Origin of the sequence: Micromonospora sp. NPDC051196 (assembly GCF_040682415.1) — a bacterium.
In the GTDB taxonomy this organism is placed as follows: domain Bacteria; phylum Actinomycetota; class Actinomycetes; order Mycobacteriales; family Micromonosporaceae; genus Micromonospora.
Genome location: NZ_JBFBAY010000001.1, coordinates 571,787 through 627,467 on the forward strand (window position 1 = coordinate 571,787; position 55,681 = coordinate 627,467).

The following is a 55,681-nucleotide window of genomic DNA, read 5'->3' on the forward strand; positions in this document are numbered from 1 at the left end:
CGACCGGCAGGTTCAGTTACTGATCGCCGAGCAGGAAGCACCGCGGCGGTGATCTACATGTCCGGGGAGCGGCTGCATCCGCACCACGTCCGGGCTGCGACCTTCGACCGTCGCTGGCGAGGGCTGGACCCGAGCCAGGTCGACACCCTCCTCGTTCAGGTGGCCGACGAGATGGACCGGCTGCATCGGGAGTTGGTCACCGCGAACACCGAGGCCGAACGCATCCGGCAGGCGTTGCGGCAGTGGCAGTCCCGACACGCCGGCTGCCGCCACCCGGCCCTCAATCCGGCGGGCGGGCGGTGACGGCGATGGGCGCACCACTTTGGATCATCCATCTGCCGACCACGCTGACCAGCCTGGAGGAGGCCACCGACCTGGCGGTCGCGTTACGCGACTCGCTCGGGCACGTCACCGTCATCGACTTCGGCGAGACCACCCTCAGCGAGGAGGACAAGCAGTTCCTGCGTACCCGAGTGTGGTGTGACGCCCGGGGCGACGGACCCGACCGCTGCCGACGTCGTGATCAGCACGACGGACCATGCGCCCAATAAGCATTTGCAGTAAGCAATTTTCGGAGAGTCGTAATGAGGCAATTCGAAGATGATGGGGAGCTGTTCCTGTGGTAGCTCCTGGTGATCTGTTGCGAAGCTTTCCTACGCTGAGTTTGGACTGTCGTCCGTCTCTTAGCATCGCATTACGGGGGCTCCTGATGTCGATCGCCAATCTTCTCCGCACGGCTTTCACCGCATTTGTCGCCGTGCTTGTCGTCTGGGTGACAGTGCCCGCACCGGCCTTGGCCGGCCCTGCGGTCCGGGCTGGCACCTACGCTGCGGCGGACTGTCCGCGTGGCTGGTTCTGCTTCTACGATCTGCCGAACTTCGGCTACCCGAGGGGCCAACTCTCGTCCTGCGGCTGGCAGAGCCTCTCGACCTGGAGTTGGCAGTTCCGAGTCGACTCGGCGCACTTCAACCTCGACAGTGGCTATGTCGCCTTCTACTACCAGAAGACTCAGGAATTGTTCCGTATCAGTGCCGTCAACCGGGTGCGCAGCGATGCGGCGCCCAAGCGTGACTGGGCCACTCACGTCTACCGTTACTGCCCCTGACGTGAATTCACGATTCGCAGGAGGTGTCGATCGAGTCGGTGCGCGTGTTGCGTAGGTAGAGGCGGTGGGTGAGCACCGTACCCTCGGCATCGACCAACTCGTAGCTGAGCAGCCGACCGTCCCGTTGGAACAGCAGCGTGTGCCATCGGCCGGCCTTGTCTTTGGCCTGGAAGGCGAGGCCCGGCCGCTGCGCCCGGTCGACGTACCCTTCCCGGTACTCGATATCGGAGAACCGGGCAAGTTCCTGGATCAGGGCGGATCGCTGTGCAGGAGTGAACGGGTGGTAGAGGTAGCTTTCCGCGACCAGCTGCAGCATCCCTGCACCGTCCTGCCCCTCTGGTGGGCGGGCCTGCCACAGGTCTCGCAGGTGTTCGCCTATCTCATCGGGATCGTCTGGAGGCAGTGGCGACACCCCGGTCAGGTCCCCCCGTTGATACAGAAAACGTTGCGGCCTCCTCGGCCCGCTCGGGTCCAGGTCGGTGACCCACCTCTCGCCAGAAAGGCGTGGGGTGAACCAGAGGCGGTACTCATGGTGGCTCACCTTTCTGCCGCTGGTGGTGGTGCTGTCCAGTGACCAACTTTCGTAGCAGCTGAAAAAGAATCGTCCCTGCGTCGGCTTCTCCTGCAGTGCGGCAACCTGCCGGGCGAGATTCTCAAGCCGTCGGTCCGCCGGAGGGCCGAGTGGTTCGCTGCGGGTGGACGGGGTCGGACTGCGGGATGGCAGCGCGCTGGCGGTGAGTTGGGGGAGTCGGCCGTTGCTGCCAGGACTCTGCGACCCAGCGGCGTACGTCAGTCCGCTGATTCCCACCACCCCCACGACGCCGGTGAAGAGCAACGTGTGATAGCGAAGTCGCTGCTTGCGGGTTGGGGTTCTGTCGTCGGTCGGCGGTTGATTCCTGGTGGGCGCCGGTGCGCTCGGCGGCATCGTGCTCTGTAGCTTCCAAGCTCGGTCTGAGCCGGTGGACAGCCAGCGTTGGTCGATCCGGCCGGGGGATCGTCCGCCGTGCTGAGAATCGTGCGGGATACCGATCGTTGGAAGGATTGGTAGTTGCGTGGCCACCGGGGACGTCAGCAACGCCGCGAGCTCCGGCGACTTCTTCAACAGCTCCTGGCGGTACGCCTCCAACGCCTCCACCGCCAGCCGCAGGCACCACTGCCGGCCGGTGTCGCCGATGTTGTCGTAGGTGAGGCAGATCAGCGCCTGACTGACCAGCGAGAGGAGATACTGGGCTCGCCACTCTCGGCCCCAACCACCTCGACGGGCGTAGGGGGCTCCAGCGCCGTAGCCAATCGAGATCACGTCTGCGAGGGCCGGTAGCACGTTGTCGGGGCGCTCGGCGTCCGGACGGATCAGGTAGTCGCGTAGGGCGTCGGCTTGATCTGGAGGGAGCCCTCGTTGCGCGCCGTCGGCGGCGGTCACCGGCGGAGCCACTGCGCGCAGGATGGTCGTCTGCACCAGGCACACCAGGTCGCGGGTGAGCGGAGCGTCCTCCTGGAAATCGCTGAAGTCGACCAGCTGAAACCAGTCCGGGCGAGGCACATCGGCCGATTCATGGGGGATGAGAACGTTCCCCCCGTGCAGATCGCTGTGCGTGAGACCGGCGACGAATGGCATGGGGACGGTTGCCAGCGCCGTGTCAGCGGCGAGCAGGTGCAGCGGGTTCAGTCGGACGGTCGTGTCGTCCAGACGGAGCCAGCGGGTCCCGGCGTCCGGCAGGCCGAGACGGCGTGCCGCGGAGCTGACCGACTCGATACCGACCATCTTCTCCAGCTCCTGCCGGACATACTCGCCGACCGTGGTGTGGTCGATTGAGACGCCGATGGCGTCGGCCCTGTTCCAGCCCTTCAGAAGCCCGTCAGCGATCGCCTCGACGGTCGTCACCAGCAGGCGGCCGCTGAGATCGTGCAGGGTGACGACGTCGTCGCCGCCATTCGCCATTTCCTGAAACATGAGATGGCGGCCGTCGCCGACCGGATAAGGCGGGTAGGGCTGGTCCACCATGTGGAGCTTGGCGAACTCCGGATTGGACAGCCGGGCGAGACGGTGGCGGGCCGGCTCTTTGACGCTCGCCGGCAGCACCTTGACGAAGAGCTTCTGAGTGCTGTACCTGCGGTTGGCGGTCGGCATGGTGAGCGCGACGCTGAACAGCTCTGCATCGGTGTAGTGCGGAGCGTGCCTGAGGTCTGGCAGCAGGTGTAGCCGACCGGCCTGGCCGTCGGCGAACCTCCTGAGAGCCTCCGCCAAGTCCGCATCACCGAGACGGTCCAGACCGTCGTCGCATCTATCGCCCATGCCACTCGTTGGACCTTCCCGGGTGCAGGTGGCCGCGTGTGACGCGGGGAGTCCCGTCCGGACGGCGTCACGTCTGCCCTGATCCGGGTCAATCTAACTGACTAACGGGCCAGTCAGTACCTTTTTCGTATCCACTCCAAAGCCTACTAAAAGGTAACCATGTCGATCACTGCCGGTGGCCGCGTTGGGGCTTAGGGTGACATCTAGCGATCTGGATTTAGAATCGGTTACCGGACCCGGGAGGCCGTCGTGACCGAACCCGCTAAGTCCCTGCTCAGCCGCCAGACCGAGCCCGAGATGATGGCTCTGCTGCGGGCCATGTCGGCCTGCCACCTGCGGGCGCAACGCCTGGACAACCTGCGGATGATCTTCTCCATTGTGCTGGGTGTGGCCGGTGCGGTGGTGGCCATCACCGGCGTGTCGTCCACGGCGGTCACCGCCGTCGGCGCGCTCTGGGCGTTGGTGAACGCGGTCGGGCTGGGTACCTGGTCGCGTGGTCAGCTCGGCCGCGCTGCGGTGCTTCAGGAGATGTTCGACACCAGGCTCTTCGCCCTGCCGTGGAACGTCGTGGCCGCCGGGGACGAGGTGAGCGCTGCCGAGATCAGTCGGCTGCACCGGGCCTATCGGGGCGACGAGAAGTACCTGCGCGACTACTACGAGATTCCGCCTCTACCCGCGCCGTACGACGTGCTCGCCTGCCAGCAGCAGAACCTCGGTTGGGGGGCACGGGTCCGCCGCCGCTACGCCCACGTGGTGCTCGGTGGCACGGCCGTCTGGACCGCACTTGGTGTGGTGTTCGGGGTGACCGCCGGGCTGACCGTCTCGCAGCTGCTGCTCCAGTGGTACGTCCCGTCGCTGGGCGCGCTGCTGCTCGGCTTGGAGATCTACCGCAGTCAGCGGGACGTGGCGGCTGAGCGGGAGCGGGCGCTCGGTGTGATGCAGTCTCGGATCGCAGGCACGCTCCAGCGGCCCGGCGAGGACGACTCGACCGAACTGCTTACCCTGGCCCGGCAGATCCAGGATTTGATCTTCCGCAGTCGGCAGCGGCAGTCCCGCGTACCCGACTGGTTCTTCCGGCGGTTCCATGCCGCGGACCGGCACGACTTCAACGTCGCCATGACCACCCTCACCCAGCTCCTCCAGGGTGCCCGGCCGGTCGCCCCCGCCGGGAGGTCACTGCCGTCCTGAGCAGCCGGACGGGGCCAGCGCTACAGGCGAGGGTGGTGTGGCTTACGCGTTGGTGTCGCCGTACTCGCGGACGCCGTTGACGTCGAGGGTGATGCGGCTGTTCTCGGCCCACCCGCCGGTGGCCTGCTGCCAGCTGGGGTCGTCGCGCTCGTCGATCGCCGTCCAGTTCAGGCGGTGGTGGCGTAGCTGGATGGGGCCGGTCGACGCGCCGGGCTCAAGCGTCCCGCCGGCGAAGGTCAGCTCGATCCAGCCGGGGATCGACGTACCGTGCGGCGGCAGGACCGTCCGAGTCGGAGTCGGGGTCGGAGTGCGGGTCGGCGGCGGTGGCGGTTGGGGCAGCGGGAAGAACTGGACGTGGCGTTGCACGTTGGCGCAGCCGATCGCGGCCCAGTCGCAGTTGGTGACCAGTGAGGTGTTCCCGCCCTCGAACGTCACGTGGTAACGCACCCGCACCTCGGTCAGGTCCAGCGGGGTGGTGCCCGTGTTGACGATCTGGAGGGCATGCTGGATCTGGTTGTCGGTGGGTGACCAGTCCATGTTGTGGTAGCTCACTCTGGCCTTTCCGTACGCGGTGCGCACCGGGTTCACGGGCGAGTCGAGGGAGTATCCGCCGTTGGTGGAGGCCCAGACGGTGATTCGGTACTCGGTGCCGGGTGCCAGGTCGGTGAGCGTGAGGTCGGTGCCGGTGGTGGTGCCGAGGCTGCGGTAGGTGTTGGGGCCGAGCCATGCCCGGACCTCGTGCCGGATGGGCGTCCCGCCGGGCTCGCCGATCCAGGTCGAGGGTGCCCAGGTCAGGGTGAGTAGGTGCGGCTCGTTGGCCACCACCACGGGTGCGCCGGGGGTGGTCAGGATGAACGGATCGTCGGCCGCCGCGTACGCGATGGCCGTTCCGGAGAGCCCCAGCGCGGCGGCGAGGAGTGCGACGAGGGTGAAGCGACGAGCACGCATGCTGAGAATGCTAGAGAGTTACATGCATGTTTATCAATGGTTAAGGATGCGGGGGAGGTGTTGCGCTCGGTGCCGACCGGCCGCGATGGCGGCAGCCGCCCAGGCGATCAGTGTGCCCATGGTCAGGCCGGGTGGCAGGTACCAGAAGGTGAGGAAGCCGGCCGGCGGCGTCAGCGGCAGTGCGGCGACGAGTGCCCACGCGCCCCGGCGCGGCAGCGCGCCCCGACGCAGCCCCTGCAGCCCGCACCAGACGGTGCCCACCAGTGCCGTCAACAGGGCCACAAGGTCGAACACCCACCCGTACCCAGGGCTGTTGTATTCAAGGCCGATCGCGATGGTCGCGGCGAGGAGCCCGTACCTCGTGAGGCGCCGAGGTGCCGCGGTGGCGCGGCGGGTCACCACCCAGACGAGCGGCAGCGTCAGCAGCACCGAGACGAAGAAGGGCCCGCGCCAGATCCACGCCGGCTCCGAACCCTCGAACAACGGGAGGTTCTCGGCCATCCATCGCGCCGGAGCGGGTAGGGACCAGACGGCTCGGCCGCCGCCGACCTCCCACTGCGTGGCCATCGCGGCGCCGAGCACCGCTGCAATCAGTGGCGCGAGAACCGCCAGGACGCGCCGCCAGCCGGCGACCGGCCACCTGTCGTCGACACCGGACGTACCGACGCGATCGGGTTCGTGCTGCGGGTGAGCTGGTCGCATCGGTTGATCGTCGCTGCGTCGCCGGGGAATCTCATCAGCGGAACAGCCGAGATCACCATCGAGGCAGCGACGATCATCGGGATTGGATGTGGCCCAGCGGGTCGGGATCGACCGTCGACCAGGCCGGGTCCTGCGGGTTCAGCGTGCTGCGCAGGTACGCCGTGGTGACCCGCTGGATCAGGGCGACCCGTTGCGGGCTCTCGTCGGTGGTCTCGGTGCTGCCGTAGCCGGCGACCCCACCCAGTGAGTGTTCCCCGCCGAACACGGTGAGCAGGATCTTCGGCGCCGGGCTGAGGTGGTACGGGTCGGTGAACCAGTCCGGTCCGCGTACCGACAACGGTGACTTGTCCTGGTCACCGGCGACGATCAGGGCGGGCGTGGTCATGTCCGTGAACCCCGGGCTCATGAAGGGGAAGTGTTCGGCCGTGAACGGGGTCAGGTCGGTGCCCCCGGTGCCGGTGGTGGCGAGCAGTACGCCCGCGGTGACTCGTGGGTCGGACATGTCCTCGCCCGGCACGCCGTCTGCGTCGAGGACCCGAGCGCCGAGCAGCATGCTGGCTGTCTGGCCGCCCCAGGAGTGGCCGGCGACCGCGATGCGGTGGTGGTCGAGTCGTCCGCCGAGTCCCGGGACGGCGGCCTCGATGATCTCCAGCGAGTCGATGGCCTGCTTGAGGTCGGTGACCCGGATGCGCCAGATCTGCGGGTACCTCGGGTCGTCCGGTGCGACGGCCAGGGTCCGCGAGTCGAGGTGGGTCGGTTGGATCACGACGAAGCCGTGGGCCGCCCAGTGATCCACCAGCGGCGCGTACATGTCCATGTCGGCGCCGAAGCCGTGGGCGAAGACGATGACCGGCAGTCCGGTCCCGGTGGTCGGGGCGGTGACGCGGATCTGGAGATCCGTGCCGCGGGTCGGGGCGGGCAGCACCACGGGCCGGACCGAGACCACCGGGCTGGGCAGGTGCTCTGGGATGCTCATTACTGTTACTCCTCAGCAGAGAGAGGTAAGCGGATCGGCGTTCCGGTTGGACGATACGGAACAGCGTTCCGCTTGTCAGTCATCGTGACGGAGGCCACAGGACCGTGCCGGCCCGCAACACCGACTCACCGGCTCCCCGGAAGAGGGCCGACGCCGAGCGCAACAAACAGGCGCTCCTGGAGGCCGCCGCCGCAGCCTTCGTCGACGCCGGGGTCAATGCCCCGGTCCGTGACATCGCCGCCCGGGCCGGCGTCGGCCTGGGTACGATCTACCGCCACTTCCCGGCCCGTGCGGATCTGATCGTGGCCGTCTACCGGCACCAGGTGCAGGCCTGTGCCGAGGCCGCCCCCGCCCTGCTGGCGACCAGCCCGACCCCGCACGATGCGCTCACCGCCTGGGTCGACCTGTTCGTCGATTTCCTGATCACCAAGCACGGTCTGGCCGAGGCGATGCACTCCGACGCCGCCGCCTTCGAGCCCCTGCACGCCTACTTCCTGGAGCACCTGATCCCTGCGGTGACGCTGCTGCTGGACGCCGCCGTCACCGCCGGTGAGATCACCCCGATCGACCCGTTGACCCTGCTGCGCGGCATCGGCAACCTCTGCATCGGCGCCGACCCCCGATACGACCCCCGCCCCCTGACCACCATCCTGATCAAGGGTCTCCGCACCTGACGCGCAGATCTTGGCGCGGAAGTGCCCTCCGAAGGGCGGTGTCGCTCCAAGATCTACAGCCAGTTGGGTGGCTAGTGTCCGGGTTGTTGGTAAGCGACTGGGAGTTGGACGGCGTCGTCGACCTGTTCCGGGGTGAGCAGTGGGATGAGATGTCCGTTCACCAGGCCGCCCGTCCGCACGGCGATGGTCAGGGCGGCGGCGGTGACGTGGTCGGGCAGGTCGCAGAGGACGTACGTGTCGTACTGGCCGAACGAGAAGTACAGTGCCTCCAGCCGGCCGCCGGCGTTCTCGACCAGCGACCGGACGACCTCGACGCGCACCCGCCCGCCGTCCGTGCTCAGCCCCTTGAGCCCTCCGCCCGTGTAGGTCGACATGAGCAGGAACTTCGCCATTCCGGCACCGCCTCTCGCTGGTCCGGCGACGCGCCTACCCGCTGGGCGACCGATCATGCGGGACGGCGACGGGTCAGGCGGATGGCGACCCAGACGGCGGCGACGGTGCCGGGCAGGGTGACGCCGTACGCGGCCCACTGGCGGCTGAGTAGGGTGCGGTGACCGCAGGCGAAAAGGTGGGCGAGGATGCAGGCCGAGTGGGACGTGCCGCCGGGCGTCGAGGCGGAGCGGGTGATCACCGCCGTGCTGGCCGACCTGCGCTCCGGTGACCATCGGGGCGTGGTGGTCGACTCGCCGCCCGGTGCGGGCAAGTCGACCCTGGTGGTGCGGGCCGCCGTGGAGCTGGCCGGCACCGGTGAGCCGCTGATGGTCATCGCACAGACCAACGAGCAGGTGGACGACCTGATCGACCGGCTCGCCCGCAGGGCACCGGAGCTGCGCGTGGGGCGGCTGTCCGCGAGCGACTACCGGCCGTCGGCCCGAGTGCGGGCGCACGAGCAGGTCCGGGTCGCCGCAAAGGTCACCGACCTCGCCGCCTCCGCCGTCATCATCGGTACGGCCGCCAAGTGGGCCACGGTCACCGAGGGCTGCTGGCCGTGGGCGATCGTGGACGAGGCGTACCAGATGCGCTCGGACGCCCTGTTGCGGGTGGCCGGCAGGTTCGAACGGGCCCTGTTCGTGGGGGATCCGGGGCAGCTCGACCCGTTCTCCACCGTGGAAGTCGGCCGATGGGCGGGGCTGACCTGGGATCCGATGCAGTCGGCGGTGGCGGGGCTGCTGCGGCACAACCCGCACCTGCCGGTGTACCGGCTGCCGGTCTCCTGGCGACTGCCCGCCTCGGCCGCTGCGGTGGTGTCCCGCGCCTTCTACCCGTTCGCCGGCTTCCGGTCCGGCACCGCACCCGCCGACCGGGCCCTGCGGCTCACCGGGGCCGGGCGCGGTGACGCCGTGGACCGGGCGGTGGAGTTGGCCACGGAAACCGGCTGGGCGCTCTACGAACTGCCGGCGCGGCACACCCTGCGTACCGACGCCGAGGCCGCCGCCGCGTGCGCCGCGCTCGCGTTACGGGTGCTGGCGCGCGGCGCGGTCGCGGTCTGCGAGCAGGCACCCGACGGCGCCCCGGTCACCGCGGACCGGATCGCCGTGGGCGCCGCGCACCGCGACCAGGTGGCAGCCATCCGGGCGCAGTTGGGCGAGGCGGGAGCGGGCGTCACCGTCGACACCGCCAACCGGCTCCAAGGCCGGGAGTACGACGTGACCATCGTGCTGCACCCGCTCTCCGGTCGACGCGACGCGACCGCGTTCCACCTGGAGTCGGGGCGGCTCTGCGTGCTCGCCTCCCGGCATCGGCAGGCCTGCGTGGTGGTGGCCCGGGCCGGCATCGGTGAACTGCTGGACGCCCATCCGTCGACCGATGTGCCGCAACTGGACGTGCCGGTGAAGTTCCCCGACGGCTGGGAGGCCAACCAGGCCATCCTCGCCCACCTGCGCGCGACGGCGGTCCCGTACTGGTAATCAGACTGATCGGCTCGTCGGAGTTCCGTCCCGGGCCCGCCCGTGGTGTCGGTGGTGTCGGCTACCGTCGGTTTTATGGGGACGCAGTCCGGCGGGATGCTGATCGGGCGGGAACATCCCGTCGGCCTGCTACGCGCCGAGCTGGACCGGGCCACCGCCAGTCATGGTGGCCTCGTGCTGGTCGGCGGCGAGCCGGGCATCGGCAAGACGACCCTGGTGACCGCCGCCGCCGACGAGGCACGCCGACAGGGCGCGTTCGTCCTCGGTGCCGCCTGCTGGGATTCGGCCAGTGCCCCCGGTTACTGGCCCTGGTTGCAGGTGCTGCGTGGGCTGCGGCGCTCGGCCGCCGACTGGGCGGTGGCGCGGGACTGCGCCGAGCCGGCCCTCGCCCTGCTGCACGGCGAGCCGGCCGGTCACTCCGTGGTGGCCGGGCCGCACGGCGAAGGCGACGCGGCCGAGCAGGAGGCGTTCGCCCTCTACGACGCGGTCACCACCGCCCTGGTCGCCGTCTCCCAACATCGGCCGGTCGTGGTGGTGCTGGACGATCTGCACTGGGCGGATGCGGCGTCCATGCGGCTGTTGCAGTTCGCCGCCCAGCACACCTGGTTCGAGCGGTTGCTGTTCATCGGCACGTACCGGGACGCCGAGGTCGAGGCGGGTGACCATCCGCTGCGTCCGCTGCTGATGTCGCTGACGGCCAAGGCCACCACGATCACCCTCACCGGTTTGTCCCGGGACGAGGTCGGGGTGTTGATCGGGCGCATCACCGGGCAGGAACCCACCCCCGACCGCGTCGACGACGTGTATCGGCGTACCGGCGGCAACCCCTTCTTCGTCGAGCAGACCGCCCGGCTCTGGCATGTCGACGGCGCGGCGGGCGGCATCGCGCCCGGCGTCCGGGAGGTGGTCCGCAAGCGACTGGATCATCTGCCCGACGCGGTGGTCCACGCACTCGTCGTCGCCGCGGTGCTGGGCCGGGAGTTCCACCGCGCGGTCCTCGCCGCCAGCGCTGAGCTGCCGCCGACCCGACTCGACCAACTCCTTGACGTCGCGGTGAGCGCGCGACTCGTGCTCGCCCACCCCGACGGCGGGTACGCCTTCGCCCATGACCTGGTCCGGGAGACGCTCTACGAGGGGCTCACCGGCGACGACCGTAAAGATCACCACGCCGCCGTGGTCCGCGCCGTCGACGAGCACGCCGCGCTCACCGAGCGGCTGGTCCCCGCCGACCTGGCCCGGCACGCCTGGCTCGCCGGTGACCGTCTCGATCCGTACCGCTGCGCCGACCTGCTGCTCGCCGCCGCCCGGGACGCCAGTTGCCGGCTCGCGTTGGAGGAGTCGGCCGTGCACCTGCGCCGGGCGCTGGTGGTCAGCCGGGACGAGGTCCAGCGGGTACGCATCATGGTCGACTTGGCGGATCGTCTCTTCCACACCGGCGACCGGGCCGAGGCGAGACGGCTGCTCGCCGAGACCACCGTGCAGGCGTTGGCCGTCGACGAGCCGGCCCTGCTCGCCCGCTTCGCGCTCAGCGTCTACCGGCACTGTCAGCTCAACGCCCGGTCGGACATCGACACGGAGGCACTGGTACGGGAGGCGTACCGGCGGCTCGTCGGGGAGCCGGGGCCCGACGTGGCTGTCGACGACCTCGAAGCCGGCCTGATCAACGCCACCGAAGAGCTTGCCCGCCGTAACCAGGACGACGACGCGCTCAGCGTCAGCCTCTGGGCCCGCCACGACGCCGCCTGGGGGCTCGGCACGGCGGCCCGTCGGGCCGAGCTCACCGCCGAGATCCGCGAGGTGGCCCGCCGCTCCGGTGACCAGGAGACCCCGCTCTGGGCCACCTCGCTGCGCTGGGTCGCGCTACTGGAACTCGGCGATCCCCGCTACCTGGACGAGCTGACCGCCTTCGTGACTGCCGGTCGGCAGGCCGGCAAGGCCCGGCACCGGATGGCCAGCAACATCGACAACGGGATCGTCAGTGCCTTCCGGGGCGACTTCGCCGGCGCCGAGTCCTGCTACGCGGAGCTGCGTAGCCTCGACGACTGGGATCATGAGGAGCACCTGTTCATCGGTCATCACCTGATCTGGTCGCTGTCGCTGCTGCGTGGTCGCCTCGACGAGGCACAGGCGTTGCTGGACAGGTTGGATCCGACCAAGCATCGGTTCCTCGACCTGCTCCAGGCGGTCACCGCCGCCGAATGTGGCGACCACCGCACCGCCGTCCGGATCACCGCACGGTTGGAAGCCGCCGGTGTCACGTACCCGTCGGCGGTCCTGCCGCTCTGGCTGCGCCTGCGAGCCCAGGTCACGGTGACTGACCCGAGTCGCTGCGAGGCTGCCCGCCAGGCCCTGCTGCCGTACCGGGGGCAGTGGCTGGTCGCGGTGTACGGCTGCGACATCAGCGGCCCGGTCGAGCACTGGCTGGCCGTGATCGACGCTGCCGACAAGCGCTGGGACGACGCCGTGGCCGGCTTCACCGCCGCCCACGACAACGCCGACCGGATGGGTTCGCGGCCCTGGTCGCTGATCGCCCGCACCGCACTGGCCGACGCCCTCACCGCCCGGAACGGTCCCGGCGACGCGGCGGTCGCGGCCGGTGTGCGCCGCGAAGCCGAGCACGAGGCCCGCAGCCTCGACATGCGACAGGTGCTCGCTCGGCTGACCGACCCCACGCCGATCGGCTCGCCTCCGGAGCCGCCGGCCGGTGGATCACTGCCGGAACGGGCCGAGTCCGAGCCGGGTGGGGCGACAACCGTCCCGGCGTACGAGTTCCGCCGGGACGGGGTGGTGTGGCGACTCACCTACGGCGACACCACCGCGTACCTGCCGGACGCCAAAGGGCTCAACGATCTGCATCTGCTGCTCGGCCGCCCCGGTGTCGACGTGCCCGCGGTCGGACTGCTCGACCCGGCTGCCGGGCCGGAACTCGTCGCCGCCCGTCGGCTCGGCGGTGACGAAATCCTCGACGAGGAGGCCAGGAACCGCTACCGGCGGCACCTGACGCTCCTCGACGAGGAGATCGACCGGGCGGCCATCCGGGACGACACGGCGCGGGTGGCGACCCTCGACGGCGAGCGGCGGGCCCTGATCGACCAGCTGCGTTCGGCTGCCGGCCTGGCCGGGCGCAACCGGCGCCTCGGCGACGAGGCGGAACGGGCCCGCAAGACCGTCACCGCCCGGATCCGGGACACGCTGCGCCGCCTCGACCAGCAGCACCCACCGCTCGCCGTCCACCTGCGTCAGACGATCTCCACCGGCACCGCCTGCCGCTACCTGCCCACCGAGCCCGTGCCGTGGCGGCTGTGACCGGCGGAGCCGGCCCCGCCACGGCACGAGTGGTGCGTGGCGATCAGCGGCGGTTGTAGCGGTACATGGTCAGGGTGCCGAAGACCACGATGAACAGGGCACTCCACACCACCATCCAGATCATGCTCGACGCGTCCGTCGTGCCGCCCATCGCGGCCCGCACCGACGACACCAGATGCGTGATCGGGTTGGCCTTGACGAACGCCTGGAGCCAGCCCGGCATGGTCGACGGGTCGACGAAGACGTTGCTGAGGAAGGTCAGCGGGAACAGCACCATCATGCTGACCCCCATCACCGACTTCTCGCTGCGCAGCACGAGCCCGAAGAACGTCCACACCCAGGAGAATGCGAACGAGAAGACCACGAGCAGGCCGATCCCGGCGAGTACGCCGAGCACACCGCCGTCGGGTCGGAAGCCCAGCACCAGCCCGACGGTCAGGATCACCACCGCCGCCAGTACGTAGCGCAGCACGTCCCCGACGATCATGCCGACCAGCGCGGCGGGCCGCCACACCGGCAGCGTCCGGAACCGGTCGAAGACACCCTTCTCGATGTCGGTGTTCAGGCCGACGCCGGTGTACATGGTGATCATCACGACGCTGGTCACCATGATGCCCGGCAGGAAGAACTGGAGGTAGTCACGCGGGCTGTCGGCGAGCGCCCCGCCGAACAGGTACGTGAACATCAGCACCATGATGATCGGGAACGCCGTCACGTCGAACAACTGCTCCGGCACGTGCTTGATCTTCAGCAGAGCGCGCCAGCTGAAGGCCAGTGACGCCGCCAGCGGGCTCGGTCGGGGCGGTCGCCCGCCCGGGGCGAGGACCGTCGCCAACGCCTCGGTCGACGGGATGTAGACCGTCGGCGCGCGACCGGTCGAGGTGGCGGTGTCGCTGCTCATCGGGCTGCCTCCAGAGCGTCGTCGCGCTCGGCCTCGGCCGGCTCGGCGGGATGGTCGGTCAGGGCCAGGAAGACCTCGTCCAGGCTCGGCTGGCCCAACGAGAAGTCGTCCACCACGATCCCGGCGCGGGACAACTCGCCCAGCGCTCGGGCGGCCTGGGCACTGGCGTCCAGGTCACTGCCGTCTCCCCCGACCCGGGCGGTGATCGCCACCGGATCCGGGTCCAACTGCACCGGCACACCGAGAGTGGTCAGCAGCAGTTGCTCGGCGTCGGGTCGCTGGGCCGCGTCCCGCAGCCGCAGGTGGATGGTGCCGGAACCGACCGACGACTTCAGTTCGCCCGGGGTGCCCTCCGCGATCACCCGGCCGTGGTCGACCACCGCGATCCGGCTGGCCAGCTTGTCGGCTTCGTCGAGGTACTGGGTGGTCAGCAGGACGGTGGTGCCGTGGGCCACCACCGCCCGGACGATCTCCCACACCTGGTTGCGGCTGCGCGGGTCGAGCCCGGTCGTCGGTTCGTCGAGGAACAGCAGGTCCGGTGTGCTGAGAATGCTCGCCGCGATGTCGATGCGCCGCCGCATGCCGCCGGAGTACTTCTTGACCTGCCGGCCGGCGGCCTCGGTCAACCCGAACGCGGCCAGCAACTGCTCGGCCCGCGCTCGGGCGGCCGGCTTGCCCAGGCCGAGCAGCCGACCCAGCAGGATCAAATTCTCCGTGCCGGTCAGATCCTCGTCGACGGAGGCGTACTGGCCGGTCAGGCTCACCCGGGCACGGACCGCGTCGGCCTCGGTGACCACGTCGTGGCCGAACACCCGGGCCTGCCCGCCGTCGGGGCGCAGCAGGGTGGCCAGGACCCGGACCGCCGTGGTCTTGCCGGCGCCGTTCGGGCCGAGCAGCCCGTACACGGCACCGGCGGGCACCGCCAGGTCCAGTCCGGCGAGCGCGTGTGTCTCGCCGAACGACCGGGTCAGCCCCGCGGCCTCGATGGCGAGGCCGGTGGCGCGTCTACTCATGATCTCGTTGTCCTTCCGTTCGGGACTCCTGCGGGTCGCCGGGGCACCGGGCGGTACGCCCGTTCGTCTCCTCGACCCGCATGCTGCCCCACCACAGCGCATGCGTACGACAAATTCCGCAGCGTGGCCGACCGACTCGTACAACGACGACGGCCCGCGGTGGTTGTAGCCAGCTTCGCCATACCGGCGCGAGACGACGCCCGGCCGCCGCTAGATCAGATCTAGCGGCGGCCGGCGAACGACCCGAGGTCAGGTCGGGAGGTGGTCGAAGGTGTCCGGGTCCGTCCTCACCCCGGTCCAGCCGGGTGATCCGCTCTATGGCCGCCCCGCTGCGGTGGGCCACGCCGCCCGACCTCAGCGCTGCCGCAGCGCGCTGGAGTCGAGCCGGTAGCCGATGGTGTGATCGACGATCCGGTCGACCAGGTCGGCCTTACGTAATCCGCCGACGCCGCGCAGCTCCAGGTGCGCGGCCAACGCCCGCAGCCGCCGCAGCGACCAGCCGTCGAGGTACCCGCCCCCGTCGACGCGGCTGGTGCTGGCCGAAAGCCGCTCGACGGCCAGACCCAGGTCGGCGAGGTCGGCGAGGTCGTCCTGGCCGGTCATCGAGGTTGCCGGTCGGGCTGGAGGTGGTCGAGGAACTCGGTGGCGAGTTGGCGCAGCTCGTCGCGTACGGCGGGGACGGTGACCCGGTCACGCAGCACCACCGGCACGCCGCGCGGGGTGTTGGTGGCGTAGAGCGTGACGTTCTCCCGCAGCGCGGTCGGGAAGACCGGCAGGCCCAGGTTGCGGACCTGGTCCATGTAGCTCTGGTGGGTGGCGATCGGCTGCCGCGACAGCAGCTGGATCATCGTGAAGACCACGCCGGCCACGCCGGGGGCGACCTTGTGATGCCGGCGTACGGTGGCGAACCGGCGGGCGTCGGCGTTGTACTGCTCGACCAGTTCCCGCACGTTGCCGTGCAGATAGTCGATGCCCAGCGTGGACAGGTAGTCGGCTTTCGCCGGGATGACCAGGTGGTCGCTGGCGATGATCGCCGACTGGGTGACCACGTTGAAGTTCGGCGGACAGTCGATCAGCACCAGGTCGTACGGATCCAGCCCGTCGGCCAGCAGGCCCTCGGCGAGCGAGCCGCGCACCCGGAACAGTTCGGCGTCGTACTCCTCGCCGCCGGCCACGCCGCGGGCCAGCGCCAGGTCGATGTCGACCAGTTGCAGGTGCGAGGCGATCAGGTCGAGCCGGCCGGCACCGGAGAGCCGGGAGTTGGCCGGACCCGGCGACACCACCAGCTCACCCAGGGTGATCGTCGGTTGGCCCTCGCGTAGGCCGTCGTACCAGCGTTTCACGGTCCGGCCGTCGCGCAGCCGCTCCCGCCAGTCGTCCGGGTCGTAGAAGCCGAAGGTCAGGCTGGCCTGCGGGTCGAGGTCGATGAGCAGCACCTTCATCCCACGGTTGGCCAACTCGGCCCCGAGGTTGGCGGTCACCGTGGTCTTGCCGACCCCGCCCTTGTAGTTGATCACGGACACGACGTACATCGACGTACCTCCCCAGACCGGAGACGGTAGCCGATGTCGATCATTTGTCGCTGCTCGCGCGCTTGCTCCCGAAACTTGGCGCAGGTCAGTGCTGTTATGGTTTGCCCACGTCGGCGGTGCTCTGGCATGGCAGCGGCGGTCGACGCGGGCCGCGACGACGTCGCCGCGCTGCTCGCGGCGACCGACCTGCTGGTGGCAGGCCCGTTCCAGGCGGATCGGATCGACACCCGCCGCCCCTGGGTCGGTTCCACGAACCAGGAGTTCGTCCTGCTCGGCGACCGGTTCCCGGGCCTGCTGGACGAGTTGTCGGGCAGCCCGGACCGGATCGAGATCACAGTGGACCGCGCCGGGCAGGTCGCGGTGAACGGCTGGGCCGAGTCCGACGTTCTCGACGAGCTGCTGATCGGTCTGCGGGGCTCGCGCCGGTAACCGGCGCCGACCTGCCACAACTGGCGACAATGGACACTGCTGCTGCCGGGACAATCATCGAGGCAGATGGCGTACTGGGACGAACGTCTATGCAGCTCGGCTGAACAGGTGCTTTGCCGTGCCGCCCGGGTGCAGCAGGATTGCACAAACATCCGGCGCACGGGGGTGCGGGGAGCCGGATACCCAAGGAGGAAGGACGTGGCACATCGTGGTGCCTTTCTCAGGTAAGAGGGTGCTTGCCGCGATCGCGGCCAGCACGCTTCTGGGCACGATGGCGCTGGCCGGCCCGGCGCAGGCCAGCCCGAACAACAACACCGTCGCCAAGCTGACCAAGGCGGTGACGGCCAAGGGGGTACTCAAGCACCTCGACAAGTTCCAGGCCATTGCCGACGCCAACAACGACACCCGCGCCTCCGGTACCCCGGGCTACGACGCGAGCGCCGACTACGTGGTCGGGCTGCTGAAGAAGGCCGGCTACCAGGTGAGCCGGCAGCAGTTCGACTTCTCGTTCTACGAGGAGTTCGGCTCGTCGTTCGCCCAGGTGTCGCCGACGGCCACCACGTACGTCGACGGGGTCGACTACACGCTGATGGACTACTCCGGCGACGGGGTCGCGCAGGGGCTCGTCGTCCCGGTGGACCTCGCTCTCGACCCGCCGCGCGCCTCGACGTCGGGCTGTGAGGCCAGTGACTTCGCCGGCGTGGACATCGCCGGCAAGATCGCGCTGGTGCAGCGCGGTACCTGCGCGTTCGGTGACAAGGTCGCCAACGCGGAGGCCGCCGGTGCGATCGGCGCGATCATGATGAACCAGGGCAACGGTACGCCGGAGGCCAACGCGGACCGCTACGACCTGTTCGCCGGCACCCTCGGCGCACCGGTCGGCATCCCGGCCGTCTCGGTGTCGTACTACACCGGTGAGCAGTTCGCGACGACGCCGGGCCTGACCGTGCGGCTCGAGGCCGACACCACCTCGGAGATCCGGAGCACCGAGAACGTCATCGCCCAGAGCAAGCACGGCCGTACCGACAATGTCGTCGTGGCCGGGGCGCACCTCGACTCGGACCCGGCCGGGCCGGGCTTCAACGACAACGGCACCGGCAGCGCCGCGCTGCTTGAGGTCGCACTCCAGATGGCGAAGGTCAAGCCGTACAACGCGGTGCGCTTCGCCTGGTGGGGTGCGGAAGAGGCCGGCCTGATCGGCTCGCAGTACTACGTGGACAGCCTGAGCGAGCAGCAGGTCGCCGACATCGCCCTCTACCTCAACTTCGACATGATCGGCTCGCCGAACTACACGTTCGGCGTGTACGACGGTGACGACTCGGCGCAGCAGGGCGCCGGGCCGGGGCCGGAGGGCTCGGCGCAGATCGAGAAGGTCTTCGAGAAGTTCTTCGCCTCCCGGAAGCTGCCCACGGTGGCCTCCGACTTCACCGGCCGGTCGGACTACGGCGCGTTCATCGACGTCAACATCCCCGCCGGTGGCCTCTTCACCGGCGCGGAGGGCATCAAGACGGCCGAGGAAGCCGCGCTCTTCGGCGGCGTGGCGGGAGTCGCCTACGACCCCTGCTACCACCTGGCCTGCGACAGCCGTACGCCGGTTGCGGACGGTGGCGACGCGGCGGTGTACAAGTCGCTGGGCAAGAAGTACAAGCTCCACGGCAACGTCAACGTGTTCGCGCTCGACGTCAACTCCGACGCCGTCGCCGCCGCGGTGATCACCTTTGCCTTCGACACCTCGGCCGTGAACGGCGTGCCGGGCAAGGCACCTGGAAAGGGCAAGGGTAAGGGCAAGGGCAAGGGACACGGCCACAAGCACGGTCACAAGCACCACTGGAAGTAGGCCAGTCGGCCTGAGACCGGGCCGGATCCCCGCCAGGGGATCCGGCCCGGTCGCCTCGGCCCCGACACCGGCCGGAACCGAGTCGGGCGTCCGCAATACCTCGGCCGAGGGCTGTTCGCACCGGCTACCGCCGGGACTCGACCGTCACCCGAGCGGCCGGTCCGACCGGGTCAACCGCCAGTACTGGCGCTCACCCTCGTCGCGGACCACCACCCCGTAGCGGCCGAGTTCGGCGCGCAGTTCCCGAGCCTCGTCGCGCCGGTCGCGTTCCAGCGCCTTCTGCCGGGCGTGCAGCAGCGCGTCCGCCCCGACCGGCAACCCGGGCAGGTCGGGCACCCAGCGCCGGTACTCGTCCCGATGCGGATCGGCGTCCGCCCAGGGCCAACCGTGCTCCCGGAACGCCTCGGCCAGCCGGGCGGCCGGCAGGTCGGACTGCTGCCGTACCAGCTCAGCCGCGTCCCCGTCGAGCAGCACCAGATCCTTGCCGTCGACGAACACCATCCGGGTCCGCGACCGGGAGAACTCCTGCTCCTTGCCGTCCTGGCGCAGCCGTACCCGGGTGCCGTCCACAGTGACCGTCACCCGCTCGGCGGTACCGATCGCGGCGATCACCAGCCCGGCCAGTACGCCCAGCCCCACGCCGCCGCCCAGGGCGTACCCGTCGGGCAGGCCGTCGACCAGCCGGAGAAGGCCCTGCGCGGGTGCCCATGCCAGGTTGACCACCCAGCCCGCACCGGCCGCCAGCAGCCCGCCCGCCGCAGCACCGAGCACCGGGAAGCCACCCCAGAGGACCAGCAGTTCCCCGGTGCCGCCGCTGACCACGGTCGGTGTTCCGTACGTCGTCACGTCACCTCCTGACGCATCGTGCGGACCAGTCCGGCGACCAACGGTACGACCAGCCACAGCAGCAGCGACACCGCGAGTCGCTGCCACTGCCCGCCGGTCAGCTCAGGGGTGAACAGCGGTTCCATCGTCCGGTTGGTGTCCAGCCACTCTCCGGCGCGGTACAGCGGCTGAACCAGTCCACCCAGGATCGACCACACGATCGGCAGCACCAGGTAGGCCACGATGGCCAGCGGGGTGTGCAGCAACAGCAGGCCGAAGGCGGCCCCGATCAGCGCGGTGGACACCTGGAACACGGCGGCGTGCACGATCAGCATCCCGTCGAACCGCCAGGTTCCCGCGCCGCCGGTCGCCTCGGCGATCAGTGTTCCGACGGCGGCGAGGGCGAGGCTGGTCAGCACCGACGCCAGCGCGGCCAGTACCACCGCGACGAGCTTGGCGGCGATCACCCGCTCCCGGCGCGGGACCAGCGCGAAGGTGGTCAGCGCGGTGCGCTGCGACCACTCGGTGGTGATCGACAGAATGCCCAGCACCGGCAGCAGCACCCCGACCGGAAACAGGGACGGGACGAAGAAGTTGGCGAAGGTCTGCTCTGCGTCCGGCGCGTACAGCAGTTGCACGGTGACGATGCCGGCGGCGACCAGCCCGATGGTGATCAGTAGCCAGCGGCCGGCCCGGGTGTCGACGAGTTTGCGCAGCTCCACGGCGATCAGCCGGCTCATGGCCGGCCGGCGCTGCCTGGCCGTGGCGTCCGAGCCCACGGCGGGGGCGGTGGTGGTCATCGGACGATCTCCTCGGTCGGCTGGACGGTGGCGGCGGACCGGGCCTCGGCCGGGCCGGTGGCGGCCTCGGCGGACCGGGCATTCGCCGGGCCGGTGGCGGCCTCGGCGGTGAGCGTGAGGAAGAGTTGCTCCAGACCACCGGTGCTGGCCGGGCGCAACTCGGTCAGCGCGACCCCGGCTGCGGCGGCGGCCAGCCCGACCACCTCGCTGTCGGCGCCGACCAGCAGACCGTCGGTACCGTCGCTGACCGGCAGACCGGCCCGCTCCAGCGCGGCGTGCAGCGCTGCCCGGTCCCGGGCGCGCACCAGCGTGCCGCTGCCGGCCAGCAGTTCCTTCTTGCTGCCCTGAGCCACGAGCCGGCCGCCCCCGATGACCACCAGCCGGTCCGCGACCGCTTCCACCTCGCGTAGCAGGTGGGAGGAGAGCAACACGGTGCCACCCCGGTCGGCGAAGTCGCGCAGCAGGCCGCGCATCCAGAAGATCCCCTCCGGGTCCAGACCGTTGGCCGGCTCGTCCAGCACCAACACCTGGGGATCGCCGAGCAACGCGTGCGCCAGGCCGAGCCGCTGGCGCATACCCAGGGAGTACGCCCTGACCCGCCGCCCGGCCGCCGCCCCGCTCAACCCGACCCGGTCGAGCAACTCGCCCACCATCCGCCGGTCCACGCCCATGGTCGCGGCGGACAGCGCCAGCGCCTCCCGACCGGTCCGCCCGGTGTGCTGGGCGGAGGCGTCCAGCAGTACGCCGACCGTACGACCGGGGTTGGGAAGTTGGCGGTACGGGCGCCCGGCCACGGTGGCCGTGCCGGAGGTCGGTGGGGTGAGCCCGCAGAGCATCCGCATCGTGGTTGACTTGCCGGCCCCGTTGGGGCCCAGGAAGCCGGTCACCGTGCCCGGCTCGCAGTGGAACGACACGTCATCGACGGCGGTGTGCCGTCCGTATCGTTTGGTGAGCTGCTGTACCGCGATCATGTCGGTCAGCCTGCCCGGGCCACTCGGCTGGGCACAGCGGCCGAGGGTCTGTCGTCGCGTCGACCAAGGTCGACGCCGAGGTCTCGACTTTGGTAGCTGGTCCGGTCTCCGGCGGCTGCCTACCATTGCGCCTGTGACCAGCACCGCCGTCCTCGAACACCCTGGGTTGTTGCCCGGGGCGCTCGATCCGACGCGCCCGCACTTACGGCGTACTCCTCGGGACTGGCTGGTCGACAGTCTCTGCTTCGTGGCCGCCCTCGGCTGGGTGGTGGTGGCGACCCTGGATGCCGCCTCCCCGGTACCCAGCTACGCCGAGCGGCTGCCGTACCCCTGGATGATCATCGGGGACGCGGTGATCGGCGTGGCCTTCGCGGTGGCCCTCTGGTTCCGCCGCCGCTGGCCGGTCGGGCTGGCCGTGGCCACCCTGCCACTGTCGGCGTTCTCGATGACCGCTGTGGTCTCGCTGCTGGTCATCTACTTCACGGTCGTGGTGCACCGGCGTACCGCGGTGGCGCTGGCGGTCACCGCAGGTGGCCTGGTCGCGAACATGTTCTTCGCGCTGTTGCGTCCCGATCCCCACCTGGCGTACTGGCCGGCCACCACCTGGGGGGTGGTGATCACCCTGCTGGTGCTGGCCTGGGGGATGTTCGTCCGGGCCCGCCGGCAGCTGGTGCTGTCCCTGCGTGAGCGCGCCGAGCGGGCCGAGGCCGAGCAGCAGCTGCGGGTGGCCCAGGCCCAGCAGTTGGAGCGCACCCGCATCGCCCGGGAGATGCACGACGTGCTGGCACACCGGATCTCACTGCTCAGCCTGCACGCCGGTGCGCTGGAGTTCCGGCCCGACGCTCCCGCCGAGGAGGTGGCCCGGGCCGCCGGAGTGATCCGCAGCAGTGCCCACGCCGCGCTTCAGGATCTGCGTGAGGTGATCGGGGTGCTGCGGGCCGAGGGTTCGCTCGCCACGGAGCCGGAACGACCTCAGCCCACCATCGCGGACCTGCCCGCGCTGGTTGCCGAGTCTCGGGCCGCCGGGGTCCGGGTCGAGCTGCGAGACGAGGTGTCCGGCGCCGACCAGTTGCCCGCCGCGGTCGGCCGGACCGTCTACCGGATCGTGCAGGAGGGGCTGACCAACGTCCGCAAGCACGCGGGTGGTGCGGCGGTCACCGTGGGGCTCAGCGGTGCGCCGGCCGACGGGTTGCGCGTGGAGATCCGTAACCGGTGGCCGGTGGGCGAGCCGGCCGGCGAATCCATCCCCGGCGCCGGCACCGGCCTGGTCGGCATCGCCGAGCGGGTGCACCTCGCCGGCGGGCGGCTCGAACACGGCCGCGACGGCAGCGGCGACTTCCGGCTGGCCGCCTGGCTACCCTGGCCGGCGACGTGATCGGCGAGCCGGGCATGCCCGGTTCGGCGGCGCGCCCGGTGCGGATCCTGATCGTGGACGACGACGCCCTGGTGCGGGCCGGGCTGTCGATGATCCTCGGTGGTACGCCTGACCTCAAGGTGGTCGGGGAGGCAGCCGACGGCAGCGAGGTGATGGCCGCGACCACGGTCTGCCGGCCTGACGTGGTGCTGATGGACATCCGGATGCCCCGGCTGGACGGGCTGGCCGCGACCGAGCTGCTGCGGGCGTTGCCGAGGCCGCCCGAGGTGCTCGTGCTGACCACCTTCGACGCGGACGAGCACGTGCTGCGGGCACTGCGGGCCGGTGCGGGTGGCTTCCTGCTCAAGGACACGCCGCCGGCGGAGATCGTACGGGCGGTACGCCGGGTGGCGGCGGGCGAGGCGACGCTGTCCCCGACGGTCACCCGCACCCTGATCGAGCACGTCACGGCGGGTACCGCCGCCGATCGACGCCGGGATCGGGCCGCCCAGTTGCTCGCCGGGCTCACCGAACGCGAACGTGCGGTCGCGGTGGCCCTCGGTCGAGGACGCACCAACGCCGAGATCGCCGCGGAGCTGTTCATGAGCGTCGCCACCGTCAAGGCGTACGTCTCCCGGCTGTTGACCCGCCTGGACCTCAACAACCGGGTGCAGGTCGCGCTGCTGGTGCACGACGCCGGGCTGGTCTGAACGTCCCCGCTCGGACGGCTGGTCGACAGGCGTTGAACTTTCCCACCCCGGCAGCCGTACCAATGGACGAGGTGCGCTGCTCAAGCGCACCGCCACCGGAATTGCGGGAGGCCTGCCGTGCGAGTTGATGAGCAGTCGACGGACCCCATCGATCAGATTCTGGGTGAGTTGCCGGTGCCGACGCCGCTGACCCCCGAGGACGTCCGGCTGGCGGTCCGGGCGGTGGTGGTACACGCGGCAGAGGAATGGCCCTCCGGGGCGCTGTGCCGCAACGACGGATCCCGGTTCCCCTGCCGCCTGCATCGTTGGGGCCGGCGGGTGCTGTTGAATCACGGGCTCAACGAGCGACAGCTCGACGCGCTCATCCGGCACGGCAACCCGTTCGTACACGTGCCGTTCCCGTTCCTGGTGAACGGACCCAATCCGGGACGTACCCCGGCGGTGCGTCCGCCGGGCGGCGACCGGACCGCCTCCCACCCAGGGCGGACCGACCGGGCCGCCGGGTATCCGCCACGCCAGGGTCACGCCGCCGGCTATCCGGTGCGTGGTCCGGTTCCCCGGGTGGCGGTTCCTCCCGTGCGGGCCGGCGCCCGCACCGCCGGTTCCGGCCGGCCGGTGGCACCCCCCGCCACCGCGCCGCGCTGGCCGCGGGCGAGTTGAGAGGGCTCGCCCGCCGGCGGTACGACGCCGGCCCGGGGCGCGGGTTGTTCCCCCCGCCTGGCCCCGGGCCGGCGTCGGTTGCCTCAGCGGTTACCGGCTGCGATTGAGCAGTCGGGGGCCGCCCAGTACGTGTGGTCCGGCGATCCCGTCGGCCGTGAGGCCGTACGCCGACTGGAACCGGCGTACGGCGGCGGCGGTCTTCGGGCCGTACCGGTCGTCGAGTTCCACGGCGCGGCGACCACCGAGGCGATCGCGGCGCTTGGCAGCGCCAGGGCGAGGGCGCATTGGCGTCCAGGGTGCCTAACACGGCTCTGTCGGGACGTAACGCCCCAGCCCACCACGCCGTTGGTGAGGTTCCCTGGTCGCAGTGACCCCGGTAACGTCAGCGCGGGTTACGACGGGGAGGCGGCGTGGCGCGCGGTGGCATCTTCTGCGTCGAGGGTCAGTGGCACCGGGATCTCAATGAGCGGGGCTCGGTGCTGCCCACCCTCGACCTGCTCGAACGGTTGGGGCGGATCCGCTACATCCACAAGGACGCGGCCACCCGCGACGAGCTGTTCTACTTCATCGATCGCTGGCTGCTCAAGCAGTACGCCGACCACCGGTTGGGCTTCTTCGCCATGCACGGCGAGCCGAACCGACTGTGCCTGACCGACTGGCATTCCGTCGAACTCACCGAGGTGGCCGAGCGGATGGCCGGGCGCTGCGAGGGTCGGCGGCTCTACTTCGGCAGCTGCTCGGTGCTGCGCGCCCCCGAGTCGGTGCTGCGCGAGTTCCTCGCCGTCACCGGTGCGGCGTTGATCTGCGGGTTCACCCGCGAGGTGGACTGGGTCGAGTCGGCGGCGTTCGAGACCGTCCTGCTCGACGTGCTCGCCAACGGTCAACGGCACAACGCCGCCGAACTGCGGATGGGTTCGGCGCACTGGGCGCCGTTGGCGTCGTACCTCGGGTTCCGGGTCATCTACGCCAACGGCCGGGCCTGGCGGCCGTCGGTGCGACCGCGGGTGCCCAGCCAGTCGTCGGCCGGCCGGGTCGGCTGATCGGAGCACGCGGTCGGGCCTGAGCAGGCCGGTCGCCGCGTCGAAAGCCGAGCATGGTTCTCGTCCGGATGCGTGGACGGGGTGCGGCCGACCGGCCGCACCCCGTCCGAGAAGATCAGGCCCGCGCGGTCGCGTAGGCGGCGGTGCCGATCAGTTCCATCGACACCTGGAGCCGCTCCAGGCTGATGTTCTTGGCGATGGTGTCCTCCGGGGTGTGGTACGGAGGCTCCAGCAGCGCCGGGGACTCCTCGCCACGCCAGGAGAAGTTCGCGCTGGCGATGCCGACCTCCTGGAAGGACTGGTGGTCGCTGGAGCCGCGCTGGGTCACCGGGGAGATCTGCGGCTCGTAGCCGAGGCGGCGGGCCGCAGCGGCGACCTCGGAGGTGGCCCGGTTGTCCTGGCCGTCGAAGGAGAGCAGCCAGTACTTCGTCGCCGGGTCCCAGCTGGTCGCGACCATGTCGTTCTGGTACACGGCGAGGATCCGGTCCCGCTCTTCCTGCGGCATCTGGCGGACGTAGTAGCGCGAGCCGATCAGGCCCTGCTCCTCCGAGCCCCAGAGGCCGAACCGGATGGTGGCGTTGGTCGGGATCGACTTCAGCACCCGGCCCAGCTCCATGCAGAGCGCGGTGCCGGAACCGTCGTCGTTGGCACCCGGGGCACCGATGACGGTGTCGTAGTGGGCGCTGATCATGACGATCGGACCGTTCGCCCCCGACCGCCCGCGCCGCTCGGCCAGCACGTTGTTCGAGGTCAGGTTGCGGTGCGCGGTGGTGGCGACGGTGAGGGTGAGCGGGCCGGCGGCCAGCAGCTCGCGCAGCCGGTGCTTCTGGGACTGCGCAACGCCGAGCACCGGGATCGGCACCGGCGAGTTGGCCGAGCCGGGCAGGGTGGGCGAGAACGTCCCCGCCAGACGCGGCGGCGCCGCGTCGGCCGCGAGGAGGATCACGCCCGCGGCACCGGCCGCTACGGCGGTGGCGACGAGCTGCTCACGCCGGGACGCGACGTAGTCCACCAGTACGATCTGGCCGCGCACGTCGGCCGGGTAGTCGCTCGCCGCGCCGGCGCGGACGTCGACCACGTCACCGGTGACCTTGGTGTCCAACGCCGCGTGGGCGCTGGCCCCGGTCTGCCAGTTCAGGTCCTTCGGCAGGCGGCGGCCGCGGGGTGGCGTGCTGATCTGGCCGGTGAACTTGTCGGCCACCGTGAACGGCTGCAGGGTGGTGTCGTAGCCCAGCTTGTCGAAGTGGCGGGCGATGTAGTCGGCGGCCTTGCGCTCCGACTTGGTGCCACCGATCCGCGGGCCGATGTCCTCCGACAGCTTGACCAGGTGCTCCAGGGCCCGACGCGACGAGATCTGCGCGATGACCTTCCGGTCGTCCGAGGTGAGCTTCGGCGGCTTGTGCGCGCCCGGCCGCTTGTCGTTGGCGGCCCACGCGGGCACGGGCAGCGCCACGGTGGCGGCACCACCGAGGGCCACGGTCAGCACCCGGCGACGATTGAGGAACCCGGACCCGATGGAATTGGACGATTCGTGCGAGGGTGTCACGGTGTCGTCGAATGAAGACAAGACTGCGCCTCCTGAATTGAGGTCAGAACCGGGCGCAGAGGGGTTTGCGACCCGGCTCATGGAGGCTTGAATCTAACCCGCGAGCTGCCGTTACTCAAGATCAGGGGTCAGTGGGCAACGGTGAATCGGCAGTCCCGGAATTGCGGATTCTCGATTTCGTCAATGACCGCGACGGCGAGGTCCTCATAGCTCAGTGCGCATCGGCCGTCAGCGTCGGTAACCGGGTGGTCGGTTCCGGTGCGGTATCGCCCGGTACGTTCACCCGGATGGAACTCCAGCGGCGGTGGCGAGACGTACGTCCAGCTCACCCCGTCGGCATGAGCGCGGTACAGCTCCAGCGCCTCCGCCTGGCCGAGAGCCGCGTCGCGGTACTCGGCGGGAAAGTCGGGTTCGTCCAACAACCGGCGGCCCGACGGTGACAGCAGGGTGGCCCCGCCGCCGACATGGATGACCCGGGGCGCGGCTGGCATCCCCCGCAACCCGTCGAGCAGGGCACGGGCCGCGTCGGGCCAGAGCGTACGGTCGCCGCCGCCGATCGCCACCACGAGGGCGTCCGCCGCCGGCGCCAACTCCCGTACGCTGCGCTCGCTGGTGGCGTCGCCGGTGACCACCCGCACCCCGGCCGGCAGGTACGACGTGGCCTCCGGCCGACGTACCGCGGCCACCACCCGGTGCCCCCGGTTGAACGCCTCCGTGACGATCCGCGAACCCGCGGTGCCGCCCGCTCCGAACACGACGATGTCGCTCACGGTCCCAGGCTATGGAGCGGGCCGGGCCGTCGTCGGCGGAACGCCCGATCCCGGGCCGCGCCGCTCAGCCGACCAGCGCGGAGTAGACCAGCTGGCGCAGCTGGGGACGGATCGGCCAGGTGCTCGACGGCATCAGCTGGGTGAAGAACATGGCGGTGACCTGCTCCACCGGGTCGACCCAGAACGCCGTGCTGGCCACCCCGCCCCAGTAGTACTCGCCGACGCTGCTCGGCACCCGGCTGGGGATCGGATCCTCGACCACCGCGAAGCCGAGACCGAAGCCGACCCCGTCCAGCGTCGTCTCGGCGAACCCGCCGGTGGACAGGGTGCCCAGATCCCGCCCGCCGGGCAGGTGGTTGCGGGTCATGAAACGCACCGTGCGGGGCGCGAGCAGGCGCACCCCGTCCAGCTCGCCACCGCGCAGCAGCAACTGGGTGAACCGGTGGTAGTCGGCGGCCGACGAGATCAGGCCACCGCCGCCGGAGAGCAACGCGGGTTTCTCGTACGCCATCGCGCCGAGCGCGTCGTGGCGTACCGCCCGGCCGGTCGTCGGGTCCGCCACGTACAGCGCGGCGAGGCGGGCGCTGTCGGCGCCGTCGACGTACCAGCGGGTGTCCTCCATGCCCAGCGGGCGCAGGATGCGTTCGGCGAGGAACGAGTCCAGGCTCTGCCCGGAGACCACCTCGATCAGTCGGCCCAGCACGTCGGTGGCGACCGAGTACCCCCAGGCGGTGCCGGGCTGGAACAGCAGCGGCAGCTCGCCGAAGGCCCGGCAGGCCCCGGCCAGGTCGATGTCCGACGGCGGGTACAGGTCGTAGCCTGCGGCCCGGTACAGGCCGTCGACCACCGAGGTCTGCATGAAGCCGTAGGTCAGACCGGCGGTGTGGGTGAGCAGGTGCCAGACCCGGATCGGTTCGACCGCCGGCACGGTGTACGGCTTGAGCGTCGACCCCTTCGAGTAGACCCGCATGTCGGCGAACTCGGGCAGCCACCGACCGATCTCGTCGGTCAGCTCGAACCGACCCTCCTCCCAGAGGATCATCGCGGCCACCGAGGTGATCGGCTTGGTCATCGAGTAGATCCGCCAGAGGGTGTCCGCCTGCACCGGGGCACCGGCCTCGCGGTCGCGCAGCCCGTACGTCGAGCAGTGCGCGACCTCGCCGCGGCGGGTGACCACCACCTGCCAGCCGGCCAGCCGGCCGTCGTCGACGTACCTGCCGAAGTGTTCGTCGATCCGGGCCAACCGCGCCGGGTCGAAGCCGACCTGTGCCGGGTCGATGCTGCGTGCGATGCTCATCCGGTCGAACCTACCGACCCGGCAGGTGCGTCGGGAAGGTGCCTGTCGGTGGGGTTGGTTAACCTCCTCAGGATGCCGGAGCCGATCGAGGATGTCACCTTCCACGACGAGGACTGGTACGCCGAGGACCTCGGCGACCGGCACTACGTCGGCTGCACCTTCCACCGGGTCGACCTGACCGAGGCGACCAGTCGGGGTGCCTCCTTCTCCGGTTGCACCTTCGGTGACGTGCGGTTCAACGTGTCCCGGCACACCGACTCGGCCTTCACCCGTTGCACGTTCGTCCGGTGCAACCTGTTCGAGGCCGAATTCACCGGCTGCAAGTTCGTCGGCAGCACCTTCGACCGGTGCGACCTGCGCCCGCTGACCGTCACCGGCGGGGACTGGTCGTTCGTCACGCTTGCCGGGGCCGACTTGCGCGGCACCCGCTTCACCGGGGTCCGCATGCGCGAGACGGACCTGGCCGGTGCCGATTTGACCGGGGCGACGATCAGCGGGAGCGACCTGTCCGACGCGCACTGGCGCAACGCCCGGCTGTCCCGTGCCGACCTGCGGGGCAGCGACCTGACCGGGCTCGACCCGACGGCCGTGCAGCGCGTCGGCACCGTCGTCGACGTCGGGCAGGCCATGGCGCTGACGCAGGCGCTCGGCTTCGACGTCCGCGCCTGACGTCCCAGATGCTTTCTATCGACTGGCGTCGAGGGTGTCCGTAATGTCAAGGTGAGTCGGCCCCGCGTCCGGGTCGAGCAGGCCGGTGCGAGTCCGGTCCGGCAGAAGTGGAGAGTCGGTGGCCGAGGAACCCGCCGCACCGACCGACGCGACGTTCCGTCCGGCCCGGGGGAGGCGCCGCGACGAGCCTGCCCGGCACCGCTCGCTCACCCACCGCCAGCAGCCGGCCAGGCCGGAGGGCACGACGCGGGCCGCTCGCCGGCTGGCGCGGGCCCGTCGGCGGCGCCGGTACGCGGTGGAGGCCCTCGCCGCCTTCGCCGGGCTGCTGGTCCTGGTCGCGTTCGTCGACTGGTGGTCCGAGCCCGGCCTGGAGGATCCGGCGGAGTCCAACGGCCTGCCGGCGGTGGTCGGACGACCGCTCCTGCCCAGCCCGGTGCCCACCGCCATGGCGGTACCCGGCCTACAGCCCCGCGAGCGGTCGCCGAGCCCGAGCCCGAGCGGCAGCCCGGCACCCTCGACACCCGTGGTGGCGCCGATGACCCTCGCGGTGAGCCGGGCGGACATCCCCGACACGGTGGACCTCACCGAGTCGGGCCGGCGTGACTGGCTGCACTGGGGGCTGGGCGGCGGGGCGACCACAGTGCGCAAGCGTGACGGTTCCGGCGAACTCCGTGACCTGGGCGGCAGGGGCGAACGCAGCGGTTGGGACGGCAATCAGGAGCTGTTCCGGTGGCGCGACGGCGCGCCGGTGAGGTCCGTCGACGCCACGCCCGACGGGGTCTACACCTGCGGTACGGGCAACGGCTTCGAACTGGCCGTCGTCGCCGACGGCCAGCCGCGGACCGCCACCGTCCATCTCGGTGTGTGGATGGCGCGAGGGCGGCTGGACCTGCGGTTGTCCGGTGGTGGTCCGAGTCGCACGATGCGGTTGGAGGAGCGGCACACCAGCAGTTCCACCCAGGTCACCATCCGGTTTCAGGCGCCGAAGGGGACCCGGCTGCTGATCTCCTGGACGGTGGAGGAGACGTTCACCCCGCACTGCGGCAACGTCGGCCTTCAGGCGGCGGCGCTGCGCTGATCACCCGTCGGGCGGCCGGCGGGGCGATTCACCAGTAGCGTGTGACGGGTGACGACCATGATCCAGGAGGACCGATGAGCACGGGTGAACAGGTGTTGGACAGCCCAGCCGGCTGGGTGGCCGAGCACATCAACCGGTACGTCGCCACCGACGGCACCGAGGGGCACGAGTGGCGTCCGGGGGTCTTCACGCTGCTGTTGACCACCCGGGGCAGGCGTAGCGGGCAGTTGCGCCGTACCGCGTTGATCTACGGGCGGGACGGGGAGGCGTACGTGGTCGTCGCTTCCCAGGGCGGAGATCCCCGGCATCCGGCGTGGTATCTGAACCTCCAGGCCGATCCGACCACCCAGGTGCAGGTCGGCGCGGAGCGGTTCACCGCGCGGGCGCGGACCGCCACGGCCGAGGAGAAGGCCCGGCTCTGGCCGGTGATGACCGACATCTGGCCCGCGTACGACGACTACCAGGCGAAGACGGAGCGGGACATCCCAGTGGTGTTGCTGGAGCGGGTCTGAATCGGTCCGGTCGGCCGGGACAGTTTGTCCGTCGTGGCAAGGCGGACCGCTCGTAACGTGCTGCTGTCCGTGTTCATTCGTCCTGTGTGGAGGCCCAGGCCCGATGAAGAGCAGCAGTACCCTCCGTCCGACCGGGCCTACCGGCGAACGGGCCGGAGCGGCCCTGCGGGAGATCCCCCTGCCGCCGTACGTGACCGCCGAGGACGCGCAGTTCGCCGTCCGGGCCGTCGTGGTGCATGCCCCGAGGAGGTGGTCCGGGGGAACGGTCTGCCGCAACGACGCCAGCCCGCACCCGTGCCGCCTGCACCGGTGGGGCACCCGCGTCCTGGCGTTGCGCGGCCTGCGTGCCGCCGACATCGCCGCGCTGATCGAGCGCGGCGACCCGGCCGCTCCGCTGCCGCCCCCGACCCCCGCCTGATCCAGGCCGACGTGGCGTGAAGGTCAGCGCAGACCGTGGCCCGAACAGGCGGTGATACCCGCTTCGGGGGCGTTCACACCTACCCTTCCCCATCGGCATCCGCCTATTTGACGGATCTCTCGGCGCCGGGCAACGTGGGCAGAGAAGGGGCCCTGAGCTGCCCCGATGCGACGGTGGTTGGCCGCCGTCCGGCGATCCTGCTGGCAGTGGCCAGCACCGGACGCCGCCGTACCTCCGGCGTGCGGGCGGTGGTGTGATCCGCCCGCGAGGCGGCGCACCCTGCGTCCGTGCCGGAGCCGAGAACATCCGACGAGGAGTCCCGCCATGCTCACGATGACCGACAACGCCGTCCTGGTGATCCGTGACCTCGCCGCCCAGCAGGAAGTGGCCGAGGGCGGAGGGGTACGCATCGCCGCCGACACCGAGGCCGGATCGCTCACCGTCGAGCTGGTCGCCGCGCCCGTCGAGGGCGACCAGGTGGTCGACACGCAGGGCGCCCGGATCTTCCTCGATTCCGACGCCGCCGACCTGCTCGGTGACGCCTCGGTCGACGCCTCGGTCGACGACGAGGGGATCGTGCAGTTCGGGTTCACCGAGAAGCAGTAGACCGCCGCTCAACCGACGTGACGGGTCTGTCCGCCGCGCGGTGCGCGACTGCGTGGCGGCGTACCGGATCGCCGCGCCCCGCCCCGAACCGGCCGGCGTAGCGCCTCCATCACCTGAGCGAGGTGATGCGACGTGCTCCACGCCAGCCAGTTGGTCGTCGAACCGGCCCCGGCCATCCGTCGGGCCCGCCGGAGGATCTCGTGGTCGCCCCAGGAGAAGTTCGCCCCGGCCGGCGGCCAGTGCGGCGCCGACACCAGGGCACGGCACAGGTCGGCCACCCGCTCGTCGCCCCGCCCGCCCCGCCGCGACCAGCGGTAGATCCACCAGGCGTCGTCGTCGGTGTACCGGACGGTCGGCAGCCGGTCGCCGGCAAGCTCCACGCCGGGCGCCGCCGACGCCACACCGTAGTCGCCGAAGCCGACGCCGAGGTCGGCCAACCGCTGCCAGAGCAGCCAGTCCCAGCGACACAGCCGCACCGGCTCGTCGGTGGGCAGCCGAGACAGGACCGGCATGCCCCCGGCCACCACGCTCACCGAGCCCCACGCATGCCGGCGGGCCCAGTCCAGCGCCCGGCGGGCCCGGGGCTCGACCGCTCGTACGTCGGCGGGACAGCCCACCTCCCCGCAGTCGACCAGCAGATCGCACTGCTCGGGGACCAGCCGTGCGTACCGCCAGATCCGTTCCACGATCGCGTTGGTGGCGTCGGGGCCCGCCCGGTCCTGGCCGATCCGCAGCCGCACCACGGCCCGACCGCCGTACGCCCTGGCTGCGATCCCGTGTGCGGCCAGTCGGCGCTCGCCGTCGGTCAGGCAGATCACCGGCAGCAGCGGCACATCCCAGCGGACCAGCTCGGTTTCGACCCCGTCGGGCAGGGCGCTGACGTCCACGGCCGGCACCAGTCCCGCCGGCAGTCGGCCGAGCGAATCCACCGTCGAGACGTCCGCTGTGGACAGTTGCAGGACCGGGACGACAAGTGGGGCGTGAACGCTGTCGAGGTGACCGAGCGCTTCCAGCTCACCTCGTCGGGCGGTGAGCACAGGGCGGTAGACCGGTTCCGCCACCCGGCCTTCGCGGGCGGGCATCATAATTCAATGTAGCCAGCGACTTTCCCAGCTCACAGGGCAAACGGTGGAGAAATACCCGGAGCGGTGTCAACTGCCGGACTATCGTCACCGGGTGCCTGATTCGTTGATCCGCTATCGGTCCGATGACGAGGACAGCATCCGCTGGCGTGACTTCCCGCTACGCCCCGGTGACATCGTGATCAGTACGCGTTCCAAGAGCGGGACGACCTGGATGCAGATGATCTGCGCGCTGCTGGTGCTGCGTACTGCGGACCTTCCGGCACCGTTGAGTGTGCTTTCGCCCTGGCTGGACTGGCTGATCGAACCAGCGGAACAGGTGTACGGGCGGCTGGCCGCTCAGCGGCATCGCCGATTCATCAAGACCCACACCCCACTGGACGGCGTACCGGCCGATCCGCTGGTGCACTACGTCGTGGTGGCCCGTCATCCGCTGGACATGGCGGTCTCACTGCACCACCAGAGCGGGAACCTCGACCGGGCTCGCCTGGCCGAACTCACCGGCCAGACCGGGCCGGCGGAGCCGGGCCGGCGTCGCTTGTCGATCGAGGAGGCGCTCGTACGCTGGGTCGACGCGGACCCCGACCCGCGCGAACAGTTGGACTCGCTGCCCGGCGTCCTGTGGCACCTGCGCGACGCATGGGCTCGACGCGACCAGCCCAACGTGCACCTCGTCCACTACGACGATCTGATCGCCGACCTGGCCGGGCAGATGCGTCGCCTCGCCGAACTGCTGGGTCTCGACCCGCCGGGGCCGGATCTGGTGGAGGCCGCCACCTTCGACCGGATGCGCAGTCGTGCCGACCGGCTCGCCCCGGATCCGGCCGGTGTGTTGAAGGATCGGCAGGCCTTCTTCCGAAACGGCCGGTCCGGCCAGGGCAGCGCCCTGCTCGGCGCGGCCGATCGGGCGCGCTACCACGCGAGGGTCGCCGCGCTGGCCCCGTCCGATCTGCTCACCTGGCTGCACCGGGGTCGCTGAACGCAGTGCTCCCGTAGAGCGCTGCTCGGGTTGCCGCCGAGCCGAGAACGGGCCGCCCCGGCACGGCGGGTGCCGTGCCGGGGCGGCGCGTCGTCAGCGCTTCGGTCAGTCGTCGTCCCGGTCGTCGTCATCGTCATCGTCGTCATCGTCATCGTCATCGACCGGCTCCTGCTCGGCCTTGACCACGGCACCGGTCTCCCGGTCGATGTCGATCTCGTGCTCGATGTCGCCGTTGACGATCTCGACCTCCCAGATCGGTCGGCCGTCCTCCCGGTCCCGGTCGATCTCGGTGATCTGACCGCCGCCCGCCTTGGCCAGCGCGATCTCGCCGGCCCGCTCGGCGCTCACCGCGTCCTGGCCGCTGCCGGGCGTCGCGCCCTCGGTCGGTACCGCCGGGCTGCCCGGTGCCGCCGGTACGGCCGGGGTGCCGGTGGCCGCCGGGTCGCTCGGCGTGGCCGGCGTGGCGCTGCCGTCCGGCGTGGCGTCGTCGTCCGGTACTCCTGCGGTCGTCGGGGCGCTGGTCGCGGCGGTGAGCGTCGTCTGCCGGGCCCGGTCGCTGTCGGCGGCGGTGACACCCAGGAACACTCCGGCCGCGGCGAGCACCGCCGCCGCGCCGCCGACCGACGCCAACATCAGAGGGTTGCGCTTCATCGTCTTTCACCCTTCCTCGGTTCTTGCATTAGAGGATCGGTGCCGGTGCGATAGCCGCGCGCTGTCGGAACGCTAAGGCCGGGTTAAGACAGGTCTGCGCTTCGTGGCCGGCGCACCGTATCGCCGAAACGGCGGGGTCCGCAGGGGCGGGAAACCGCCTCTCCGACGAAACGGAGTTGATCACCGTGCGGCGGACCAGCATCGGCGGCGGGGCGGCCGTCAGCCCTTCGGGGGGCCGAGCAGGAGTGTCACCTCGGCGCCGCCGCCGGGCCGCTCGTTCAGTTCGAGTCGCCCGCCGCTGGCTTGGGCAGCCCGACGGGCGATGTCCAGTCCGAGGCCCGTCGAGCCGGCCTGGCTGGCGCCCCGGCGTACCGAGTCGGCCGCGATGCCCGGACCCTCGTCGGCCACTGTCAGCGCGACGTGGTGGTCGGCGGGTGCGAGCCGCACCGCGAAGGCGGTGCCGTCCGGGGTGTGCGCGAAGACGTTGCCCAGCAGTGCGTCGACGGCCGCCGCCAACTCGTCGCCGGGCACTCCGACCGGCAGTGGACCGGGTGCCAGGTCCAGTTCGACCGCGCGTCCGGTGTCCTCGGCGAGTACCGACCAGAAGGCCACCCGGTCGGCCACCGTGGCCACGGCGTCGGTGACCACCGCGCCGTCGTCCGGGGTACGCCAGCGGGCCTGGCGGATCAGCCCGGTCACGGCCCGTTCCAGCCCGTCCACCGCCTCGGTGACCCGGGCGGCGTCCTGCGGATCACGCAGCGACTCCGCCTCCAGCCGCAGCGCGGTCAGCGGAGTCCGCAGCCGGTGGGACAGGTCGGCCACCTGTTCCCGTTCCTGCACCAGCAACTCCTGGATCCGGCCGGCGAGGTGGTTGAGCGCGCCGCCCACCTCCCGCAGCTCGGCCGGGCCGGTCGGCCGCACCCGCGCGTCCAACTCGGCGTTGGCCAGCCGGTGGGATACCGCCGACAGCTCACCGATCGGCCGGACCAGGTTACGGGCCAACCGGTCGGCCACGGCCAGGCCGATCAGCACCAGCACCAGCCCGAGCAGGGCCAGCACCAGCCAGGCACGACCCACCCCGGCGGTCATCTCGGTGTACGGCACGACCGTGCGGATGACCGCCGTGCCGTCCGTCCGACCCTGCACCGCGATCACCACCTCCCGGCCGTCGGACGTGTCGGCGGTGAGGCTCTGCCCCCGTCCGGCCAGCTGCACCGCCGGCGTGGGCGAGGCGGGCGAGCCGAGCACCGTGCCGTCGGGCAGGAACACGCTGACCGGCCGACCGGACTCGGCGACGAGCTGTTCGACGGTCAGCCGGATGGTGTCCGCGTCGGCGGTGCCGACCACCGTGGCGAGGCTCTGTGCGTCCCCGGTGGCGCGTACGGTGGCCCGGTCCTCGGCGGCGGTACGCAGCAGCAGCGCCAGCGGCACCAGGAAGGCGATCACGATGAGTACGCTGACCGCCGCGACCAGCAGCGCCAACCGCGCCCTCACCCGCTCACCTCCGGGGCGACCAGGCGCACACCGACCCCACGGACGGTGTGCAGGTAGCGCGGCTGCTGGGCGTTCTCACCGAGCTTTCGGCGCAGCCAGGACAGGTGCACGTCGACGGTCTTGTCCGCCCCGCCGTAGGGGATCTGCCACACCTCGGTCAGCAACTCCCGCTTGGTCACCACCTCACCGACCCGGGTGGCCAGGTGCCGCAGCAGGTCGAACTCGCGGGGCGTCAACTCGACCGCCGCGCCGTCGAGGCTGACCTGCCGTGAGCGGGGATCGATCCGCAACCCTCCGACGACCAGGGTCGGATCCTCCTCGGCCGGGCCGCCGGGGCCACGACGCAGCACCGCCCGTACCCGGGCGTCGAGTTGGGCGGCGGTGAACGGCTTGACCACGTAGTCGTCGGCACCTGCGTCGAGCACCCGGACGATCTCCCGCTCGTCGTCGCGGGCGGTGGCCACGATGACCGGTACGGTGCTGACCGCCCGTAGCATCCGGAGTAGTTCCCGGCCGTCCAGATCCGGCAGGCCGAGGTCCAGGACGACCAGATCCGGTCGGTCGTCGAGGGCGTCGCGCAGGCCGGCCATCGCGGTCGACGCGGCGGCCACCGCGTGGCCCCGCTCGCGCAGTGCCCGCACCAGCGGCGTACGGATGGTCAGGTCGTCCTCGATCAACAGCAGGCGGGCCACAGCAGGCAGGGTATCCCCGCCGGCGCCGGACGGCCGGTGCCGTTAACCCTGTTTTAGGGTTACCCGAAGGTCGCCTCAACCGACGATCGGGGATAGTCGGGTGATGGGCCGTCGTACCTTCCTCGCCGTCGCCGGGTGGCTGGCCACCGCGGTCGTCGCCACGCTGATCGGGGTCGCCGCGATCCAACTGGTGGGGGAGAGCCTCACCGGAACCCCGGGCGGCGTCCGCAGCCAGGAGGAGGTGGCCCGGGCCCTGGCCGAGCCCCCGCCGGCCGTCCCGCCCGCCGGCCAGACCAGCCCGAGCACCGCTCCGACCGGGCCGAACGTCACCCCGACGGGTCCGCCCGCCACGCCGGCGAACCCGAGCGCCGAGGCCGGCAGTCGACGCAGTTTCACCAGTCCCGGCGGCAGTGCGGTGGCCGAATGCGTACCGGGCGGTGTTTACCTGGTGTCCTGGACGCCGCAGCAGGGCTACCGGGTGGACGACTACGACCGGGGGCCCGACGACGACGCCGAGGTGACGTTCGTCGGCCCGAGTGGCGAGCACGAGCTGTCGGTGCACTGCGTGGGCGGCGTACCGGTCCTGGAAGCCGACAACGATTAGTTTTCCGCCCAGCCCGACGGCGCGCTCCTGAATCCGGCGGCGGACCCGGCGGCCGCCGCACCCGAGCGCGCGGCGCCGTCCGACCCGAGGATCGAAACGTCGCCGCGCTCGGCCGTCTCCCACCACCGCAGCCGTACGGCGGTACGTCAGCGGGGACCTGGCATCGCCGGAGCTTGCCGGCCATGGTGTCGATCCCCGTTCGATCGTGTGGCAAACCCTCGATCCGTGGTCAATTCCACCATTTGCCAGTCCCGGCGTGGCGTGGCCCGTGACGGGGTATGTGCTGGGCATGGAGCACTTCACTATCGCGACCGTCGCCGAGAAGAGCCCGGACTTTCGCCGTGTGCTGTGGACCGGTGAACAGACCCAGCTGGTGATCATGACGATTCCGGCCGGTGGGGAGATCGGCGAGGAGGTCCACGAGGGTATCGATCAGATCCTCACCTTCGTCAGTGGCACCGGCGAAGCCCGGGTCGCCGGCGAGAAACGTGAGGTCGTGCAGGGCGACCTGGTGGTCGTGCCGGCCGGCACCAAGCACAACTTCGTCAACACCGGCCCGAACCCGCTGGTGCTCTACACCGTCTACGGTCCGCCGGATCATGCCGATCAGGCGGTGCACCGGACCAAGGAGGAGGCCGACGCGGCCGAGGCCGCCGGAGCCGACGAACCACCGACCTCCTGACCTGCTGACCGGTTCGGGGCCGTGCCGGTTCGCCCGAGCGGCTCGGCCCCGACGTGATGCGCCCCGGAGATCGGGTACGCGCATCGGATGCCGCAGCGGCCGATCTCCGATTACGGGTTCCTCTCCGACTGCCGCTCGGGCGCGCTGGTGGGCACGGACGGTTCGGTCGACTGGTGGTGCCCGCACCGGTTCGACTCACCGGCCGTCTTCGCCCGCCTGCTCGACACCGACGCCGGCCACTGGCGGCTCGCCCCGGCCGCCGCCGGGTCCGCCGGGCACCGGGTGCTGCGGTCGTACCAGCCGGACACGCTGGTGCTGCGTACCGTGCACCACACCCCGGAGGGCAGCGTCGCGGTCACCGACGCGCTCGCCGCCGAAATGGGCGCCCGGGGGCACCAACTCGGCATGCACTCGCCCGCCGTGCTGGTGCGCGTCGTCGAAGGGCTGTCCGGTCGGGTACCGATGATCGTCGACTTCCAGCCCCGACCGGAGTACGGGCTGCTCCGGCCGTACCTGCGGGAACGAGCCGACGGGGCGGTGCTGGCCAGTGCCGGCCCGGTCGAACTGGTGCTGCGCTGCGACGGGCTGCGACTACCCGCCGACCCCGACCGGGTACGGCAGACCTTCGAGATCGCCGAGGGGCAGGTGCTCGGCTTCGACCTCGCCTTCGGCGCCGCGTACGGCGATCCACCGGCCGAACTGGACCCGGTCTCGACCGTGGCCGACACCGTGCGCGCCTGGCAGGCGTTCCGGGAGAGTCACCGGTACGAGGGACGCTATCCGGAACTGGTCCGGCGCAGCGCGACCGTGCTCACCGGCCTGACGTACGCCCGCAGCGGCGCGGTCACCGCGGCGGCGACCACCTCACTGCCGGAAGTCATCGGCGGCGACCGTAACTACGACTACCGGTTCGCCTGGCTGCGGGACTTCTCGATGACGCTGCGCGCGCTGTGGGTGGCGGCCTGCCCGGCCGAGTCGTCCCGACTGTTCGCCTGGGCGACCCGCTCGATCGGCCGCATCGGTGCCGACCCGATCCCGGTGCTGTTCGGGCTGGAGGGGGAACGGGACATCTCCGAGCACAACTGTCCCCACCTCGCCGGATACGCCGGCAGCCGGCCGGTACGCATCGGCAACGACGCCTGGCGGCAGCGGCAGTCGGACGTGCCCGGTGAGGTCGTCTCCGCGATCTGGCGGTTGCGTGACTACCTCGGCGACGAGTTCGACACCGAGCTGCGCGAGATGGTCCTCGGCCTGACTGAGCAGGTCGCGGCCACCTGGCGGCTGCCGGACCGGGGCATCTGGGAACCGCGCGACCGCGAGCGGCACTACCTGTCGTCCAAGGTGCTCTGCTGGGTGGCGATGGACAAGGCGGTGCGACTCGCCCCACGGCTCGGCGAGCGCGCCGACGTGCTGCGGTGGTCGGCCATCCGGGACGAGATCCGGGCCACGGTGCTGCGGGAGGGGTTCCACGAGGGCAGAGGGGCCTACACCGGGGCCTTCGGCTCACCGGAGCTGGACGCTGCGGCGCTGTACCTGCCGGTGGTGGGTTTCCTGCCGGCCGACGACCCGAGGATGCGGGCCACCATCGCGGCCGTGCAGCGGGAACTGGGCGATGCCGGCGGGCTGATCCGCCGTTGGGAGGACGACTCCGGCGGCTTTCTGCTCTGCTCGTTCTGGCTGGTGGAGTGTCTGGTGCTGGCCGGTGAACGAGAGCAGGCCGCACGGCTGTTCGAGCAGGTCACCGGGCACGCCAACGACCTGGGCCTGCTCAGCGAGCAGATCGACCTGGCCAGCGGGGCGCAGCTGGGCAACACGCCGCAGGCGCTCTCGCACATCGGCCTGGTCAACGCCGCGTGGCGGTTGACCGAGCCGAGCGGCGACTGAACCGCAGTCAGCTGGGCAGCACCGGCACGCCGGAGACGTCCACCGTGTCCGGGTACTTCACACCCGCTCCGGTGTTGAGCACCACCACCCGCTCCCCGGCCCGGATCCATCCGCCGGCCCGCAACTTCCGGGCGGCGGTCAGGCAGGCGGCCCCCTCCGGGCAGAGCAGCAGGCCCTCGCAACCGGCGAAGTCCCGCAGGTCGGCCAGGATCTCGGCGTCGTCGACCGCGATCGCGGTGCCGGCGCTCGCCCGCAGCGCGGACAGGATCAGCTCGTCGCCGAGCGGGGCGGGCACGGTGATGCCGAACGCCACGGTGTGCGCGTGCGACCAGGGCCGGGCCCGGTCCTCCCCGGCGGCGAAGGCCCGTACGATCGGCGCGCAGCCGGTGGACTGCACGGCCACCAGGCGGGGCAGCCGGTCCTCGATCCAGCCCAGCTCGCGCAGCTCGCCGAGCGCCTTGTGGATGCCGATCAGCCCCACGCCACCGCCGGTCGGGTAGACGATCACGTCGGGCACCTGCCAACCGAGCTGCTCGACTATCTCGTACCCCATCGTCTTCTTGCCTTCGAGGCGGTACGGCTCGCGCAGCGTACCGGCGTCGAAGATGGCGCCGCCGGAGGCCGCGACGAGTGCGGCGACCTGGCGCCCGGCGTCGCCGATCAACCCGTCGACCAGGCGCAGGTCGGCGCCGGCGGCCACGCACTCGCGGCGGCAGATGGTCGGCGCGTCCACCGGCATGGCGATGGTGGCGTCGATGCCGGCTCGGGCCGCGTAGGTGGCCCAGGCGGCACCGGCGTTGCCGTTGGTCGGCATGGCGATCCGGCGAATGCCCAGCTCGCGGGCGCGGCTGACGCCCACGGCGGCCCCGCGTGCCTTGAACGAGCCGGTCGGGGTCAACCCCTCGTCCTTGACCAGCAGTTCGTCGACGCCGATCCGGGCGCCGTACGCCGGGGCCCGCAGCATCGGTGTCCACCCCTCGCCGAGGGTGGTGACGTGCCCGGGGTCGGCCACCGGCAGCAACTCCCGGTAGCGCCACAGGGTGGCCGGGCGTAACCCGAACCGCTCCGGTTGCAGCACCCCGGCGATCGTGGCCAGGTCGTAGCGGGCCAGTAGCGGCGAGCCGCAGTCGCACAGGTTCTGCGGTACCCCGGCGTCGTGTTCCCGGCCGCAGCGCGGGCATTCGAGGTGGGTCAGGTACACGATGCTCCTCGCCGTCTCAGCTCGCGTCGATGCTGCGCCACGCCCGACTGCGCCGACCCGGCTCGTAGACCGAGTCCAGCCGTTTCGCGACCACGCCGGGCAGGCCCTGCTCTCGGGCGGCGTGCAGGGCCTCGGCGCCGGTGCCGGGAAACCACGGCGGAGTCTGCCAGTGCGGACCGGTCAGGGCCAGCGCTTCGAGCAGCTCCCGACGCTGCCGGTAGGGCAGGTTCGTGCTGGTCGACCCCTCCAGCCAGAGCAGGTCGACCAGGAGATACTGGGCGTCGGCGGTGCCGCGTCCGCCCCGGGCCGGCCGGACCCGCCCGGCCCGGTCGATGCGCACCAGAACGCCGTCGAGTACGGCCTCGGCGGGAGCCAGCGTCTCGGCCATCGGGCGGAGCCAGGAGTGCTCCGCGGTGATGTCGGTATCCGTGTCGGAGAGCAGCCGCAGCCGTCCACCGGCTACGTAGGCCAGCGCCCGGACGCCGTCCCAGCGCAGCTCGTACCCCCAGCCGGCCGGGTCGGCGGGGAGCCGGGCGGCCGGGGTGGGCCGCATCGGCGCGACCAGGTCGGGCATGGAGGTCCACCCCGGCGGTGCCGGATCGGTACGCCGCACCATCCAGTCCCGGCCGTTCCGGCCGCCGGTGGCGAACAGCACGTACCGGCCGGTCGTCCGGTCGCCGTGCAGTTCCACGACCACCTCGCGCTCCTGCCACTTCTCGCAGCGGTACGTGCCCCGGTCGTGGATGATCATTCGACCGCCGCCGTACTCGCCGGCCGGGATCTCACCGGCGAAGTCGAGATACTCCATCGGGTGGTCCTCGGTGTGCACGGCGAGGTGGTTGCGACCCGGTTCGCGGGGCAGGCCGCGCGGCACCGCCCAGGAGGCGAGCACCCCGTCGTGTTCCAGCCGCAGGTCCCAGTGCAGGCTGCGAGCGTGGTGCTGCTGGATGACGAAGCGGCGCCGGGCACCGGCCCGGCGGCGCGGCCGTTCAGGTGGCACCGGTTCCGGGGTACGCGCGGCGTCGCGCTTGCGCCGGTACTCCTCCAGCCGGTCAGCCACACCCGCATTCTCCGGCAAACCGGGCGATCGTGCCCGGTCGGTGGCCGGGTCGGTCTGTTCAACCGAGATCGGCGGGTCCGTTTCCGGGCGTGGCGGGCATGATCGGGGGTAGAACGGTCGGTATGGAGCATGCTGACCACCCCACCGCCATTCTCCCCGGCGACGTCCGGATCCCCCTGCTCGGCTTCGGCACCTGGCAGGCCACCGGCGAAGCCGGCTACAAGGCCGTACTCGCCGCGCTCGACGCCGGCTACCGGCACATCGACACCGCCACCATGTACGGCAACGAGGCGGAGGTCGGCCGGGCCGTACAGGAGAGCGGACTGCGCCGCGAGGACGTCTTCCTGACCACCAAGCTGCCGCCCGAGCGGGTCGGCCGGGAACGGGAGACCATCGAGGAGAGCCTGCGCGCCCTCGACGTCGACTACGTCGACCTGTGGCTGGTGCACTGGCCGCCGAGCGAGCCGGGCGCCCTCATCCCGGTCTGGCGGGAGATGCTGGCCGCGCGCGACGCCGGGCTGGCCCGCGCGGTGGGCGTGAGCAACTTCAGCACCGGGCAGATCGACGAGCTGATCCAGTCCACCGAGGAGAACCCAGCGGTCAACCAGATCAAGTGGAGCCCGTTCCTGTACGACCGGCAACGGCACATCGAGCACCGGGACCGTGGGGTGATCCTGGAGGGGTACAGCCCGTTCAAGACCAGCGACCTGTCCGACCCGGTGCTGACCCGGATCGCCGCCGCACACAACGTGTCGCCGGCCCAGGTGGTGCTGCGCTGGCACATCGACCACGAGATCGTGGCCATCCCGAAATCGGTGACTCCGGAGCGGATCCGGGCCAACGCCGATGTCTTCGGATTCTCGCTGACCGCCGAGGAGATCCGCGACATCGACGCCCTCGGCAACGCCTGACCCGTTGGCGGTCGGGGCATCAGGCGGTGGCCGGCGGTGGCCCGCCGCTCGTCCCGACCGTGCTGGGAAGCACCGGCGGCCCGGCGTCGGCGTCGGCGACAGGTCGTGCGGGCTTCACCGCAGAGGCCAGAGCGGCGACCAGCACTGCCAGCACCACCGGCACCAGCATGGCCGTCTGGATGCCGAACAGATGGGACGTGCCCCCGATGATCGCGGGCCCGACCAGCAGGCCGACATGCCCGGCGGCCGTTACCGTCCCGATCATCCGGCCGCCGTGCCGTCCGGCCGCGCTGTAGCAGGCCGGTGCCACCACGCACATGCCGAGTCCGAACAGGGTGAACCCGGCCAGCGCGGCGGGTAGCGACCGCGCGGTCACCCCGAGGGTGAGCGCCACCCCGGCGAGCAGCGAACCGGCCCGGACCGCCCACACCGCGCCGATCCGGTCGACGATCCGGTCGCCGAACAGGCGGCCGACCGCCATGGCGACGCAGAACGCCGCGTATCCCGCGCCGACCATCGCGGCCGGGGCGGCCAGCGCGTCGTGCAGATAGATGGCGCTCCAGTCGTCGATCGCCGCCTCGGCGATGTAGAAGCAGAACGCCATCGCGCCCAGGAGCAGCGTCACCCGTGGTCCACCCGTACCGGATCGGTCCGCCGCCGGCTCGTCCCCGGCGCCGGCGGTGCGCGGTGGGCCGCTGCCCAGGACGACGCCGGTCACCAGGCACAGGACCGCGAGCACGGCGAAGTGCTCGGCCACCGTCGCGCCGGCGCCCGCCGCCAGGCCACCGGTCACCGCGCCGAGCAGCCCGCCGCCGCTGTACAGGGCGTGCATGCCGGACATGACGGACCGGGCCAGCAGCCGCTCCACGGCGGCCGCCATGCTGTTGACCGCTGTGTTGAGTGCGACGGCCGCGACACCGAAGGCGACGAGGAGCCCCCCGAACGCCACAAGCCCACCGGCGAACGACAACAGGAACATCGACGCCGGTGTCACGAGCATGGCAAGCCGGGCCACCGGTCCCTCGCCGTAGCGTGCGATGGCCGCCCCGGCGGGTTTCGCGAAGGCGACAGCCCCGACAGTGGCACCGAGCAGGGCCAGGCCGAACGGCCCGTCGGTGGCGTCCAGGCCGTGTTTCAGGTCGGGCAGCCGCGTCGCGAAGCTGCCCATCAGCACCCCGTTGACGCAGAAGAGCACAGCCGTGCGGATCCGGCTCCGACCGGCGTCGGTCGCGGTCATCGGCCGACCACCGGCAGGGGGTCGACTCGCGTCGGTTGCCGGGACGCGTACCGGGAAAGGTTGTCCCGGAAGCCGCTCAGCAGCGCGGCGGCCTCGGCCGCGCCGATCCAGTCCCGCCCGTGACTGAGCATCGCGATGTCGGTGGTGTCGGAGTACCCGCTGCCGGTCGGCCATACCTCGGTCATGGTCCGGTTCGCCAGGGCCGGGTAAGGGATCCGGACGAATCGGACCCGTATCCCGGGTAGCTCGATCCGCGGCGCCGGATTGTTCTGCAGCGCGAAGACGTGCTGGTGGATGTGTCCGGCCGAGCCCGCCGCGCGCACCACCTCCTCGAAATCCAGGTCCTGGCTGGACAGTGCGGCGGTCCAGGCGGTCGCGGTCGCGGTCACGTCCCCGGCCGGATCGGGATCGGCGGGCAGCATGATCCGTACCGGCAGCATCTCGACGAAGTTGCCGACCACCACGTCGAGCCCGGCGGCGCCCCGGCGGTTCACCGGCACCGCGAACGAGACGTCCCGCTGGCCGGTGACCGTGCCGACGGCGCGGGCGTAGGCCGCCATGAGGACGGACACGTCCGGGACCGGGGCCAGAGCGGTGGTGAGCACGGCCGGTGTCGTGGTTGCCTCCTGCCCGGCACGGGTGCGGGTGGCGCCGGGGAAGCGGAGTTCGGCGGCTCCGGGCAGCGTGGCACGGATCCGGTCGCCCTGCCGCTCCAGGTCTCCGGCGGCGCGTTGCCGCCGGTAGGACTCGTTCGCCGTACGCGCGTCCGGCGCCGCCGGCCAGTCGACCGGACGCCCGGCGAGGCGGGCCCGGTAAGCCCGGCCGAGATCGGCGGCGATGACGCTCTCGCTGAAGCCGTCGAACGCGACGTGATGCGCGACCAGGCCGATGACCGCGCCGGTCGGCGTGCTCACGACCACCGAGCGGAAGACGTCACCTGTCGCGGGCCGCAGCGGGACGGCGAGCAGTGGCCGGCACCGTGCCAGCGCCTCGGCGGTGGTCTCCGCGACCATCCGGGCCGGGACGACCGGCGGGCCTGCGGGCACCGCACCGCTGGGCAGGGTGTACGCGCAACGAAGCAGCTCGTGGCGCCACTGCACGTCCATGATCGCCTCGATGAGCCGGTCCGCGTCGACCACGCCGTCCAGGGTCCACAGCAGGATGCAGTTGCCGGCGATGTCGGCCGGGGAGATGAGCTGACGGAGCAGGCAGCCGCGAGCCAGTGGAGTCAGCGGAATCCCTGCACCGGAGCCACCGGGGACCGCCGGTACGCCGCCGCTGCGCCAGAGGTCGGCCAGCGCGGTAATGGTCGGTGCCGTCATCACGTCGGCCAGGGAGAGTGTGATCCCGGTTCTCCGTTCCAGTTCGCCGCAGACCCTGAGCAGTTCGAGAGAGCTCACCCCCAGCCGGCTCAGCGAGTCGTCACCGAGCACCGCTGCGCCCAGTACGGCATCGACGACCATGCCGACCCGATCCGCCGGGTCACGTTGCGTCGACATCTCACCTCCTAGCGGGCACATGCCGGGGACGCCGTCGCGGCGGCGGCGAGTCGGTCCCGGACGAGTTCGGCCAGCGCAGGGCGGTCGATCTTGCCTGCCGCGTTCTGTGGCAGCCGGTCGAGCAGGACGTACCGGTCGGGACACATCGCCTCCGGCAAGATCGTCGCGACGGCGTCGCGCAGCGACCTGATCCCGTGCTGGTCCAGCAGCCCGGTCGCAGTGGTGACGCATGCGGTCAGGAACCTCGCCGGGCCCACCTCACCGAGGCACACCCCGGCGTCGACGACCAGTCCGGTACGGCGCAGCACCTCCTCGATCTCTTCCGGCTCGATCCGGTAGCCGCGTACCTTCAGTTGCTGATCGAGTCGGCCGAGGTGTTCCAGCGACCCGTCGGGCAGTTGCCGGCCGAGATCGCCCGTCCGGTACGCGGGCGCGCCCTCCCACGACACGAAACGGTCGGTCGTCAGCTCCGGCCGGTTCAGGTAACCCAGGCCCACCGTCTCGCCGGTGATCCAGAGTTCCCCGGTCTCCCCGGGTGGCACGGCGCTGCCGTCGGGACCCACCACGACGACTCCGGCCTTCGGCAGCGGATGCCCGATCGGTGAGCGGATCCCGGACCGCAGATCGGCCTCGGTGATCTCCTTCATGGTCGCGAAGACCGTCGTCTCGGTCGGGCCGTACATGTTGACCACCACCGGTTCCGGGCCGCCCACGATCCGGCGGAGCTCGGCCACCAGGTCCAAGCGGATTGCCTCCCCGACCGAGAACAGGTACCGCAGGTTCAGCGGCGCCGGCTCCGGTCCGGTGCGCCCGGCAGCTTCAAGTCGGGCGAGCGCCGGGAGCAGGTACTGGAGTGCCGACGGGACCTGCGACACGACCGTCACCGCGCCGTCGGCCAGCAGCCGGGCGAAGACCGCCGGGTTACGCAGCGCCGCGTCCGGCACCATCACCGCGGTCGCACCGGTGGCCAACGCTCCCCACAGTTCCCAGACCGAGGCGTCGAAGGCCGGCGAGTGGAAGACGGTCCAGCGGTCGTCCGGGGTGAGGTCGAACAACGGCACCGTCTCGTCGAGGAAGGCCAGGACGTTGTGCTGGGTGATCAGGCAACCCTTGGGTCGCCCGGTGGAGCCGGAGGTGTAGGCGAGGTAGGCCAGGTCGGCCGGCAGCGGATCGTGGCGGGGGAGTGCTGACCCGGTGACCGTCGGCCGGTCCGCGCCACCGGAGCTGTCGACGATCACGTCGAGTCCGGCGTCCGCCCGGACGAACTCGATCCGGTCGGCCGGATAGGACGGATCCAGGGCGACGTAGGCGGCCCCGGTCCGCAGCACACCGATGATCGCCGTGACGGTCTGGGCGTTGCGACCCACCCTGATGCCGATCAGGTGGCCGGCCCCGGCTCCGGCGGCTCCGAGATCATCGGCGATCGCCGCACTGGCCTGGCGCAACTGTCCGTACGTCATGCTCCCGGCGCAGTCCACCACGGCCGGCCGCTCCGGGTGCCGGCGGGCGACGTCGTCGAAGCGGCGGGCGAGCGGGCCGGTCACCGAGCCGCCTCCAGATCGGGTTCGAGAGCCGCGGCCAGCGCCGCCGGAGTGCGATGGTCGAAGACCTGCTCGGGCCCGAAGGTCAGCCCCGCCTCCTCGGCCTGGATCACCATCTCGATGAGCAGCAGCGAATATCCGCCGTTGTCGAAGAAGTCGTCGTCGGGCCCGATGGGGGTAGCGAGCAATCGGCTCCAGATCTGGCAGATCAGGGTCACGGTCGCCGATGTCATGGCAGTCCTCCGTTGACTGTGCAGTGGTGGGACGGAGTCGTCCCGCGATGCTCAGGGCTGTGCTGCGCCGGTCAGGGCGGCTATCCGGGCGACCGGGACGGACCCGGTCGCGGCGGCGAGCAGCAGGCTCTCGATGCCGCGCAGCAGCCGTTCGCTGCGAGCTGCGGAGAACAGGTGTGAATCCGTCACGAGCAACACGTCGTACGCGGTACCGGCCGAGGTGATCCGGACGTAGAACCGCATGTCGTTGTCGTCGAGCCCGGCGAGCCGGGTGAGCACGCCGGCGGCACCGGCCGATCGACCCCGGCGCAGCGGTGGTTCGACCGGCCGCCCGTCCGGGTGCATCGTCCGGGCGTCGTTGAAGTAGGCGGTCAGGTCGAAGGTGGCACCCGACACCGCCTCGATGCGGGTACGGAGACGGTCGAACTCGGCCGGCGGATAGCGCGAGTGGCAGCACGCGATGGTCGCCGACCGGTACGCCAGCCGTACCGTCTCGTCGAAATCGGTGTCGCCAAGCGGCACCACCGCGAGCGCGTCCTGTGCCATCGCGGCGGCGAGTGAGCGGTATCGCGGGGTGAACCGGTTGGAGGTGATGATCTTGATCGGCACCCGCCGATCGGCGCAGGAGGTGGCGAGCGCCGCGGCGGCGGCCGCGAGGAAGACCGCCGCCGTCGAGGTCCTACACCGGTCGGCGATCGTCCGCGCTGCGGCGACGATCGCGGTCGACCGCAGGGTGTGCGCGTGGAAGCGCGGCAGGTCGGCCTCACCGGCGAGAGTGGCGAACACCGACGGCCGTAACGATCGCAGGCACTTCTCCAGGTACGCCTGCGTGCTGGACCTGATGCCGACGCTCTCGTGGTGGGCGTGCTCGATCGGCCCGTACCGCTCCGGTCGCAGCCGGTGTCGGCCGTCCAGGCAGCCGAGCAGATCGGCGAGGAGCCGATCGGTCGCCCAGCCGTCCAACGCGACGTGCGAAGCCACCAGAACCACCCCGGTCACCGCATGTCGCTGCACCAGCAGGCAGAACCGGACCGGCCAGTCCCGGGCCAGGTCGATCCGGACGGTGGCCAGCTCGGCCGTCGTGCGGATCGCGGTGCGGCGGGCCTGCGAGCGGTGTACCGGGACGACGGCGACCTGGTGCGTTCCGTCGGTGGTGACGTACTGGCGGGGACCGTGGGCACCGGCCACGAACCGGGTACGCAGCACCTGCCGGTTCTCGACCAGTCCACGGATCGCCCGCACCGCACGGGCCAGCGGTACCGGGCGGGACAACAGGTGCCAACGCGGCAGGTTGAACAGTTCGGCCGCCCCGCTGAAGCGCTCCACCGCACGCCACATGTTGGCCTGACCCCAGGTCAGTTCCACGCTGCCGCCGGTGCAGCCGTGGAACGGGACCGCAATCGTCGTCGGATCACTCATCGGTCGCCCCTGGCGCTCATCCACACGATTCGACGCTATGGCGGTGATCGATCCCCGTCGTCCCTTCGCAGTGGTACATCCGGCTACCCCGGTGGGGGTAGCGAACCGTCGATGCCGAGCGCCCGGCCGCTATCGTCTGGCCGTGCGGATGCTCCTTCGTTCCGTCCTGGTGGACGTACTGCTGGCGGTGACGCTCACCGGGTTGACGGTCGCGACGCTGATCGGGCAACGTGACGGCGCACCGCACTGGGCGGTGGTCGTGCTGGCTGCGCTCACCGTCGCACCGATCGCGCTACGTCAGCGCGCTCCCGTGCTCACGGTGGTCGTGATCCTGGCGGCGCTCTGCGGGCTGAGCCTGTTCAGCTACGACGATCTCCCCAACGGCGGGCTCGGGATCCTGATCGGGATGTTCACCGTCGCCACCATGCGTTCGCGGCGAGTCGCGGGCCTGGTGTTCCTGGCAGCGGTGGCGGTGATCACGTTCATCCACTGTGTCCACTTCAGCGAGCCGGTCTACTGGTCGCAGGTGGCACAGGTGACGCTGATCGTGCTCGGGGCCTGGGCGCTCGGAGAAAGTACGAAGACGTGGTCGCAGCGTGCCGAGCGGCTCGCCGCGCAGGTGGCCCGGGCCGCGTCGGACGAACGGATGCGGATCGCCCGGGAAATGCACGACATCGTCTCGCACCACATGTCCGTCGTCTCGTTGCAGTCGGGGCTCGCCGAATGCGTGCTCGACAAGGACCCGGACACCGCGCACACGGCGATCGCCGCGGCCGGTGCGGCGAGCCGCCAGGCCATGCTCGAACTGCGCCGCCTGCTCGACGTGCTCCGGATCGAACCCGACTCCGATCCCGACGACCGTGCCCAGCCGGGCCTCGCGCAACTGGAGGAGTTGGTGACCAGCACCCGCAGCGCCGGCCTGCCGGTCGACCTCTCGGTGGCAGGCAACGTGTTCCCGCTGCCTCCCGGTCCCGACCTCTGCGCCTACCGGGTGGTGCAGGAGTCGCTGACGAACGTCCTCAAGCACGCCGGTCCGGCTGTCGCGAAGGTCGACCTCGACTACGGAACGCGCGTGCTCACCGTACGGATAAGCGACAACGGGACGCGCGACGGCCGGCCCCGGCAGGTGTCGCCGACGTCCTACGGAATCCAGGGCATGCGCGAGCGCGCCGAGCGCTACGGGGGCGTACTCACCGCCGGACACGCCGAGGACGGCGGCTTCACCGTTCTACTGCGCCTTCCCGTGTGGGCGCCCCGGTGAGCGAGCCGATCCGGGTGCTCGTCGCCGACGACCAGGCGCTGATCCGGGCCGGGCTGGTGGCGCTGCTCCGGGCGACACCGGGCACGGAGGTCGTGGGGGACGCGGCCGACGGGGCCGAGGCCGTGGCGCTGGCCGCCCAGACCCGGCCGGACGTCGTGCTGATGGACATCCGCATGCCGGTCCTCGACGGGATCGCCGCCACCCGACGGATCCTCGACGGCGTTGGCGAACATCGACCGCGTGTCGTCGTGCTCACCACGTTCGACCTCGACGAGTACGTCTACGCGGCGTTGCGGGCGGGGGCGTCCGGGTTCCTGCTCAAGGACATGCCGCCGCAGCGGATCATCGCGGCCGTGCACACCATCGCCGAGGGCGACATCCTGGTCGCGCCGCAGATCACGCGTCGGCTGATCGAGGCGTACGCCAGCCGGCAACGGGCGGCTGGCGTCGGCGGGGAGCGCCTCCGTGAGCTGACCGCCCGGGAGACCGAGGTGCTGCGGCTGGTCGGTACCGGGCGGAGCAATACCGAGATCGCCGGCCATCTGGTGCTCAGCGAGGCGACGGTGAAGACCCACGTCAAGCGGCTGATGGCGAAGCTGGGCCTGAACAGCCGGGCGCAGGCGGTGGTGGTGGCCTACGAGAGTGGACTGTGTGTGCCGTCGGCACAGTGTTGAGCGCCGGCAGGCGAGCTGACCACGAACAACGGAGAAGACGTTGAGTAAGCGGGCGTTCGTCGCGGTAGAGAGATCGTTCGCGGCTGAGACCGCGAGCGCTTTCGACTTTCTGGTCAGCGAGTGCGGCCTGGTCGGCCCAGAGCATGCGGGAACTGTGTTGGCCTTCATCGGGGGCGGCAAATGCCCGGGAGCGGAATGTCTGACAAGGCGGGAAGGCGGCCGTCGCCTGATGACTGATGGTGGGGTGCGGTTTGCGGCCACACCCCACCGGAAGTCGGTCAGGAGCGCGAGCAGGCGGTGCCGTTGAGGGTGAAGCTGGTGGGGTTGGCGTACGTCCCGTTCAGGGTGCCCTGATAGCCGAAGCTGGCCGTGCCGCCGGGGGAGATCGTGCCGTTGTGACCGACATTGCGGGCGGTCACCGACGATCCGCTCTGGGTCACCGTGGCGTTCCAGGAGTTGGTCACCTGCTGACCGGCCGGCAGCGAGTACGCCAGCGTCCAGCCGTTGATGGTGCTCGACCCGGTGTTGGTGATCTGCACGTCGGCGGTGAAGCCGTTGTTCCACGAGTTGGGCGTGTACTTCACCGCGCACGCGCCACCACCCGACGGCGGGGGCGTGGTGGTGGGCGGCGGGTTGTTGCCGCCGCCGTTGACCGCGGCCGAGAAGTTGGTCACCGCCAGCCCGGCGCCACCCTGCCACGGCTCGAAGCCGGCCTGGATGCTGGTCAGGTACCACGAGTTGGTGATCGCGCCCCGGTTACGGGTGTCGTTGATGAAGGCCAGCAGGTTGAGGTTCGCGCTGCTGATCGCCGACGGGGCCACGTACGAGATGACGTTGTTGGAGCCGTTGCTGCCCCGCCAGACCTCCCAGTTGCGCCCGTCGATGTTCGCGTTGCCGACCGGGGAGCCGATGGGCTGGATCGAGCCCTGCCGGTGCAGCCAGATCATGATCTCCATCTGGTTCACCCCGTCCCGCTTGGGTGACGGGTCCAGCCAGATGTCGTACGAGGCGTTGTAGATGGCGTTGCTCACGTACCGGTAGTTGATGCTGCTGGTCGCACTGCTGATCTGGCTGACCTGGATCGGCAGGTTGGTGCCGGGGGAGCAGTTCGTGTAGTGGCAGCCGAGGAAGACCGACGGGTACGCCGTCGGGGCGCCGTTGGTCGGGTTGCTGCCGTTCTGGGTGGTGATCTCGAAGCCGGTGCTGGTGACGTTGATGCACTGCTGGGCGGTGGTACCCCAGCGGTTGTTCTGCACCACGTAACGGTTCTGGATCACGGTGCTGCCGTACTGCTCGCAGATCACCGTGTCGGCGGCGGCGGTGCCGCCGAGGGCCACGGCGACGATCGAGCCGGCGGCGAGCAGGCCGGCGGCCATGAGGCCTCGCAGGGTACGTCTCACGGGTGCTCCTTGCGCTGCGGCGTCGGACGGACGCCGGGACGGGGTTGCGGACCGAAGCGGTGGGGAGCGGCGGACGGTGATGGCTTCGGGAGCGCTCCCATGCTCATCGTCACATTTACATCCTTCGAAGAATGGGCGCAACCGGCGAGGAAGAATGCGATAGAAAGTGAGGTGTGTCACGGCTCGCCCCGAGTGGCGCCGACCCGGTCCGGTGGTCGAGCTGCGAGGAGCCTGTAAGGCGGCATGGAGCATGCGGTGGGCGCCGGGGCCGAGCCGATTGCCTCTGGCGTGCTCCGATTGCGCCGAGTAGTGTCTTGCCTCCAACGCGTTCCGAACCCCCTCCGGGAGGCGTACACCCCCATGCGTGGCTCCCCCCTGCGCATCCTTGTCGTCGGCGCGGGCATCGCCGGCCTGGCCGTGGCCCGGGCACTGCGCCTGGCAGGCTTCCGGCCGGATGTCACCGACAAGGCGCCGCCGAACGAACTCGACGACGCCGGTCTCTATCTGCCCGGCAACGCCGCCCGGGCGCTGCGGCGGCTGGATCTCGACGGCCCGGTCCGCCCCTTCGGGCAGGTCATCCATCGGCAACGCTTCCTCGACGCGGCCGGGCTGCCGCTCTGCGAGGTCGATCTCGACGCGCTCTGGGCCGGGGTCGGCGAGTGCCGGGCACTGTCCCGCTCCGACCTGCACCGGGTGCTGCTCAGCGGAGCCGGCGGCGCGGTCCGGCACGGCGCCGAGGTGCGCAGCATCGACCTGCTGTCGGCCGCGGTCGGCGTCACCTTCGCCGACGGCACCCAGTCGGAGTACGACCTGGTGATCGGCGCGGACGGACCGCGCTCCTCGATCCGCGCCCTGGCCGCCCTCGGCGGCCCACCCCGCCCCGCCGGGCAGGTGGTGTACCGCGGCATCGTGCGCCACGGGCCGGTTGTCGACGAGTGGACCGCGCTGCTCGGGCAACGCAGCGGCTTCCTCGTGGTGCCGATCGGCGCCGGCCGGCTGCACTGCTACGCCGACGAGGCCGGCACCGAACTGCCGGCCGACCCGCGGGCTCGGCTGGCTGAACTGTTCGGCGACTACGGCGGGCCGGTGCCGGAGGTGCTCGACGCGCTCGACCGGGTGCACGTCACGACGACCGACGAGGTCGAGCTCGGGCGCTGGTACCGGGGCCGGGTACTGCTGGTCGGTGACGCTGCCCACGCCACCGCCCCGACCCTGTCCCAGGGAGCGGCGATGGCGTTGGAGGACGCGGTGGTGTTCGCCGAGTCGTTGCGTGCCGCGAACAGCGTGGAGGCGGCGCTGATCGCGTACGAGAGCCGCCGCCGGCCGCGTACCCGATGGGTGCGCGACCGCACCCGGGACCGCAACCGCACCCGCGACGTGCCGCCCGCGCTGCGTGATCCGTTGCTGCGCGGTCGCGGCGACCGCATCTTCGGCGAGCACTACCGGCTGCTACTCGGCCCGCTGTGATCCACGCACGGTGACCCCACGCGGGGCTCTCACCTGCCGGGGACTATCCTCCTTGCGGATGACGGCCGCCCCGACAGCGTGCCGAGCGGGACAACCCAGAACCGGAGGCCACTCGTGACCACCGTCGCACCCAAGCCGGTCGTGACCCGGCCCTGGCCGGTCCGGGAGCCGGTCAAGGGGTCGGCCATCGCGCGGCTGCTGCGGACCACGGACGCGAAGCAGATCGGGATCATGTACATGGTCACCGCGTTCGTGTTCTTCATGATCGGTGGCCTGATGGCCCTGATCATGCGGGCCGAGTTGGCCCGGCCCGGGCTGCAGTTCCTGTCGCCCGAGCAGTACAACCAGCTGTTCACCATGCACGGCACGATCATGCTGCTGTTCTTCGCGACGCCGATCGTGTTCGCGTTCGGCAACTACATCGTGCCGATCCAGATCGGCGCGCCGGACGTGTCGTTCCCCCGGCTGAACAGCTTCGCCTACTGGCTGTACCTGTTCGGCGGCACCATGGCCACCGCCGGTTTCCTCACCCCGGGTGGCGCGGCGGACTTCGGCTGGACCGCGTACACCCCGCTGAGCACCACCGAGCATGCCCCTGGCGTCGGCGGGAACATGTGGGTGATGGGTCTGGCCATCTCCGGTCTGGGCACCATCCTCGGCGCGGTCAACCTGATCACCACCATCCTGACCCTGCGGGCACCGGGCATGACCATGTTCCGGATGCCGATCTTCACCTGGAACATGCTGGTCACCAGCCTCCTGGTGATCCTGGTCTTCCCGCTGCTGGCCGCCGCACTGTTCGCCTTGGCGGCCGACCGTCTGCTCGGGGCACAGGTCTACAGCCCGGACACCGGCGGGCCAATGCTCTGGCAGCACCTGTTCTGGTTCTTCGGGCACCCCGAGGTCTACATCATCGCGCTGCCGTTCTTCGGCATCATCAGCGAGATCATCCCGGTCTTCTCCCGCAAGCCGATCTTCGGCTACAAGGGCCTGGTCGCCGCGACCATCGCCATCGCCGGCCTGTCGATGAGCGTGTGGGCGCACCACATGTTCGCCACCGGCCAGGTGCTGCTGCCGTTCTTCAGCTTCCTGAGCTACCTGATCGCCGTGCCGACCGGTATGAAGTTCTTCAACTGGATCGGCACCATGTGGAAGGGCCAGATCAGCTTCGAGACGCCGATGCTCTGGTCCATCGGCTTCCTGGTCACCTTCCTCTTCGGTGGCCTGACCGGCGTGCTGCTGGCCGCCCCGCCGCTGGACTTCCACCTGCACGACTCGTACTTCGTGGTGGCGCACTTCCACTACGTGCTCTTCGGCACGATCGTGTTCGCGGTGTTCGCCGGCATCTATTTCTGGTTCCCGAAGATGTTCGGCCGGATGCTCGACGAGCGGCTCGGCAAGATTCACTTCTGGCTGACCATGATCGGTTTCCACACCACGTTCCTGGTGCAGCACTGGCTGGGCAACGAGGGCATGCCCCGGCGCTACGCCGACTACCAGGCCATCGATGGCTGGACGACGCTGAACATGATCTCCACGATCGGCGCGTTCATCACCGGTATCTCCACGCTGCCGTTCCTCTACAACTGCTGGAAGGCGTACAAGGCCGGCCCGGTGGTCGAGGTCGACGACCCATGGGGTCA

56 protein-coding genes (2 of these 56 cut by a window edge) are annotated in these 55,681 nt (G+C 70.9%); 28 read left to right on the forward strand and 28 right to left on the reverse strand.

All coding sequences use genetic code 11. The features are described 5' to 3' along the window. From AB0M35_RS02590 to AB0M35_RS02605, 4 genes are all read left to right on the forward strand, one after another. Positions 1–52, forward strand: the 3' end of a protein-coding gene (locus AB0M35_RS02590) for a hypothetical protein (protein ID WP_363740584.1). It extends 203 nt beyond the left edge of the window; only the last 52 of its 255 coding nucleotides appear in the window; the start codon falls outside the window, past its left edge; its stop codon occupies positions 50–52. Further along, entirely contained in the window at positions 49–303 is a 255-nt protein-coding gene (locus tag AB0M35_RS02595) for a DivIVA domain-containing protein (RefSeq protein ID WP_363740586.1), read from the forward strand. The genes AB0M35_RS02590 and AB0M35_RS02595 overlap by 4 nt, the downstream gene beginning before the upstream one ends. 5 nt (positions 304–308) lie before the next feature. Then, on the forward strand, positions 309–551 hold the full coding sequence (locus tag AB0M35_RS02600; RefSeq protein ID WP_363740588.1) for a hypothetical protein: 243 nt from the start codon (positions 309–311) through the stop codon (positions 549–551). A 158-nt stretch (positions 552–709) separates the two neighbouring features. Next, complete coding sequence (locus tag AB0M35_RS02605) at positions 710–1,105, forward strand: hypothetical protein (protein ID WP_363740590.1); 396 nt, start codon at positions 710–712, stop codon at positions 1,103–1,105. A gap of 7 nt (positions 1,106–1,112) precedes the next feature. Here AB0M35_RS02605 and AB0M35_RS02610 read toward each other — a convergent pair whose 3' ends face one another. Next, positions 1,113–3,350 carry a hypothetical protein gene (locus tag AB0M35_RS02610; protein ID WP_363740592.1) on the reverse strand — a complete coding sequence of 746 codons (2,238 nt, stop codon included), beginning with the start codon at positions 3,348–3,350 and terminating at the stop codon, positions 1,113–1,115. A 297-nt stretch (positions 3,351–3,647) separates the two neighbouring features. On the opposite strand from AB0M35_RS02610, the gene AB0M35_RS02615 reads away from it, so the two are divergent. Next, entirely contained in the window at positions 3,648–4,586 is a 939-nt protein-coding gene (locus tag AB0M35_RS02615) for an S-4TM family putative pore-forming effector (protein ID WP_363740594.1), read from the forward strand. Positions 4,587–4,628: 42 nt separating this feature from the next. Here the strand turns inward: AB0M35_RS02615 and AB0M35_RS02620 are convergent, their stop codons facing one another. The 3 genes from AB0M35_RS02620 to AB0M35_RS02630 form a co-directional block, all read right to left on the reverse strand. After that, on the reverse strand, positions 4,629–5,534 hold the full coding sequence (locus tag AB0M35_RS02620; protein WP_363740596.1) for a cellulose binding domain-containing protein: 906 nt from the start codon (positions 5,532–5,534) through the stop codon (positions 4,629–4,631). 33 nt (positions 5,535–5,567) lie between these two features. Then, a complete protein-coding gene (locus AB0M35_RS02625; protein ID WP_363740598.1) occupies positions 5,568–6,236 on the reverse strand; it encodes a hypothetical protein in 669 nt (222 codons plus the stop codon). A gap of 73 nt (positions 6,237–6,309) precedes the next feature. Continuing rightward, positions 6,310–7,212, reverse strand: coding sequence for an alpha/beta fold hydrolase (locus tag AB0M35_RS02630; protein WP_363740600.1), 903 nt, complete (start codon positions 7,210–7,212; stop codon positions 6,310–6,312). A 104-nt stretch (positions 7,213–7,316) separates the two neighbouring features. Between AB0M35_RS02630 and AB0M35_RS02635 the strand changes: the two genes are divergently transcribed. Continuing rightward, the gene (locus tag AB0M35_RS02635) at positions 7,317–7,886 is read left to right on the forward strand and encodes a TetR/AcrR family transcriptional regulator (protein WP_363740602.1); all 570 of its coding nucleotides are present in this window, start codon (positions 7,317–7,319) and stop codon (positions 7,884–7,886) included. 71 nt (positions 7,887–7,957) lie between these two features. Here AB0M35_RS02635 and AB0M35_RS02640 read toward each other — a convergent pair whose 3' ends face one another. Beyond that, positions 7,958–8,278, reverse strand: a complete 321-nt coding sequence (locus tag AB0M35_RS02640; RefSeq protein WP_363740604.1) for a GYD domain-containing protein — start codon at positions 8,276–8,278, stop codon at positions 7,958–7,960. A 186-nt stretch (positions 8,279–8,464) separates the two neighbouring features. Here AB0M35_RS02640 and AB0M35_RS02645 point away from each other — a divergent pair, with 186 nt between their 5' ends. Then, positions 8,465–9,793: an AAA domain-containing protein gene (locus AB0M35_RS02645; protein ID WP_363740606.1), complete on the forward strand. Its 1,329-nt coding sequence runs from the start codon at positions 8,465–8,467 to the stop codon at positions 9,791–9,793. A 75-nt stretch (positions 9,794–9,868) separates the two neighbouring features. Continuing rightward, positions 9,869–13,099 (forward strand): AAA family ATPase, encoded by a 3,231-nt coding sequence (locus AB0M35_RS02650; protein ID WP_363740609.1) that lies wholly within the window; start codon positions 9,869–9,871, stop codon positions 13,097–13,099. Positions 13,100–13,142: 43 nt separating this feature from the next. Here the strand turns inward: AB0M35_RS02650 and AB0M35_RS02655 are convergent, their stop codons facing one another. The 4 genes from AB0M35_RS02655 to AB0M35_RS02670 all read right to left on the reverse strand — a co-directional run bounded on the left by AB0M35_RS02655 (position 13,143) and on the right by AB0M35_RS02670 (position 16,545). Beyond that, positions 13,143–14,000 (reverse strand): ABC transporter permease, encoded by an 858-nt coding sequence (locus tag AB0M35_RS02655; RefSeq protein ID WP_363740611.1) that lies wholly within the window; start codon positions 13,998–14,000, stop codon positions 13,143–13,145. Further along, positions 13,997–15,013 carry an ATP-binding cassette domain-containing protein gene (locus AB0M35_RS02660; RefSeq protein ID WP_363740613.1) on the reverse strand — a complete coding sequence of 339 codons (1,017 nt, stop codon included), beginning with the start codon at positions 15,011–15,013 and terminating at the stop codon, positions 13,997–13,999. The genes AB0M35_RS02655 and AB0M35_RS02660 overlap by 4 nt, the downstream gene beginning before the upstream one ends. A 354-nt stretch (positions 15,014–15,367) precedes the next feature. Beyond that, on the reverse strand, positions 15,368–15,616 hold the full coding sequence (locus tag AB0M35_RS02665) for a hypothetical protein (protein ID WP_363740615.1): 249 nt from the start codon (positions 15,614–15,616) through the stop codon (positions 15,368–15,370). Beyond that, on the reverse strand, positions 15,613–16,545 hold the full coding sequence (locus AB0M35_RS02670) for an AAA family ATPase (protein WP_363740616.1): 933 nt from the start codon (positions 16,543–16,545) through the stop codon (positions 15,613–15,615). Before AB0M35_RS02670 ends, AB0M35_RS02665 begins: the two co-directional genes overlap by 4 nt. A 126-nt stretch (positions 16,546–16,671) precedes the next feature. Here AB0M35_RS02670 and AB0M35_RS02675 point away from each other — a divergent pair, with 126 nt between their 5' ends. Continuing rightward, positions 16,672–16,974: a hypothetical protein gene (locus tag AB0M35_RS02675; protein WP_363740618.1), complete on the forward strand. Its 303-nt coding sequence runs from the start codon at positions 16,672–16,674 to the stop codon at positions 16,972–16,974. Between the two features lie 232 nt (positions 16,975–17,206). Next, positions 17,207–18,811 carry a M28 family metallopeptidase gene (locus tag AB0M35_RS02680; RefSeq protein WP_363740620.1) on the forward strand — a complete coding sequence of 535 codons (1,605 nt, stop codon included), beginning with the start codon at positions 17,207–17,209 and terminating at the stop codon, positions 18,809–18,811. Positions 18,812–18,955: 144 nt separating this feature from the next. Here AB0M35_RS02680 and AB0M35_RS02685 read toward each other — a convergent pair whose 3' ends face one another. The 3 genes from AB0M35_RS02685 to AB0M35_RS02695 are packed head-to-tail and all read right to left on the reverse strand — an operon-like array spanning position 18,956 to position 21,407. Further along, positions 18,956–19,657: a hypothetical protein gene (locus AB0M35_RS02685; RefSeq protein WP_363740622.1), complete on the reverse strand. Its 702-nt coding sequence runs from the start codon at positions 19,655–19,657 to the stop codon at positions 18,956–18,958. Further along, complete coding sequence (locus AB0M35_RS02690; RefSeq protein WP_363740624.1) at positions 19,654–20,436, reverse strand: ABC transporter permease; 783 nt, start codon at positions 20,434–20,436, stop codon at positions 19,654–19,656. The genes AB0M35_RS02685 and AB0M35_RS02690 overlap by 4 nt, the downstream gene beginning before the upstream one ends. Beyond that, positions 20,433–21,407, reverse strand: a complete 975-nt coding sequence (locus tag AB0M35_RS02695) for an ATP-binding cassette domain-containing protein (RefSeq protein WP_363740626.1) — start codon at positions 21,405–21,407, stop codon at positions 20,433–20,435. Before AB0M35_RS02695 ends, AB0M35_RS02690 begins: the two co-directional genes overlap by 4 nt. A 133-nt stretch (positions 21,408–21,540) precedes the next feature. On the opposite strand from AB0M35_RS02695, the gene AB0M35_RS02700 reads away from it, so the two are divergent. The 3 genes from AB0M35_RS02700 (at position 21,541) to AB0M35_RS02710 (ending at position 24,131) form a co-directional block, all read left to right on the forward strand. After that, on the forward strand, positions 21,541–22,782 hold the full coding sequence (locus AB0M35_RS02700) for a histidine kinase (protein ID WP_363740628.1): 1,242 nt from the start codon (positions 21,541–21,543) through the stop codon (positions 22,780–22,782). A gap of 14 nt (positions 22,783–22,796) precedes the next feature. Further along, positions 22,797–23,471: a response regulator transcription factor gene (locus AB0M35_RS02705; protein ID WP_363741860.1), complete on the forward strand. Its 675-nt coding sequence runs from the start codon at positions 22,797–22,799 to the stop codon at positions 23,469–23,471. 117 nt (positions 23,472–23,588) lie between these two features. After that, entirely contained in the window at positions 23,589–24,131 is a 543-nt protein-coding gene (locus tag AB0M35_RS02710) for a hypothetical protein (protein WP_363740630.1), read from the forward strand. Positions 24,132–24,221: 90 nt separating this feature from the next. On the opposite strand, the gene AB0M35_RS02715 is transcribed toward AB0M35_RS02710, so the two are convergent. Next, positions 24,222–24,416, reverse strand: coding sequence for a peptidoglycan-binding domain-containing protein (locus AB0M35_RS02715; protein ID WP_363740632.1), 195 nt, complete (start codon positions 24,414–24,416; stop codon positions 24,222–24,224). Positions 24,417–24,541: 125 nt separating this feature from the next. Between AB0M35_RS02715 and AB0M35_RS02720 the strand changes: the two genes are divergently transcribed. Beyond that, the gene (locus AB0M35_RS02720; RefSeq protein WP_363740633.1) at positions 24,542–25,171 is read left to right on the forward strand and encodes a hypothetical protein; all 630 of its coding nucleotides are present in this window, start codon (positions 24,542–24,544) and stop codon (positions 25,169–25,171) included. Positions 25,172–25,286: 115 nt separating this feature from the next. Here the strand turns inward: AB0M35_RS02720 and AB0M35_RS02725 are convergent, their stop codons facing one another. From AB0M35_RS02725 to AB0M35_RS02735, 3 genes are all read right to left on the reverse strand, one after another. Then, on the reverse strand, positions 25,287–26,657 hold the full coding sequence (locus AB0M35_RS02725; RefSeq protein WP_363740635.1) for a M28 family peptidase: 1,371 nt from the start codon (positions 26,655–26,657) through the stop codon (positions 25,287–25,289). A gap of 188 nt (positions 26,658–26,845) precedes the next feature. Further along, entirely contained in the window at positions 26,846–27,487 is a 642-nt protein-coding gene (locus AB0M35_RS02730) for an NAD(P)H-binding protein (protein ID WP_363740638.1), read from the reverse strand. Positions 27,488–27,551: 64 nt separating this feature from the next. Then, the gene (locus tag AB0M35_RS02735) at positions 27,552–28,784 is read right to left on the reverse strand and encodes a serine hydrolase domain-containing protein (protein ID WP_363740640.1); all 1,233 of its coding nucleotides are present in this window, start codon (positions 28,782–28,784) and stop codon (positions 27,552–27,554) included. A 72-nt stretch (positions 28,785–28,856) separates the two neighbouring features. Between AB0M35_RS02735 and AB0M35_RS02740 the strand changes: the two genes are divergently transcribed. From AB0M35_RS02740 to AB0M35_RS02760, 5 genes are all read left to right on the forward strand, one after another. Beyond that, a complete protein-coding gene (locus AB0M35_RS02740) occupies positions 28,857–29,453 on the forward strand; it encodes a pentapeptide repeat-containing protein (protein WP_363740642.1) in 597 nt (198 codons plus the stop codon). Positions 29,454–29,571: 118 nt separating this feature from the next. Continuing rightward, positions 29,572–30,531: a hypothetical protein gene (locus tag AB0M35_RS02745; protein ID WP_363740645.1), complete on the forward strand. Its 960-nt coding sequence runs from the start codon at positions 29,572–29,574 to the stop codon at positions 30,529–30,531. 74 nt (positions 30,532–30,605) lie between these two features. Next, positions 30,606–31,043, forward strand: a complete 438-nt coding sequence (locus AB0M35_RS02750; RefSeq protein WP_363740647.1) for a nitroreductase family deazaflavin-dependent oxidoreductase — start codon at positions 30,606–30,608, stop codon at positions 31,041–31,043. Between the two features lie 103 nt (positions 31,044–31,146). Then, positions 31,147–31,461 (forward strand): hypothetical protein, encoded by a 315-nt coding sequence (locus AB0M35_RS02755; protein WP_363740650.1) that lies wholly within the window; start codon positions 31,147–31,149, stop codon positions 31,459–31,461. A gap of 324 nt (positions 31,462–31,785) precedes the next feature. Beyond that, positions 31,786–32,067: an adhesin gene (locus AB0M35_RS02760; protein WP_363740653.1), complete on the forward strand. Its 282-nt coding sequence runs from the start codon at positions 31,786–31,788 to the stop codon at positions 32,065–32,067. 8 nt (positions 32,068–32,075) lie between these two features. On the opposite strand, the gene AB0M35_RS02765 is transcribed toward AB0M35_RS02760, so the two are convergent. Continuing rightward, on the reverse strand, positions 32,076–33,149 hold the full coding sequence (locus tag AB0M35_RS02765) for a hypothetical protein (RefSeq protein WP_363740656.1): 1,074 nt from the start codon (positions 33,147–33,149) through the stop codon (positions 32,076–32,078). A 94-nt stretch (positions 33,150–33,243) separates the two neighbouring features. On the opposite strand from AB0M35_RS02765, the gene AB0M35_RS02770 reads away from it, so the two are divergent. Further along, positions 33,244–34,128 (forward strand): sulfotransferase domain-containing protein, encoded by an 885-nt coding sequence (locus AB0M35_RS02770; protein WP_363740658.1) that lies wholly within the window; start codon positions 33,244–33,246, stop codon positions 34,126–34,128. Positions 34,129–34,233: 105 nt separating this feature from the next. Here AB0M35_RS02770 and AB0M35_RS02775 read toward each other — a convergent pair whose 3' ends face one another. From AB0M35_RS02775 to AB0M35_RS02785, 3 genes are all read right to left on the reverse strand, one after another. After that, on the reverse strand, positions 34,234–34,779 hold the full coding sequence (locus AB0M35_RS02775) for a PepSY domain-containing protein (protein ID WP_363740660.1): 546 nt from the start codon (positions 34,777–34,779) through the stop codon (positions 34,234–34,236). Between the two features lie 219 nt (positions 34,780–34,998). Beyond that, positions 34,999–36,273 carry a HAMP domain-containing sensor histidine kinase gene (locus AB0M35_RS02780; protein ID WP_363740662.1) on the reverse strand — a complete coding sequence of 425 codons (1,275 nt, stop codon included), beginning with the start codon at positions 36,271–36,273 and terminating at the stop codon, positions 34,999–35,001. Beyond that, a complete protein-coding gene (locus tag AB0M35_RS02785; protein ID WP_363740665.1) occupies positions 36,270–36,965 on the reverse strand; it encodes a response regulator transcription factor in 696 nt (231 codons plus the stop codon). Before AB0M35_RS02785 ends, AB0M35_RS02780 begins: the two co-directional genes overlap by 4 nt. A 103-nt stretch (positions 36,966–37,068) precedes the next feature. Here AB0M35_RS02785 and AB0M35_RS02790 point away from each other — a divergent pair, with 103 nt between their 5' ends. The 3 genes from AB0M35_RS02790 (at position 37,069) to AB0M35_RS02800 (ending at position 40,135) form a co-directional block, all read left to right on the forward strand. Beyond that, positions 37,069–37,569 carry a septum formation initiator gene (locus AB0M35_RS02790; protein ID WP_363740668.1) on the forward strand — a complete coding sequence of 167 codons (501 nt, stop codon included), beginning with the start codon at positions 37,069–37,071 and terminating at the stop codon, positions 37,567–37,569. 289 nt (positions 37,570–37,858) lie between these two features. Further along, a complete protein-coding gene (locus tag AB0M35_RS02795; protein WP_363740671.1) occupies positions 37,859–38,251 on the forward strand; it encodes a cupin domain-containing protein in 393 nt (130 codons plus the stop codon). A gap of 87 nt (positions 38,252–38,338) precedes the next feature. Then, a complete protein-coding gene (locus AB0M35_RS02800) occupies positions 38,339–40,135 on the forward strand; it encodes a glycoside hydrolase family 15 protein (protein WP_363740674.1) in 1,797 nt (598 codons plus the stop codon). A 7-nt stretch (positions 40,136–40,142) separates the two neighbouring features. Here AB0M35_RS02800 and AB0M35_RS02805 read toward each other — a convergent pair whose 3' ends face one another. Next, entirely contained in the window at positions 40,143–41,336 is a 1,194-nt protein-coding gene (locus AB0M35_RS02805; protein WP_363740677.1) for a threonine synthase, read from the reverse strand. A 16-nt stretch (positions 41,337–41,352) separates the two neighbouring features. Further along, entirely contained in the window at positions 41,353–42,396 is a 1,044-nt protein-coding gene (locus AB0M35_RS02810) for a DNA polymerase ligase N-terminal domain-containing protein (RefSeq protein ID WP_363740680.1), read from the reverse strand. Positions 42,397–42,518: 122 nt separating this feature from the next. Here AB0M35_RS02810 and AB0M35_RS02815 point away from each other — a divergent pair, with 122 nt between their 5' ends. Then, the gene (locus AB0M35_RS02815) at positions 42,519–43,307 is read left to right on the forward strand and encodes an aldo/keto reductase (protein ID WP_363740683.1); all 789 of its coding nucleotides are present in this window, start codon (positions 42,519–42,521) and stop codon (positions 43,305–43,307) included. A 19-nt stretch (positions 43,308–43,326) separates the two neighbouring features. Here AB0M35_RS02815 and AB0M35_RS02820 read toward each other — a convergent pair whose 3' ends face one another. Genes AB0M35_RS02820 through AB0M35_RS02840 form a run of 5 tightly spaced genes read right to left on the reverse strand, consistent with a single transcriptional unit; the run spans position 43,327 to position 49,236 of the window. After that, entirely contained in the window at positions 43,327–44,544 is a 1,218-nt protein-coding gene (locus tag AB0M35_RS02820; RefSeq protein WP_363740685.1) for an MFS transporter, read from the reverse strand. Then, a complete protein-coding gene (locus tag AB0M35_RS02825; protein WP_363740687.1) occupies positions 44,541–46,043 on the reverse strand; it encodes a condensation domain-containing protein in 1,503 nt (500 codons plus the stop codon). Before AB0M35_RS02825 ends, AB0M35_RS02820 begins: the two co-directional genes overlap by 4 nt. Before the next feature lie 8 nt (positions 46,044–46,051). Beyond that, positions 46,052–47,587, reverse strand: coding sequence for an amino acid adenylation domain-containing protein (locus AB0M35_RS02830; protein ID WP_363740689.1), 1,536 nt, complete (start codon positions 47,585–47,587; stop codon positions 46,052–46,054). Then, the gene (locus AB0M35_RS02835; protein WP_363740691.1) at positions 47,584–47,817 is read right to left on the reverse strand and encodes a phosphopantetheine-binding protein; all 234 of its coding nucleotides are present in this window, start codon (positions 47,815–47,817) and stop codon (positions 47,584–47,586) included. The genes AB0M35_RS02830 and AB0M35_RS02835 overlap by 4 nt, the downstream gene beginning before the upstream one ends. Before the next feature lie 51 nt (positions 47,818–47,868). Continuing rightward, a complete protein-coding gene (locus AB0M35_RS02840) occupies positions 47,869–49,236 on the reverse strand; it encodes a condensation domain-containing protein (protein ID WP_363740693.1) in 1,368 nt (455 codons plus the stop codon). 148 nt (positions 49,237–49,384) lie between these two features. Here AB0M35_RS02840 and AB0M35_RS02845 point away from each other — a divergent pair, with 148 nt between their 5' ends. Both AB0M35_RS02845 and AB0M35_RS02850 read left to right on the forward strand, forming a co-directional pair. Next, positions 49,385–50,497 (forward strand): sensor histidine kinase, encoded by a 1,113-nt coding sequence (locus AB0M35_RS02845; RefSeq protein WP_363741863.1) that lies wholly within the window; start codon positions 49,385–49,387, stop codon positions 50,495–50,497. Then, complete coding sequence (locus AB0M35_RS02850) at positions 50,494–51,171, forward strand: response regulator transcription factor (RefSeq protein WP_363740695.1); 678 nt, start codon at positions 50,494–50,496, stop codon at positions 51,169–51,171. Before AB0M35_RS02845 ends, AB0M35_RS02850 begins: the two co-directional genes overlap by 4 nt. Positions 51,172–51,449: 278 nt before the next feature. Here AB0M35_RS02850 and AB0M35_RS02855 read toward each other — a convergent pair whose 3' ends face one another. Further along, positions 51,450–52,571: a cellulose binding domain-containing protein gene (locus AB0M35_RS02855; protein ID WP_363740697.1), complete on the reverse strand. Its 1,122-nt coding sequence runs from the start codon at positions 52,569–52,571 to the stop codon at positions 51,450–51,452. Positions 52,572–52,931: 360 nt separating this feature from the next. On the opposite strand from AB0M35_RS02855, the gene AB0M35_RS02860 reads away from it, so the two are divergent. Both AB0M35_RS02860 and ctaD read left to right on the forward strand, forming a co-directional pair. Beyond that, positions 52,932–54,038, forward strand: coding sequence for an FAD-dependent monooxygenase (locus tag AB0M35_RS02860; RefSeq protein ID WP_363740699.1), 1,107 nt, complete (start codon positions 52,932–52,934; stop codon positions 54,036–54,038). A gap of 114 nt (positions 54,039–54,152) precedes the next feature. Further along, on the forward strand, positions 54,153–55,681 hold the 5' portion of the coding sequence (gene ctaD / locus AB0M35_RS02865) for a cytochrome c oxidase subunit I (RefSeq protein ID WP_363740701.1). Its footprint extends 229 nt past the window's final position; the window shows 1,529 of its 1,758 coding nt (coding positions 1–1,529); it begins with the start codon at positions 54,153–54,155; its stop codon lies beyond the right edge, outside the window.

What these genes read in the sequence shown, in the direction of transcription:
- AB0M35_RS02825 (WP_363740687.1), bottom strand. Translation starts at nt 46,043, where the DNA reads ATGTCGACGCAACGTGACCCGGCGGATCGGGTCGGCATGGTCGTCGAT.
- AB0M35_RS02750 (WP_363740647.1), top strand. Translation starts at nt 30,606, where the DNA reads ATGAGCACGGGTGAACAGGTGTTGGACAGCCCAGCCGGCTGGGTGGCC.
- AB0M35_RS02640 (WP_363740604.1), bottom strand. Translation starts at nt 8,278, where the DNA reads ATGGCGAAGTTCCTGCTCATGTCGACCTACACGGGCGGAGGGCTCAAG.
- AB0M35_RS02820 (WP_363740685.1), bottom strand. Translation starts at nt 44,544, where the DNA reads ATGACCGCGACCGACGCCGGTCGGAGCCGGATCCGCACGGCTGTGCTC.
- AB0M35_RS02655 (WP_363740611.1), bottom strand. Translation starts at nt 14,000, where the DNA reads ATGAGCAGCGACACCGCCACCTCGACCGGTCGCGCGCCGACGGTCTAC.
- AB0M35_RS02760 (WP_363740653.1), top strand. Translation starts at nt 31,786, where the DNA reads ATGCTCACGATGACCGACAACGCCGTCCTGGTGATCCGTGACCTCGCC.
- AB0M35_RS02765 (WP_363740656.1), bottom strand. Translation starts at nt 33,149, where the DNA reads ATGCCCGCCCGCGAAGGCCGGGTGGCGGAACCGGTCTACCGCCCTGTG.
- AB0M35_RS02845 (WP_363741863.1), top strand. Translation starts at nt 49,385, where the DNA reads ATGCTCCTTCGTTCCGTCCTGGTGGACGTACTGCTGGCGGTGACGCTC.
- AB0M35_RS02670 (WP_363740616.1), bottom strand. Translation starts at nt 16,545, where the DNA reads ATGTACGTCGTGTCCGTGATCAACTACAAGGGCGGGGTCGGCAAGACC.
- AB0M35_RS02705 (WP_363741860.1), top strand. Translation starts at nt 22,797, where the DNA reads ATGCCCGGTTCGGCGGCGCGCCCGGTGCGGATCCTGATCGTGGACGAC.
- AB0M35_RS02675 (WP_363740618.1), top strand. Translation starts at nt 16,672, where the DNA reads ATGGCAGCGGCGGTCGACGCGGGCCGCGACGACGTCGCCGCGCTGCTC.
- AB0M35_RS02815 (WP_363740683.1), top strand. Translation starts at nt 42,519, where the DNA reads ATGGAGCATGCTGACCACCCCACCGCCATTCTCCCCGGCGACGTCCGG.
- AB0M35_RS02665 (WP_363740615.1), bottom strand. Translation starts at nt 15,616, where the DNA reads ATGACCGGCCAGGACGACCTCGCCGACCTCGCCGACCTGGGTCTGGCC.
- AB0M35_RS02645 (WP_363740606.1), top strand. Translation starts at nt 8,465, where the DNA reads ATGCAGGCCGAGTGGGACGTGCCGCCGGGCGTCGAGGCGGAGCGGGTG.
- AB0M35_RS02690 (WP_363740624.1), bottom strand. Translation starts at nt 20,436, where the DNA reads ATGACCACCACCGCCCCCGCCGTGGGCTCGGACGCCACGGCCAGGCAG.
- AB0M35_RS02650 (WP_363740609.1), top strand. Translation starts at nt 9,869, where the DNA reads ATGGGGACGCAGTCCGGCGGGATGCTGATCGGGCGGGAACATCCCGTC.
- AB0M35_RS02660 (WP_363740613.1), bottom strand. Translation starts at nt 15,013, where the DNA reads ATGAGTAGACGCGCCACCGGCCTCGCCATCGAGGCCGCGGGGCTGACC.
- AB0M35_RS02840 (WP_363740693.1), bottom strand. Translation starts at nt 49,236, where the DNA reads ATGAGTGATCCGACGACGATTGCGGTCCCGTTCCACGGCTGCACCGGC.
- AB0M35_RS02695 (WP_363740626.1), bottom strand. Translation starts at nt 21,407, where the DNA reads ATGATCGCGGTACAGCAGCTCACCAAACGATACGGACGGCACACCGCC.
- AB0M35_RS02755 (WP_363740650.1), top strand. Translation starts at nt 31,147, where the DNA reads ATGAAGAGCAGCAGTACCCTCCGTCCGACCGGGCCTACCGGCGAACGG.
- AB0M35_RS02800 (WP_363740674.1), top strand. Translation starts at nt 38,339, where the DNA reads ATGCCGCAGCGGCCGATCTCCGATTACGGGTTCCTCTCCGACTGCCGC.
- AB0M35_RS02790 (WP_363740668.1), top strand. Translation starts at nt 37,069, where the DNA reads ATGGGCCGTCGTACCTTCCTCGCCGTCGCCGGGTGGCTGGCCACCGCG.
- AB0M35_RS02740 (WP_363740642.1), top strand. Translation starts at nt 28,857, where the DNA reads ATGCCGGAGCCGATCGAGGATGTCACCTTCCACGACGAGGACTGGTAC.
- AB0M35_RS02775 (WP_363740660.1), bottom strand. Translation starts at nt 34,779, where the DNA reads ATGAAGCGCAACCCTCTGATGTTGGCGTCGGTCGGCGGCGCGGCGGCG.
- AB0M35_RS02630 (WP_363740600.1), bottom strand. Translation starts at nt 7,212, where the DNA reads ATGAGCATCCCAGAGCACCTGCCCAGCCCGGTGGTCTCGGTCCGGCCC.
- AB0M35_RS02735 (WP_363740640.1), bottom strand. Translation starts at nt 28,784, where the DNA reads ATGAGCATCGCACGCAGCATCGACCCGGCACAGGTCGGCTTCGACCCG.
- AB0M35_RS02600 (WP_363740588.1), top strand. Translation starts at nt 309, where the DNA reads ATGGGCGCACCACTTTGGATCATCCATCTGCCGACCACGCTGACCAGC.
- AB0M35_RS02860 (WP_363740699.1), top strand. Translation starts at nt 52,932, where the DNA reads ATGCGTGGCTCCCCCCTGCGCATCCTTGTCGTCGGCGCGGGCATCGCC.
- AB0M35_RS02715 (WP_363740632.1), bottom strand. Translation starts at nt 24,416, where the DNA reads ATGCGCCCTCGCCCTGGCGCTGCCAAGCGCCGCGATCGCCTCGGTGGT.
- AB0M35_RS02605 (WP_363740590.1), top strand. Translation starts at nt 710, where the DNA reads ATGTCGATCGCCAATCTTCTCCGCACGGCTTTCACCGCATTTGTCGCC.
- AB0M35_RS02620 (WP_363740596.1), bottom strand. Translation starts at nt 5,534, where the DNA reads ATGCGTGCTCGTCGCTTCACCCTCGTCGCACTCCTCGCCGCCGCGCTG.
- AB0M35_RS02835 (WP_363740691.1), bottom strand. Translation starts at nt 47,817, where the DNA reads ATGACATCGGCGACCGTGACCCTGATCTGCCAGATCTGGAGCCGATTG.
- AB0M35_RS02625 (WP_363740598.1), bottom strand. Translation starts at nt 6,236, where the DNA reads ATGCGACCAGCTCACCCGCAGCACGAACCCGATCGCGTCGGTACGTCC.
- AB0M35_RS02795 (WP_363740671.1), top strand. Translation starts at nt 37,859, where the DNA reads ATGGAGCACTTCACTATCGCGACCGTCGCCGAGAAGAGCCCGGACTTT.